The sequence below is a fragment of the Pseudomonas sp. SDO524_S393 genome (assembly GCF_054071875.1).
In genome coordinates this window covers 55,824-97,272 of record NZ_JBSVVZ010000014.1, presented here as the reverse complement: position 1 = coordinate 97,272, position 41,449 = coordinate 55,824, and the positions used below count along the sequence as shown (strand labels likewise).

Here is a 41,449-nt window from a genome sequence, read left to right as displayed (position 1 = left end):
GGGGGGTTGGTGAGGAAAGGGGGAGGGGGGGGGAAAAGTTTGGGGCGGAAATTCGGGGTGGGAGAACAACCCCGCTCCCACACAAGCCTGGTCCCACAGTGGATTGCAAGTGGCCAGTATCAGCCCTCTTCGAGCCACAAACGAATCGGCTTGCCTTGTGCCGGCCAGAAGCGCGTCTGTTCGATAGGCGAAATATCCCAGCGTTCGACGCCTTGCAGGGCCTGGAAGAAGCGGTGTTCCTGTTCCATCAAGGCTTCGGCGCAGAGTTTGCGGGTGCTGCCGAGCTTGCCGAAAGTGAGTTTGTCGCCGTTCACGCTGTAGGGGGCAAACCAGTGGTTGCAACCGCCGTTGCCATAGGCACGGCCATCCGCGCCGAGTGTCACGGTCAGGTGCGCGTAATCCATCAGTGGCCGCTCACCAATCCATTCCACCACGTAGCTGTGATCCTGCTTGAGCTTGACCGCATCACCGGCGCAGCCGGTCAAGGCCAGCCCGGCGGCGAGCAGAAGCAGGCCTTTCATTGCGCGGCCTGCTGGCATTTCGGGCAGCGGTGCTTGTCGCCTTCGCTGGCCCAGCCCAGCTCTTTGATGCGGGCATTGGCGGCCGGTTGCAACGGTTCTTTGGTCAGCTTGGTTTCCACCGCGAACTCAAACTCCAGCACGTTTTCGCAGCTGTCGCAGTTGACCTTCCAGGTGTGAATCTCCAGTTCACCGAACTGCGGCCCCCGGGCCATGGCAACCCATTGACCGGCAGGGCGGATGGAGTAGCGTGCGTCACCTTCGACGGTGAGGCGCATCGACAGGGTTTTACTGCCGCGCAGGGTGACGATCAACACGTCGCCGTGCTTGATCGATCCACCGCTGCCGGTGACCTGGTAACGGCCCGGCACCAGGGCGCGGCATTCGATCAGAGTATGTTGCGGGCTCAGCAAGCTGAAGCGGAAATCGTGTTCGGCCATGGGTCCTCCAAATAGGCGCGGCATCCTATCACGGGTGCCTGCTCATCATGAGCGTGGTATGTGACCGCTGATCACCCGTCGACAAGGTTCTGTGCCCGACCCTCAGCCCAGGCAAGGATGTTGGCCAAGGTCGTGCCGGCAATCGCCGCCAGGGCCTCACGGGTGAGGAACGCCTGGTGCGCGGTGATGATCACGTTGGGAAAGGTCAGCAGGCGCGCGAGCACGTCGTCCTGCAAGGGCAGGTCGGAGCGGTCTTCGAAAAACAGCTGGGCTTCTTCCTCGTAGACATCCAGCCCCAGGTAGCCGAGCTGGCCGTCCTTGAGGGCGTCGATCAGTGCCGGCGTATCCACCAGACCACCGCGCCCGGTGTTGATCAGCATGGCACCGGGCTGCATGTGCGCCAGGGAGTGGGCGTTGATCAGGTGTTTGCTGTCGGTGGTCAGCGGGCAATGCAGGCTGATGATCTGCGCCTGGGCCAGCAGCTCGGGCAAGCTCACGTAGCGGGCACCAAGCGCCTGGACCTGAGGGTTGGGGAAGGGGTCATGGGCGAGCAACTGGCAGCCGAAACCGGACATGATTGTGGCGAAGGTGGCACCGATCTGCCCGGTGCCGACCACGCCGACGGTCTTGCCCACCAGGTCGAAGCCGGTGAGGCCGTGCAGCGTGAAGTCGCCGTCACGGGTACGGTTATAGGCACGGTGCAGGCGGCGGTTGAGGGCCAGGATCAATGCCACGGCGTGTTCGGCGACCGCGTGAGGCGAATAGGCCGGCACCCGCACGACGCTCAGGCCCAGGCGACTGGCGGCGGGCAGGTCGACATGGTTGTAGCCGGCAGAGCGCAGGGCAATCAAGCGCGTGCCGCCCTTGGCCAACTGTTCCAGCACCGGTGCGCTGAGGTCGTCATTGATAAAGGCGCAGACCGCCTCGTGGCCGTTGGCCAGCGCGACGGTGTCGAGGTTGAGCCGGGCAGGCTGGAAATGCAGTTCCAGACCTGACGCCAGTGGTTCGCCGAGAAAACTCTCGCGGTCGTAGGCCTGGCTGCTGAAAAGAATGACACGCATCAAAGGCTCCCTGCACTCATAAAATAACCCCATGACCCTGTGGGAGCGGGCTTGCCCGCGAAAGTGGCGGGTCAGTCACCTCATCAATGACTGAAAGACCGCAATCGCGAGCAAGCTCGCTCCCACAGTTTCTCCTGCATGCCATAAAACTGTATCAAGCGCTGACCCGCGCCTCGCTGGCCAACCGGGCGATGGCCATGTCCAACTCGTCCAGCGCAGCCAGGGCCTTGGCGTCGTCCTGCTTGAGCAGGGTTTCGGCGCGCTGGCAGGCCGCGCGCAGTTGCGGCACGCCGCAATAGCGAGTGGCGCCGTGCAGGCGGTGGACCCGTTCGATCAGGGCCGTGTTGTCATTGGCATCACGGGCGACGCGGATCGCAATACGATCGGCTTCCAGGGAAGCCAGCAGCATGGCGAGCATGTCCGCCGCCAGGTCGGTCTTGCCGGCTGCCAGGCGCAGGCCCTCCTCGTGGTCCAGCACTGGCAGTTGCAGGCCTGGGCCCAGGTTGTCGGCTGAACGTTCCGGCCCCTGGTTGCGCAGGGCCAGGCCGGTCCACTTGAGCACCACCTGGGCCAGTTGGCGTTCGCTGATGGGCTTGGTCAGGTAGTCGTCCATGCCGCTTTGCAGCAGGGCGCGCTTTTCGTTGGCCATGGCGTGGGCGGTGAGCGCCACCACCGGCAGCGGCGTGCCATGGCGCTCGCTTTCCCACTGGCGAATCGCCTCGGTGCTCTGGCGACCGTCCATGCCGGGCATCTGTACGTCCATCAGCACCAGGTCGAAGGTTTCCTGTTTGACTGCGTCGATAGCCGCATAGCCGCTTTCCACGGCCTGTACCTTGGCGCCCATGTCTTCCAGCAGGGTTTGCACCAGCAGCAGGTTGGCCGGGTTGTCGTCGACGCAGAGTATCCGCGGCGCGCGGCTGGCCAGCGGCTCGCCGGGCTCGTTGCGCGATGGGCGCGGGCTGATCAGGTCGGCCAGGGAGCGACGCAATTTGCGCGTACAGGCCGGTTTGGCCTGGAGCTGGCTGTTGGGGTTGGGCACCGACTGGTTGAACAGCATCTGTTCGGTGGTAGGGCACAGCACCAGCACCTTGCAACCCAGGTGTTCGAGGTCCCACAGGTGCTGGTTGAGGCGTTCGGGAGGAATGTCATTGGCGGTGACGCCCAGCACGGCGAGGTCGATGGCCTGCTCGGTCTGATGGGCGCTGGTGATGCCATTGGTCAGGTTTTCCAGGCTGTTGAACGGCGTCACCTGCAGGCCGCAATCTTCCAGTTGATGTTGCAGCGCCTGGCGCGCCAGTTCGTGGTTTTCCAGCACGGCCACGCGACGGCCCAGCAGTGGCGCGGCGGGCAGGTCTTCGACGTCGTCGCGGGTTTTGGGCAGGCTCAGGCTGATCCAGAATTCCGAGCCTTCGCCCGGCGTGCTGTCCACGCCGATTTCGCCACCCATCTGTTCGATCAGGCGTTTGGAAATCACCAGTCCCAGGCCAGTGCCGCCCGGTTGGCGCGACAGCGAATTGTCGGCCTGGCTGAAGGCCTGGAACAGGGCGCGCACGTCCTGGCTGGACAGGCCGATACCGGTGTCCTGCACGCTGATGCGCAACTGCACGCTGTCTTCCTGCTCGTCCTCGATCATGGCGCGGGCCACGATGGTGCCTTCACGGGTGAACTTGATCGCGTTGCTGATCAGGTTGGTGAGGATCTGCTTGAGCCGCAGCGGGTCGCCCACCAGCGCCAGCGGCGTGTCGCGGTACACCAGGCTCACCAGTTCGAGCTGTTTGGCGTGGGCAGCGGGGGCCAGGATGGTCAGGGTGTCTTGCAGCAGGTCCCGCAGGTTGAACGGCACGCTGTCCAGCACCAGCTTGCCGGCTTCGATCTTCGAGAAGTCGAGGATTTCATTGATGATGCCCAGCAGGTTGTCGGCGGATTTCTCGATGGTGCCCAGGTAATCCAGCTGGCGCGGCGACAACTCGCTTTTTTGCAGCAGGTGCGTGAAACCGAGGATGCCGTTGAGCGGAGTACGGATCTCATGGCTCATGTTGGCCAGGAATTCCGACTTGATGCGGCTGGCTTCCAGAGCCTCTTTGCGCGCCAGGTCGAGCTCGATGTTCTGGATTTCAATGGTTTCCAGGTTCTGGCGCACGTCTTCGGTGGCCTGGTCGATGCTGTGTTGCAATTCTTCCTGGGCGTTTTGCAGGGTTTCGGCCATGCGATTGATGCCCGAGGCCAACTGGTCCAGCTCCTGGCTGCCCAAGGGCGGCAAGCGCGTTTCCAGGTTGCCGTCCTTGAGTTGGGCAACGGCCTGTTTGATCTGCCCGATGGGCGCGTTGATGGTGCGGCTGATGCGCAGCGCCAGGGCGGCGGTGCAGGTCAGGCCGATGGCGATCAACAGCAGGCTGGCGAACAGGCTGCGATAGCCACGCAGCAGCATGCCGTTGTGGGACAACTCCACCTCGACCCAGCCCAGCAGGCGGTCGGCCTCATCGGGAATCACCTCGCCGGCGAGGTTGCGATGGCGGCCAAACACCGGCAGCAGATAGCGCGTAGCGTCATTGCCGGTGCGCTGCAGCAGGTGAGAGCTGTTGCCGACCGGAGGCTGGTTGAGCATGGTCGGGCCTGCGTGGGCCAGGGGCGCACGGTCCGGGGCCAGAAAGGACACGGTGCGTACGTCCGGCTGCTCCAGGGACTGGGTGGCGATGCGCTCGAGCAAATCGGCATTTCTGCTGCTCAGGGCCGGCGCCACCAACGGTGCCAGCTGTTCGGCGATCATTTCGCCACGTTGCAGCAACTGGGTTTGCAGTTCCGAGAGCTGCATCCAGGTGAAATAACCGCCCAACAACAAGGCCATGAGGCTGGTCGGTAATAAGGTCAGCAACAGTACGCGGCCTTTTATCCCCATTCTTCTATGCACGCCACTCTCCTGCTACCACACTGTTATCAATATCCCGCGCAGGCATCCGGCCCGCGCCACCTGCGCAGTGTAGCCATTTGCGCGGTTCGGAATCTTGCAAATTGATGACAGACGGCAATCCTGGGGTGATGAGAGGCTTGGGCCGGCCTGCGCTTGAAGAGGCGGCGGCGTTCAGTGGCGACGCTGTTTGCGCTTCTTCCACTGGTGGGCGACCCACCAGCGCCAGTAACCCATGGTCAGGCAATAGGCCAGCAGGCCCAGCACCAGTCCCAGCACCACCGACCCCAGCAGGAAGGGTTGCCACAGCGTGCTCAACTGACCGCTGATCCATTCCCAGGTGAGATCATCGGGAAGGCTGCGCGGCGGCACATTCATCAACCACGCGCCGGTCATGTAGGTGCACAGGAACACCACCGGCATGGTGAGCGGGTTGGTCAGCCACACCAGGCTGACGGCGATCGGCATATTGCCGCGCACGACGATGGCCAGCACGGCTGCCAATAACATCTGTAACGGAATCGGGATGAAGGCTGCGAACAGGCCCACGGCCATGGCCCGTGCCACCGAGTGCCGATTCAGGTGCCAGAGGTTGGGGTCGTGCAGCAGAGTGCCGAGAAATTGTAATGACTTATGTTCCCTGATACTGCTGGGATCGGGCATGTACCGTTTGAATAAGCGCCGGGGCATAAGGGGTCCAGGTCAGTTCGAGGGGCAAGTATGCCCGCATTCTATAAACAGAAAATTCAGACTTTGTGACAAAACGTCATAGGGCACACGGCAAACCCGACCAAGACTGGGTGGATCACTTGGAAGGGATGATTCATGAAAGCAGGGATGTTTGCGTGTGCGTTGGGGCTGTTGTCCCTGCGTTTTTTGCCGGCATTGCCCCATGGGGGCTGGCTGCTGGCCATGGCGATAGTGGCATTGATGGCCTTGCCGTTTAGGACCTATCCGCTGGCGTTTTTCCTGCTGGGCTTGAGTTGGGCCTGTTTCAGCGCGCAATCAGCGCTGGATGACCGTCTGAGCCCGGCGCTGGACGGGCAGACTCGTTGGGTGGAGGGGCGGGTTATCGGCTTGCCGCAGCAAACCGGCAGCGGGGTGCGTTTCGAACTGGCCGACGGCCGGTCGCGCAATGCCCGCCTGCCCAAGCGTATTCGGGTGTCCTGGCACGGTGGGCCGGTGGTGCGCAGCGGCGAACGCTGGCGTTTGGCCCTGAAGCTTCGACGGCCTGCGGGCCTGTTGAATTTCCACGGTTTCGATCGTGAAGTCTGGTTGCTCGCCCAGAGAATCGGTGCCACCGCTTCGGTGAAGGACGGCGAGCGCCTGGGCCCGGCGCGCAACGCCTGGCGTGACACGTTGCGGCAACGGCTGATGACGGTCGATGCCCAGGGGCGCGAGGCTGGTCTGACGGCCTTGGTGCTGGGCGATGGTTCCGGTTTGGCAGCCGAGGATTGGCGGGTGTTGCAGGACACCGGCACCGTGCACTTGCTAGTGATTTCCGGGCAGCACATCGGTTTGCTGGCCGGTCTCATCTACGGGCTGGTGGCCGGCCTGGCGCGTTTGGGGTGGTGGCCTCCCGGCTGGCCATGGTTGCCCTGGGCCTGCGCGCTGGCCTTTGCCGCCGCGCTGGGCTACGGCTTGCTGGCCGGGTTCGGAGTGCCGGTGCAGCGCGCGTGTGTGATGGTCGGGCTGGTGTTGTTGTGGCGTCTGCGATTTCGGCATCTGGGGAGCTGGTGGCCGTTATTGCTGGCGTTCAACGGTGTGTTGATCCTCGAACCGTTGGCCAGCCTGCAGCCGGGGTTCTGGTTGTCGTTCGCCGCCGTGGCGGTGTTGATCTTGACGTTCAGCGGGCGCCTGGGGCCGTGGAGCGTCTGGCAGGCCTGGACCCGACCCCAGTGGTTGATCGCGATTGGCCTGTTTCCGCTGTTACTGGTGCTGGGGTTGCCCATCAGCCTCAGTGCGCCGCTGGCCAATCTCTTAGCCGTGCCGTGGATCAGCCTGGTGGTATTGCCGCTGGCCCTGTCGGGCACGCTGCTGTTGCCGGTGCCCCTGCTGGGGGAGAGCCTGTTGTGGCTGGCCGGCGGGGCGCTGGATATCGGTTTCAAGGCGCTGGCGCTATTGGCCATGAAGGCGCCCGCGTGGTTGCCCGCCGAGGTGCCGGTGGGTTATTGGTGGGTCAGCCTGGCGGGGACGGTCATGTTGCTGCTGCCAAAGGGCGTGCCGTTCCGGTTGCTCGGTTGGCCGATGCTGATGCTGGCGGTGTTTCCTCCGCGCGAATCGGTGCCCCATGGGCAAGTGGACGTGCTGCAACTGGACGTCGGGCAGGGCTTGGCATTGATCCTGCGTACGCGGCACCACACCTTGCTCTACGACGCCGGACCGCGAGCTGGCGAAATGGACCTTGGGGCCCGTGTGGTACTGCCGACCTTGAAAAAGCTGGGAGTAGGGCGACTGGACATGATGTTGCTCAGTCACGCCGATGCCGATCACGCAGGCGGAGCGGCGACGGTGGCCCGGGGGCTGCCGATCACGCGGGTGGTCGGCGGGGAAACGGAAGGACTGCCGGCGTTCCTGAGGACTCAGTCCTGTGTCAGTGGCGAGTCGTGGAGCTGGGATGGCGTGGTATTCGAGCTGTGGCAGTGGCCGCAAGCGACTGACGGCAATGCCAAATCCTGTGTGCTGCGAATCCAGGCCAAAGGTGAAAGCCTGCTGTTGACGGGCGATATCGATCGTGCCGCCGAACAGGCCTTGCTCGCCTCACCGCTCGCGGGGCCCAGCGACTGGCTGCAAGCGCCGCATCATGGCAGTCGCAGCTCTTCTTCAGGGACGTTTCTGCAACGCGTTGCGCCCACGTCGGTGCTGATTTCCCGCGGACGCGGCAATGCGTTCGGCCATCCGCATGCGGAGGTTCTGGCGCGGTATCGGGCGTTGGGTACCCGGGTCTACGACAGTGCCGAACAAGGGGCTATCCGCTTGCAACTGGGGGCGTTTGCAGCGCCGGTGGTTGCCCGGGATCAACGTCGCTTCTGGCGTGAACCGCCACCCTGATCCCAGCGGTCGTCCGCGACAGGCGGCACGATGGTCGACGAACCCCGTCACGGAACCTATATGGTAAAGTGGCGCACTTTTTCGAGGGGACATTCACTGTGTGGGAATTGGTCAAATCCGGCGGCTGGATGATGTTGCCGATCATCTTGAGTTCCATCGCCGCTCTCGGCATCGTCGCCGAACGCCTGTGGACCCTGCGTGCCAGCCGCGTCACCCCTGAACATTTGCTGGGGCAGGTCTGGGGCTGGATCAAGAACAAACAGCTGGATAAAGACAAGCTCAAGGAACTGCGCGCCAACTCGCCCCTGGGTGAGATCCTCGCGGCGGGCCTGGCCAACTCTAAACATGGTCGCGAGATCATGAAAGAGTGCATCGAGGAGGCTGCCGCCCGGGTCATCCATGAACTGGAGCGTTACATCAACGCCCTCGGCACTATCGCTGCGATGGCGCCATTGCTTGGCTTGCTCGGCACGGTGTTGGGCATGATCGATATTTTCAGCTCGTTCATGGGCTCGGGCATGACCACCAACGCCGCCGTACTGGCCGGCGGTATTTCCAAGGCACTGATCACCACGGCGGCGGGCCTGATGGTGGGTATTCCGTCGGTGTTCTTTCACCGTTTCCTGCAACGACGCATCGATGAGCTGGTGGTCGGCATGGAGCAGGAAGCCATCAAGCTGGTGGAAGTGGTGCAGGGCGACCGTGACGTGGACCTGGTTGGGGGCAAAGCGTGAGATTTCGCCGCAAGCAACGGGAAAATGTCGATATCAACCTCGCGTCGCTGATCGACGTGGTGTTTATCCTGCTGCTGTTTTTTGTCGTGACCACCACCTTCACCCGCCAGACCCAACTGCGCGTCGACCTGCCGGAAGCGGTGAGCGGTTCGCCCGCCGAGGATCAGGAAGTCAAGACGCTGGACATCGCCATCAGCGCCGACGGGGTGTTTTCGGTGAACAACCAGGTGTTGGAGAAAAATGACCTTGCCAGCCTGATGGAAGCGCTGCAGAAGGAGTCAGGCGGTGATACCAAAATGCCGCTTTCCATCAGCGCCGATGGCAAGACCCAGCACCAGGCCGTGGTCACTGCGATGGATGCTGCCGGCAAGCTTGGTTTCAGTCATCTGCGCATGAGCACCGTCGAGGCGGCGAGCCAACCCTGATGACTATGTCCGATCGTCTGCTAAAAGCCTGGTACGAAGGTCATCCTGCCCTGGCGCTGTTGCGGCCACTGGAATCGTTATATCGCCGGGTCGTGCAGCGCAAACGCGCGCGCTTCGTGGCGGGCGAAGGCGAGATTTATCAATCGCCGGTGCCGGTGGTGGTGGTCGGCAATATCACCGTGGGCGGCACCGGCAAGACCCCGCTGATCCTGTGGCTGATCGAGCACTGCCAGCGCAGCGGCTTGCGCGTGGGTGTGGTCAGCCGAGGCTACGGTGCCAAGCCGCCGCAACTGCCCTGGCGGGTCGAGGCCAGTCACAGCGCCGATGTCGCGGGGGATGAGCCCTTGTTGATCGTGCAGCGCAGCGGCGTGCCGCTGATGATCGATCCCGACCGCAGTCGGGCGGTCAAGGCGCTGCTGGCCAGCGAACCCCTCGACCTGATCCTCTCCGACGACGGTTTGCAGCACTACCGCCTGGCGCGCGATCTTGAATTGGTGCTGATCGATGCGGCCCGCGGTCTGGGCAACCGCCGCTGCCTGCCTGCCGGGCCGTTGCGCGAACCGGTGGAGCGACTGCAGAGTGTCGATGCGCTGTTGTACAACGGGGCCTCCAGTGATCGGGAGGACGGTTTTGCCTTTCGCTTGCAACCCACGGCCTTGGTCAATCTACAGACCGGCGAGCGTCGGTCGGTGGATCACTTCCCCAATGGTCAGCCCGTGCATGCGGTGGCCGGCATCGGTAATCCGCAACGTTTCTTCAATACCCTTGAAACGCTACACTGGCGGCCGATACCCCATGCATTTGCCGACCACGCGCCCTACAGCGCCGAGGTCTTGAATTTTACGCCGTCATTGCCGCTGGTCATGACCGAGAAAGACGCGGTGAAGTGCCGCACTTTTGCCCGGCCAGACTGGTGGTACCTTGCGGTGGATGCGGTGCCGTCGCCGGCGTTCGTCGCCTGGTTCGACACGCAGTTGATGCGCCTGTTGCCCGCTCGCCTCTTGCCTTGAAACGCTTTTATCCAGGAAACACCCATGGACACCAAACTGCTCGACATCCTCGCTTGCCCTATCTGCAAAGGCCCGCTCAAGCTGAGCGCCGATAAAACCGAGCTGATCAGCAAGGGCGCCGGTCTGGCGTACCCGATCCGTGATGGCATTCCAGTGATGCTGGAAACCGAAGCTCGCACCCTGACCACTGACGAGCGTCTGGATAAATGACCACTGCCTTTACCGTTGTCATTCCCTCCCGCTATGCCTCTACACGCCTGCCGGGCAAGCCGCTGCAACTGATCGGCAACAAGCCGATGATCCAGTTGGTGTGGGAGCAGGCCAGCAAAAGCAGCGCCGAGCGCGTGGTCGTTGCCACCGATGATCCGCGCATCATCGAGGCCTGCAAGGGGTTCGGCGCCGAAGCGGTGCTGACCCGCGAAGACCACAACTCCGGCACCGACCGCCTGGCCGAAGTGGCCACGCAGCTGGGTTTGGCACCCGATGCCATTGTGGTCAACGTGCAGGGCGACGAACCCTTGATCCCGCCCAGCGTGATTGACCAAGTGGCGGCCAACCTGGCGGCCCACGGCGAAGCGCGCATGGCCACCCTGGCTGAGCCCATCGAGGACATCGACACCCTGTTCAACCCGAACGTGGTGAAAGTGGTCAGCGACATCAATGGCCTGGCGCTGACCTTCAGCCGGTCGACGCTGCCGTGGGCGCGCGATGCTTTCGCCAAGAGCCGTGATGTTTTGCCACACGGTGTGCCGTACCGCCGCCATATCGGTATTTATGCCTACCGTGCCGGTTTCCTGCATGACTTTGTCAGCTGGGGCCCTTGCTGGCTGGAGAACACCGAGTCCCTGGAGCAATTGCGTGCCTTGTGGCACGGCGTGCGTATCCATGTCGGCGATGCCCTGGAAGCGCCGCCCGCGGGTGTCGACACTCCGGAAGACCTCGAGCGCGTCCGCCGCCTGCTGGGGGCCTGATGGAGGTTCTGTTCGTGTGCCTGGGTAACATCTGCCGCTCGCCTACCGCAGAAGGTGTACTGCGCCAGAAATTGCGCGATGCCGGGTTGGCGGGGCAGGTAGAGGTCGCTTCCGCAGGCACCGGTGAATGGCATATCGGGAATCCGCCCGACCAGCGCAGCCAGCGTGCCGCGCGGGCGCGGGGTTACGATCTGTCTGCGCAGCGCGCGCAGCAGGTCTCCCGGGCCGATTTTTCGCGATACGACCTGATCCTGGCCATGGACAACAGCAACCTGCGCAACCTCAAGGCCATGCAGCCTGGGCAGGGCAAGGCCGAGCTGGATTTGTTCCTGCGCCGCTATGACGCCGAAGTGGATGAAGTCCCCGACCCTTACTACGAAGGCGAGCAGGGTTTCGAGCGGGTGCTGGACCTTATCGAGCAGGCGTGTGACTCATTGGTAATCGAACTGAAGGGGCGGTTATGACCTTGCAGGTGCGGGCGCAGGTATCGCTCAAGCCGTTCAACAGCTTCGGTATCGACGTGCGTGCCCGGTTGTTTGCCGAGGCGCGCAGTGATGCCGATGTTCGCGAAGCCCTGCTGCGTGCGGCGGCACACGACTTGCCGTTGCTGGTGATCGGCGGCGGCAGCAACTTGCTGCTGACCCAGGACATTGATGCGCTGGTGCTGCGCATGGCCACCCAGGGCATTCGCGTGCTGCACGACGACGGTGTGCACGTGGTGGTTGAAGCCGAGGCGGGCGAGCCTTGGCATCCCTTTGTGTTGTGGACCCTGGAGCAGGGGTTCTGCGGCCTGGAAAACCTCAGCCTGATCCCGGGCACGGTGGGCGCAGCGCCCATGCAGAACATCGGCGCCTACGGGGTTGAGATCAAGGATGTGTTCGCCGGCCTGACCACACTGGATCGCCATACTGGCGAGTTGCGCGATTTCAGCCTGGATGAGTGCAACTTTGCCTACCGTGACAGCCTGTTCAAGCATGAGACCGGTCGCTGGTTGATTCTGCGCGTGCGTTTTGCCTTGAGCCGTGCGGGCCAGTTGAAGCTCGATTACGGCCCGGTGCGGCAACGCCTGGCCGCGCAGGGCATCGTTGAAGCAACACCCAGTGATGTCAGCCAAGCGATCTGCAGCATCCGCCGGGAAAAACTGCCGGATCCGGCAGAACTGGGCAACGCCGGGAGCTTCTTCAAGAACCCGTTGGTCTCTCAGGCGCTGGCGACCGAGTTGCAGGCGAGCTATCCGGACCTGGTGGCCTACCCCCAAGCGGATGGGCAGATGAAACTGGCCGCGGGTTGGTTGATCGACAAGGCGGGCTGGAAGGGCTTTCGTGAAGGCGATGCCGGCGTGCATAAATTGCAGGCGCTCGTGCTGGTCAACTATGGCGGCGCCACGGGGCAGGAGATTGCAGAACTGGCCCGGCGTATCCAGCAGGACATTGCCGAGCGTTTCAAGGTCGAACTGGAAATGGAACCCAACCGGTACTGATCCTGTTCACGTGGCGCGGCAACAAAAATGCCCCGTATCTTTCGATACGGGGCATTTTTTATTGCGGGTATGGATCAGTCATCGCGACCCATGATGCCGAAGATCTGCAACAGGCTGACGAACAGGTTGTAGATCGATACATACAGGCTGATGGTCGCCATGATGTAGTTGCGCTCACCACCGTGGATGATGGCACTGGTCTGGAACAGGATGCACACGGAGGAGAACAGCACGAAGCCCGCGCTGATCGCCAGTTGCAGGCCGCTGATCTGGAAGAACATGCTGGCGACCACGGCAGCCAGCAACACGAAGAAGCCTGCAGTGATGAAACCACCGAGGAAGCTCATGTCCTTGCGGGTCACCAGTACGTAGGCCGACAGGCCGCCGAATACCACGGCGGTCATGGCGAAGGCCGAGCTGACTACTTCCGCGCCGCCGGCCATGCCGAGGTAACGGTTGAGGATCGGACCGAGAATAAAACCCATGAAGCCGGTCAAGGCAAATGCCGACACCAGGCCCCAGGCCGAGTCGCGCAGCTTGTTGGTCAGGAAGAACAGGCCATAGAAGCCGATCAGCACGACAAAGATATTCGGGTAGCCGACGCGCATCTGCTGCGCCACGAACGCCATTACACCGCTGAAGGCGAGGGTAAGGGCGAGCAGGCCATAGGTGTTGCGCAAAACGCGGCTGACTTCAAGCTGCTCAGCCTGCGCGTGACCATTCACTGCGTAATTCTGTTCGCGCATGGCGACACTCCTTCGGTTTTGAAACGTTCAGTCGCAAAGATCATAACAGACGCTCTGTAACAAGCTATGGCGAGAGTTTGACAGTGTGTTTCATTCGGGTATTATGGCGCCCGCTGAGACAGGATGGGCTACTATAATCCTGTTATGCGCAAGGGAAATTGGCAGAGTGGTTGAATGCACCGGTCTTGAAAACCGGCGAACGTTAATAGCGTTCCCAGGGTTCGAATCCCTGGTTTCCCGCCAAGATTCATACGAAAGCCCCGCACTCGCGGGGCTTTTGTGTTTCTGGGGTTCAGGTAGCGAAAGACGGTTTTTCACCGGCGTTCCGAAAGCAGTTCGGTCCACCGTAATTGTCCTACCCGGCTTGTGACTTTTCTGATGAGCTTTTACTCGTCATCTCTTTGTTTTTTTACTATTATCGGGTATCTGTGCGCTCAAGGAAGAGAGGCTGAGCGCCTTGAGGCTGGTAGAAAACTCACACTCGACCATTGAGTGAATCACTGCTTTTACCCAGAACCTAACGACTCAGCCAACCGTAATTACTTTTTGGTGGAACCGATGGATAAAATGTGTGGCATCGTTGTAGCGGTAGGACTTGCCCTCGCGGGATGCGCTACTAAAACTCCAGAAAAGCCTGTAGTGACCCCACCTCCTGCCGTTGTCCAGGAAGCACCTGCTGAAGCCACACCTGCGACACCACCCAATTGGACCGTGCGCTATGAGTCTGAACCGGCACACGCGAACGCCAATGCTGCTCCCCCAAGCGCTGCCTCTTCCCAAGCCGCTGAGTCGGAATCGGAAACGAACTTGAACCAAAGTCGTGCCGAGCAATGCCGTAAAGAGCTGGATGTTTTAAAGCTTTACAGCAAAGCGTCTTACGATAAGTACGAGACGGAATACCGCGTCATCGCCGCCAAAACAGCTAAATACATGGAGATCAAAGACTCCATCGGCGCTGACTTGAACTATATGGTCATGCCTGCTTATCAATTTCAAATTCGTGAGTTCTGCTTCCGGGTCAAGACTCGCCTGTCAGAGCTGGTACTTCGCCAAGCCAAATGATGATTCCACGGCAGGGTGCGTTTTTTACCAGTTAAGCAAACACTGGTCAGAGACTTGCCTCGCACGAATCGAACGGTTAAGTGCCGAGAATGCCCCGACTTTTCGGGGCATTTGCTTTTAAGCGGCGTGTGCTGCGTTCGCATGCAATCATTCATCTACCGCCCACGCGCAAATGCGGCACTCCGTCCATTTTCTGCGCAATAAAATCGACCAATACCTTGATGGCCCCGGTCATGCGACGACTGCCCGACGCAATCGCGTGGATAGGCACGAGGTCAGCTCGATAGTCCTCAAGCACCGCGACCAACGTTCCTTGCTCCAGGTCTTGCGCAAACATCCACCTGGGGCCTTGGGCCAACCCCAGCCCGGCGCGGGCGATGGCGTGAACGCTTTCGGCGTCGTTGGTGCGCAAGCGCGAGCTGGGGGAAATGTTGATGTTTCCTTGCGGGCCGCGAAATTTCCAGGTTTTGGAGCCGCCTTGAAACAGGAACGGAAGGCACACGTGGGTTTCAAGGTCCGTCGGTGATCGAGGCACGCCCCGGGCCGCCAGGTAGCTCGGCGCGCCGACGACGACGGGCTCAAGGCTGCCGATGCGCCGGGCGATCAGGCTTGAGTCTTCCAGGACGCCAATGCGGACCGCCACATCGATGCCATCCTCCACCAGGCTCACGTAGCGCTCGGACACTTCCATATCGATCGACAGCTCGGGATGTTTCAGCAACAGCTCAGGAAGGTGAGGGGCGATGAATCGGCTGGATAACACGGCGGGCGCCGCCACCCGGATTCGTCCTCTTGGCGCAGTGTCACCGGTGCGTATCCACGTTTCGGCTGCGTCCAGATCCGCCAGCATGCCCAGCGCGAAATCATAAAAGTACCGACCCTGTTCCGTGACGCTCAGCCCCCGGGCGCTGCGACGAATCAATTGGGCACCCAGGCGCTTTTCGAGCGCCGATATCTCCTTGCTGACGGTGGATTGGGCAACGCCTTCGGCTTTGCCCGCGCTGGAAAAGCTGCCGGTTTCTACCACGCGGGCAAACAGCTGCATTCGGTTGATGTGGTCCATCGGGGATGTCCTGCGTTCAGTACCGGTGAATTCCAGAATGGAATAAAAGCTATCACAGGTTTCCGTATTGGAAACCAGCCAGTCCGCCTGAATAATCAGAAAACACATCCATTTCAGGGCGCAGAGGTAAGTTGAATGTCGAAGCTTAAAGGCAAGGTAACCGTGATCATCGGCGGTACGACGGGCATGGCCCTCGCAACGGCGAAGCGCTTTGCAGCGGAAGGTGCGCAAGTGGTCATCACCGGGCGACGCCAGCCGATGCTCGATGAGGCGTTGAAGGACATTGGCGGTGACGTGATCGGTGTTCAGGGCGACATTGCTCGCAATGAGGACCTGGACCGGTTGTATGACGTGGTGCGCGCCGAGCGCGGGCGCATCGACGTGCTGTTTGTCAGCGCAGGTGCCCCGGCGAGTGCCACCGAGCATGTCACGACCGCTACCCTGGATGACTTTCACACCACCTTCAGTACCAACGTGCGAGGGGTTTTGTTCGCGGTGCAAAAAGCGCTTCCCCTTATGAGCGATGGCGGCTCGATCATCCTGAATGGCTCGATCGCGGGTACCAAAGGGATGGCGGGCGCCGGTCTATATTGCGCGAGCAAGGCGGCGGTTCGCTCATTTGCCCGCACCTGGACCATGGAGCTCAAGGACCGCGGCATTCGCGTCAATGTGATCAGCCCCGGCCCCATCGATACGCCGTTCACCCGGCCCGCCTCTCAGGAATGGAAGGATTTCATGCAGGCCGGGGTTCCTCTCGGCCGTTTCGGGCGTCCCGAGGAGATTGCCGGCGCCGCCTTGTTTCTAGCGTCAGAAGACTCGAGTTTTGTGACGGGCGTGGATCTGTGTGTCGATGGCGGGTTTACCCAAGTCTAGGGTGAACACTCTTTGCCGCGCCATGGAATTTATCCCTCCGGTCAGCTGTTACAGAAAGGCGATGTCATCCATTCGAACCAGAAGGAAACGCCATGTCTGTCAACAACCCGAACGACCCCGTGCATGTTTCGCTTTTCCGTGATGCCCAGCACATCGAGGAATCAGCCTGGTGGGATATCTACAATGCGGCACCGGAGGATTACGCGCACCGGCATCAGTTGCGCGCAGAGCGTTTGTCCGGAGGGACGTGTTTTGCGCATAAACATTTTCCCTCGTGGTTGTTTAATCGGGTGCTGAAGTTTGGCACCTCGACACCTGCAACCCAGGCTCAGTTGGATGACATCCAGAGCTGGATAAGCCGCTACGCGAATCCATCGCACACCATTGGCATCGACCCCAATGCAGAGCCGGTACAGGTCAAGGATTGGCTTTCTGCCGCTGGTTTGGGCGTTGCGGGGGGCGGGCTCGCGCGGTTTTTGCACACGGGTGCCGTTTTGCCGGACCCCGTCGACAGTGAGTTGAGCGTGCGTGAGGTGGGCGCGAGCGAGCGCAAGGCCGTGGGTGGTCTGGTACGCGCCGCCTTTGGTTTTCCCGAAGGCTGTGACGATTGGTTCGGGCAGTTGGCGGGCCGTCCGGGATGGCGTGTGTATTTCGCCTGCGATGGCGAAACGCCGGTGGGTGTGGGTGCGTTATATGTAAACGATGGGCTGGCCTGGCTGGGTGTGGGCGCCACGCTCAAGGAGCATCGCGGGCGAGGGGCGCAGAGCCTGTTGATCGATCGTCGCGTCAGGGATGCCCTGGCGATGGGTGTAACCGGCGTGCATGTAGAGACCGGGCATCCGCTGCCGGGCGACGCTATCGGCCCGTCTTACCGAAACATTCTGCGCGCCGGTTTCGAAGTGTTGTTCGTGCGTGAGCACTACATGCCAAAGTCCGCACAATAAGGGTACGCCCGCCATTCTCGTAGAGCCTCGCCGTCGCGACGTTTACGATTTAGCGGGCCAATAACTCCCTACGCTGCGCGGGCAGCGGTGGGTGGAGCAGGCATCGCGCGCTCAGCAGAACAACTGCGCGACCGATAACAGGCAGATCACCTGGACAACCAGTTGAGCCCGGATTGGATGAATCATCGTCGCCACCTTCATAGGTTCAGCCTGCACGGCCACGGGTGGTGTTGCCCGCACCCCATGCACCTGTACGTTTCAGTATAGAGTCAGAAATCAAATCTTCACGTTTGCGCGGAATCTACGGGGCGCCCAGGCGGTATGTGCGTTGGCCAGCGTCATTATCTGCGGGCTGCCACTGCACTTTTTCCGATTTGCCCGATCTATCGTTGTCCCAGCCACGCGACCCCCGCGTGGAGACGAGAACCAGACCGGGTGCCGATGGATCGCACAACCAAACTGTTTAATCATCGATGGCCGCGCTGGTGCTGGCTGCTGGCCGTCATGCTGTTGCTCGGCACCACCGGTTGCAGCCAGCAACAGGGACGAGACATCGCCAAGCAGTTCAGCAAGGGCAAGCCGGATGAGTTCTTCCAGACCAGCGTGGATCGCATGGCCACCCTGGGCATGCGCGACAACCTGCAAAGCCTGTATTTGCTGATGAGCAAGCTTTACCTGCGCAACCCCAATCAGTGGCGTCAGTCGGGGTACCCGGATGCAGTGAGTGCCGCGCGCGAAATCCGCCAGGCCATCGAGCAGCGTCGTCCACTGCCGGCCTTGGGTGATCGTCGTGACCTGGCGGCACTGAGTTATTCCCTGAGCCCGGAGTTCAAGGGCGATCGGGTCGGGGCGTTTATCTATGCGATCGGCAGCATGCTCGTCACCGCCCATGGCGGGCGTACCGAGTTTTACATGACCGACTCGATCAACCCGCAGTTCGTCAGCAACGCCGCGCGCAATATCGAGAAAGCGACCTGGCTGCTCGGCAAGCGCCAGGATGCGAATGGCGCGTTGTTGCTGTTCTCCAACGAAATCTCGGAGGAGGGCAGCAACCTCAGTTTTGCCGTGGAGTTCGGCAAGATCGTCGCGCGTCTCGACCTGCTGACCCAGATGCTCGATGAGCGCTATCGCCGCATCGGCCTCAACTATGCGCAAAGTTTGTTGTTGATGAATTTCCTGCCGGTGCAGTGAACGCTGGTAGCATCCCCCTTCATTGTTTTTTGTGTGCAAGAGGTCAGGATGCAAATCAGCAGCGAACGGGCTGCCACCGCATGCGGGTTGGTGGCGATTCTCCTGTGGAGCACGGCTGCCGGGTTGATCCGCAGCGTCAGTGAGTTCTTCGGTCCGCTGGGCGGTGCAGCGTTGATCTATACCCTGGGCGCGGTATTGCTGGTGCTTCTGCTGGGACGGCCACGGGTGCGCGCCACGTCCTGGTTGTACCTGATCCTGGGCAGTGCGTTGTTTGTCGCCTATGAAGTGTGCCTGTCGCTGGCATTGGGGTACGCCAGTAACCGCAACCAGGCCATTGAACTGGGGGTGGTGAATTACTTGTGGCCATGCCTCACGGTGTTGCTTGCCATGGTCATGAATGGTCAGAGAGCCCGCTGGATGATAGTGCCGGGCACGGTGCTGGCGTTGTTTGGCATCCTGTGGGTCGTGAGCGGTGACGGCCTGTCCGTGGCGACCATCCTCGCCAACGTCAACTCCAACCCGTTGAGCTACAGCCTGGCGTTGGGTTGTGCGATCACCTTTGCGCTGTATTGCAACGTCACGCGCCGCTACGCCGGCGGGCAAAACCTGGTGATGCTGTTTTTCACCCTTACTGCCTGCGTGCTGTGGCTGAAGTATGCCGCGAGCAACGAAGTGCTGCCTGCATTCACTTTGAGCAGCAGCCTTCAACTGCTGGCGGCAGGGGTGGCGATGGCGGGCGGGTACGCGTTGTGGAACCTGGGCATCCTGCGCGGCAACCTGACCTTGCTGGCCACGGCATCCTATTCCGCGCCGGTGCTGTCCTCGGCGTTCGCGGCGTTGTGGTTGGGTGCACATTTGACGGCGCAGTTCTGGCAAGGCGCGGTGTTGGTGACCTTCGGTTCGCTGATTTGCTGGCAAGCGACACGCTCATCCGCTGAATAACGAAGTTTCCGTGGGGTGTTTCTTTTTGCTGTGTAGGAAGCGGCCTATCTTGCGGCCCGCAGCTTGAAACACGCCACCGTGAGCAATAGCCTCGGACTTTTCCGAAAAGATGAGGCCCTGCCTTGGGTAAGCAAAAAACGGTTTGGCCCACTGACCGCGAGATCCGCCTGCGCTTTATCCTTTTTGCGGTGATCGACGCGGCCAGCGTTCAGGGCGTAGCCGCTGATCTGTTATTGCCGGCGCATAAGCTGCTGCGTGAGTCACCCACCGAGGCACAACTGCTCCAGACCCTCGGCGCGATCCTGGCGGCTGATGAAATGTACGGTTTCAGGTTGGCCCCGGGGTCTGAGGCGGATGAATTGATGCTCAATCTGGAAATACCCACTCCCTGAATTCTCTCCAGGTATTCATATCTCCGGTTTCGGATTGATAGCGCTGTTGGTGCGGGGCATGGACCGCAACCTGCCACCGGCTGACATGCAGTTTTCATGGCCTGGTTAGATCGATTATTTCCTTCTGATTGGTCGGCATAGCTGTTTCGAATATCCATAACGCCGCTATTTATCTTTAAGCGGAAGTGATCGGCGTTATGGTGACGAAATACATGCAATCACAGCCTGCCTGGCTGTTTTCATCGACCAAGCTCCTTCCGGAACGCCCATTTCCGCTGCTCTGTCGCCGTCTTGCACGGTTGCCCGGCTTCTCTAGAATCGGCCGCAGTGCTTAGCCATTTCCTGTCGATTACGGAGTTTCGAACATGATGAACGCAATGCAAATGCCCATGAACACCAACATGCCGATGATGCCCATGATGGGCATGCCGATGATGATGGCCACCATGAAGTGCGAAATGGCCGCTGACGCCATGATGTGCACGATGAAACCCGCCGCCGGCATGGACATGGCTCAATTCAAGACCAGCGCCGAAATGATGGCGATGATGATGAACTGCGGCATGCCGATGATGATGCAGTGCGCCAACATGTCGATGATGGGGATGTCGGCCGAGGCCATGGCCATGATGACCGGCATGAACCTGATGCCGATGATGGGCATGCAGATGCCGATGATGAAGTGCGTGATGGAATGCACCCTGATGGGCGACAGCATGGTGTGCAAAATGATGCCGATGCCTGGCATGAGCATGGCCATGATGGAAAACTGCTGCATGCTCATGAACAAAATGATGAACGACTGCGCCATGCCCATGATGATGAGCTGCAACGGCATGCCGATGATGTGCTGCACCTGCTGATGCGTGCTGTGCAATGAACAACGCCCCGACTTGTCGGGGCGTTTTGCATTTCAGTCCAGGCGTTCGGGATAGGTGATCACCAGGAACGCCACGGCCTCGCTGTCCGCCGGGTTGCGGTAGCGGTGGGGCTGGTCGGCGTAGAACAGAATCGAATCGCCGGTGGACAGCAGGTAGCGCTCCTCGTTGACACTGACTTCCATCACGCCCTGGGCCACCACGAGGTTTTCCTGAATCCCGGGGCCGTGGCCTTCGGAGATTTCTTCTCCAAGGTCACGCAGGCGGATCTCGTAGAACTCCGACTGGCGCGTCGTATCGTAGGGGAACAACGCACGGCTGATGAAGGCCCCGTCGGCACTCACCAGGCGTTTGCTCTGTTGCGCCGGCAGCACCTCCACGCCTTCGAAGGCGCGGTCCTCCAGGAACGCCGCCACCGACACTTTCAAACCTTTGGCGATCTTGCACAGCACCTTGATCGACGGCACGCTACGCCCCGATTCGATCTGCGCCAGCATTGCCCGGCTCACGCCGCAGGCGCGCGCCAGGCCATCCAGCGACAAGTGACGCTTGCTGCGCAGGCGTTGCAGGTTGTTCGCCACGCACAGGCTGATCACATCGTCGTCGGTAGTGGGTTTGGGCAGGGGGGCGGGTGGGTCGGCGAGCACGTGCAGGAAATTCATCGGCCTTACGCCCGGCGCGTATCGCCGGACGGTGCCACCTGTGCAGTAAACACCGCCAGCCCGGCCCGCGCTGCATACATCGCCCACATCAGCTCGCCCGCAGCCCGTGCCTGGCGGCGTTTGCGGTGGAGGGTGAAATCGATGACGGCGGCAGATGTTTGCATGGGCGAGATCTCGTAAGGCTCGGTTGACTCAATGGCTCAACAGTACTGCCTGGTGGTTATTTCCTTAAATACTGAGTTCACATGTATTAATGCGTTTTTGGACTTAGAAAATAAACTGCGTCCGATCCTGTTGTGGGAACGCTCTGGTCCGTTAATTAGGCGTGACCTGACGGGCGTCATGATCATCCCATCCCGTGCCCCCCGAACCCCCAAGGATCTGACTGATGTTGTTGCGCCAACCTCCACTGTTGTTTGCTGCCCTGACGTTGAGTTCACTGGTACAGGCCGAAGACCTGCAACTGGCCCCGGTCGAAGTCACCAGTAGCGAAGCCAGCGCCGGCGAAGTGGCCCAGGCCCAGCTCAAAAGCGTGCCCGGCGGCACCAACTACATCGATATGAACAGCGTGCAGCAGGGGCGGGTGAGCACCAACGAGGACGTGTTCAAGTACCAGGCCGGCGTGTACGCCAAGGCAGCGAACAACGAAGGGGTGAAGCTCTCGATTCGTGGCTCGGGTTTGAACCGCAGCCCCGGCGCCCATGGCTCCGGTTTGTATGAAATGTTCGACGGCCTGCCGCTGACCGGTCCCGGCGGCACCCCCTATGAACTCAAAGTGCCATTGTGGCAAAGCCGCGTCGAAGTGCTGCGCGGTGCCAACGGGTTCGATCAGGGCGCGCTGGCCCTGGGTGGTGCGGTCAATTACGTGACCCGAACCGGTTATGACGCGCCCAAGCTGCAATTGCGTTATGAAGTGGGCAGCAGGGGTTACGCCCAGCGTGAAATCAGCTCGGGCCAAGTGCTGGGCGATGCCGATTACTACATCAGCCTCACCGACTCGGAATCCGATGGCTATCAGCACCAGAGCGCCGCCACCGGCAAGGGTTTCGCGGCCAACTTCGGCTATCGCTTCAGCCCGACGCTGGAAACCCGTTTTTACATTCGCTACCGTGAAACCACCAACGACACCCCCGGCAAGCTCACCCGCGACCAGATCAACCACGACCCGCGCGCCGCCGCCAGCCTCAACGTGACCCGTGACTCCAAGCGCCTGGAACCGGGTTCGACCTGGATCGCCAACAAGACTACCTTGCTGCTGGATGACAATGCCCGCCTGGAACTCGGCCTGGCCTACCACGACTACCCCATGGACCTGCGTGAAGGCACCAACCGCCTGAAAGTTGCCTACACCGATCTCAGCAGCACCCTGAACTACATCCGCCAGGACACGCTGTTCGGCCACGACAGTAAAACCACTGTCGGCCTGCGCACCACCCAGGCGATGCCGAACAACGGCGCGTCGGAATATGTACGCATACCCGCCGGCAACACCGCCACCTATGCGCCCGGTACCAAGACCCGTGACTACAGCTATCTGGGCTCCGACACGGTTTGCATATTGGCAACGACCTGGAGCTGCTGCCCGACCTGTGGCTGACCACCGGCCTGGCTGCGATCTACACCCGCCGCGAAACCCGGGTCACCTATCCTGATGGGCAGGCGCCGCTCAGCCAGCACGACTGGGACTACGCCTCGCGCCTCGGCCTGCGTTACGACTTCACCCCGCAATTGCAGGTGTACGGCAACCTGAGCCGTTCGGTCGAGCCGCCGCACGCATGGTCGATGATCTGGGGCTCCAACAAGTACTTTGCGAGCGGCCCCGCCAAAGGCCTGGCACGTGAAGGGGTGAGCCTGAAAAACCAGACCGCGACTACCCTGGAAATCGGCGGACGTGGCGAAGCGTGGCTCGGGCAGTGGGACCTGGCGCTGTACCGTTCCGAAGTGCGGCACGAACTGCTGACGGTGGAAACCCAGGCTCAGACACCGACGAGCAATGCGGTCGTCGCCGAATCCAACGCCAGCCCCACGGTGCACCAGGGCGTGGAAGTGAGCGTGCTCAGCCCTTTGTGGGACGGTGGTCGCAGCGGCAAACTCGACCTGCGCCAGGCCTACACCTTCAGCGACTTCCACTACCGTGACGACGATCGCTTCGGCGATAACACTTTGCCGGGCATTCCCAAACACTATTACCAGGCACAACTGCGCTACAGCCACCCGTCCGGTTTCTACACCAGCCTCAACACCGAGCATTCATCGCGGGTAGCGGTGGACTACGCCAACTCCTACTACGCGGCGGCATACACCACCCTCGGCGCTACCTTCGGCTACGACGCGCCCAGACAGGACTGGCAAGCCTGGGTCGATCTGCGCAACCTCACCAACCGGCGCTACGCCAATACCGTCACACCGGGTTACGACGACAAGGGCCTGGACGTTGCGCGCTCTACGCCGGCAGACGGTCGAGGCGTTTACACCGGCGTGTCCTGGAGCTGGCGCTGAATGCCCCTGTGAGCCCTCTTTTGTAGTGAGCGGGCTTGACGAATCGTCGCACCGCCCGCGCTGGGTGGCGCAGCCGCCCCAACAAGCCCACCGCGTTTTTCCTGATACACATGCGGCGACTGGTTTTGGGGCCGCTGCGCGCCCCAGCGCAGGACAAGCCTGCTCACCACAACAAGCCGGCTCACTACAATGAATCCTGTTCACCCCGGTAGACCTTGCCCCGATGCGGTTTTACTGGCATTGTTCGCGCAATTGGTAACATTTCCCATTTGAGAAGTTATTGCGCATGCATGACATTCCGGCCGCGCTGGGCGATTCATCGCGTCAGCAGACCCTCACGGCGATGTACAGCGAGCACCACGGTTGGCTGCACGGCTGGCTGCGCAAGAAACTCGGCTGTTCCCAGCATGCGGCCGACCTGGCCCATGACGCCTTCATTCGCGTACTGATGCTGGCCGAGCCGCACCACATCAAGGAGCCTCGCGCGTTTCTGGCAACCACTGCCGGGCGGCTGCTGATCGATGGCGCCCGTCGACGCCGTATCGAAAAAGCCTATATGGAAGCCTTGATGATTCAGTGCGAAGACGCCGGCATGCCCGACCCGGCGGCGATCCATGTGGCATTGCAGGCCCTGGAGCGCATCGCCGAACTGCTGGCCGGCCTGCCGGCCAAGGCGCGCGAGGCGTTTCTGCTGAGTCGCCTCGACGGCCTGACCTACAGCGAGATCGCCACGCGTCTGGACGTGTCCTCCAGCACCGTCAAAAACTACATCTCCAGTGCCCTGGTGCACTGCTACCACAGCCTGCACGGGGCTGACCCGCTGGCATGAATTCCGAACAGATCATCCAGCAGGCCGCGCAGTGGCTCACTCGCCTGCACGACGAAGACGTCACCGACGCCGATCGCCACGCTTTCTATCAATGGTGCGATGCCGATCCGCGTCACGGGGTGGCCATCGAGCGCATGCGCGGCCTGTGGGGCAGTCTCGATACGTTGCCCGCCAGGCCCGCGCGCCTGGCCCTGAACCGTGCATTCGCCCCCCGGCGATCCCGTGGCGCGCAGGTGTTCGGCGTGCTCGGCGTTGTCCTGTGCGGCTGGCTGGGCGTGCAGCACGTGCCGGTGTGGATGGCCGATCAGCGTACCGGCGTGGGTGAACGACGCCAGATCGCCCTTGAGGATGGCAGCCGATTGCAGCTCAACAGCAACTCGGCGGTGGACGTCAAATTCGACGGTCGGCAAAGGGTGATCGAACTGCTGCAGGGCGAACTCTGGGTGGAGGTGGCCAAGGACGCGCAACGGCCATTCGTGGTCCGTACGGACCAGGGCAGCGCCACCGCCCTGGGCACGCGATACCTGGTCAAGCGTGCCGCCGACGGCACCACGGTGGTGACGGTGATAGAGTCCAGCGTGGCGGTCAAAGGTAAGGCCAGTGACGGGGTCAAGGTCATGGCTGGCCAGCGGTCCACCCTCGATCATGGTCGCGCCCAGGCCCCGCAGGCCATCGGCAGTGCCGACCCGGATGCCTGGACCCGTGGCCTGCTCAAGGTCAACGACCAACCCTTGAGCGATGTGTTGCAAACCCTGGCCAGTTACCGCCCAGGGCTGGTGCGCTTCGACGCACCGGCCTTGCAGAACCTGCGCGTGTCCGGCGTGTTCAAGCTGGACGACACGGCAGCGGCGCTCTCGGCCCTGGCGGATAACCTGCCGATCCAGGTGGAGTACTTCACCGACTGGCTGGTGGTGGTCAAGCCGCGCTGAGTCAGCCGTCGTTCTGGCGCAGGCGTTTGTACAGGGTATTGCGGCTGACCCCCAGTTCCCGCGCCAGGTGGGAAATGTTCCCGCCCGCCGCCTTCAAGCGCTGGTTGAGGTCGGCGCTGTCCTCCATGACGCGGTCCCCCGCATCTTCAATGGCAGGCAGCGGTGCCGCCAGTTTCAGATCTACAAAAAAGTCATCCGGCAAATGCTCCGGGCGGATCGGCTGTTCTTCGGCCATCGCCAACGCTACCTGCAACACACTGCTCACCTGGCGCAAATTGCCCGGCCACGGGTGCCTGTCGAACAGCGCCAACACCTCGTTGCTCAGCCCGGCCCATTGCGTGGGGTCGCGGTGCTGCTGCCACAGTTGCTGGAACAGCGCCTGCTTGTCCGTGCGTTCGCGCAGGGGCGGAAGTTCCAGGGTCAGGCCGCCGATGCGGTAATACAGATCCTCGCGGAACCGCCCGGCTTGCACCTGCTCACGCAACACCAGGTTGGTGGCGGAGATGATGCGCAAATCCACCGGGAACAGTTCGCTACTGCCTACCGGTTGTACACAGCGCTCCTGCAATACCCGCAACAGGCGGGCCTGGGTCGGCAGCGGCATGTCGCCGATTTCATCGAGAAACAACGTGCCTTTGTCGGCCTTGCGGATCAGGCCGATGCTGCCTTTCTGATTGGCGCCGGTGAACGCGCCTTTTTCGTAGCCGAACAATTCCGACTCCACCAACTCAGCAGGAATTGCCGCGCAGTTCACCGCGATAAAGGCCTGCTGGCTGCGTGAACTGGCCTGGTGCAAGGCCTTGACGAACACCTCTTTGCCCACCCCGGTTTCACCGTGGATCAGCAGTGGAATGTCTTTCTCCAACAAGCGTTCCGCCTGGCGCACGGCCTTTTCCACGCGCACATCGCCGAAATGCAGGGTGTTGAGGCTGATGCCCGTCGATTTGGGCACCACGGGCGCCGCCGGCTTGGCCTCAGCGAATACCCGGGCCTGCACCGGCATCTGCCGGGGGCGCTTGAGCAAGCACTGGAAGCGGTTGCGGCCGGCCGCTTGCAGCGAGAACGGCAAACCCTCCGGTTGGTTCAACAACTCCAGCAGCGACACCTTGAACAGACTGTCGATCATCACCCGCGACAAACTGATGCCCAACAGATTGTCGGCCCGCCGGTTAGCCGAGAGCACCTGGCCGCTTTCATCGAAAATCAGCAGGCCGGCCCACTGGCTGTCGAGGTTGTTCAGGCCGGTGTTGAAGGTCAGCTGAAAGTGTTCACCGCGAAACAGGTTGAGGATCAGCCGGTTTTCCACGGTCTGGCTCATCATCTTGACCATGCCCAGGGTGTGGGAGGGCGGCAGGTAGCTGTCGCTGGACACATCCAGCACCGCAATGATTTCCCGTTGCGCATCGAAGATCGGTGCGGCCGAGCCCGTCATGAAGCGGTTGGCCTTGAGGAAATGTTCATCGTGCTCGATATGCACCGCCTGGGCACAGGCCAGCGCGGTGCCGATGGCGTTGGTGCCGCTGGAGCGCTCCCTCCAGCTGGCGCCCGGGTTGAAGCCCCGTGCCAGCTTGGGTTCGATAAACCGCTGGGTGCCCCACGAGGTCAGCACCTGGCCCTGGTTGTCGGCCAGCATGATCAGGCAGTTGGAATTGCTGAGGATGTTTTCGTAGTAGGGCAGCACTTCCTGATGAGTGGTCTGCACCAGCGAGTGCTGGCTCTCCAGCAATTGGCTGATGCCCTCCGCAGGCAGTTGGTCGAAGCTGGGCGTGCTCTGGTGGTCCAGGCCGAAGGCGCGGCAACGGCGCCAGGATTCCTGGATAAGGGTGTCGTGAGCCAAGGATTCGACCATGGTGACCTTCTTTTTATTGTTATTTTTATGGAGCCTTGCGCGATCAAACTGTGGGAGCTGGCTTGCCTGCGATGAGGTTGTGTCAGCTTGCATCTCTGTGGCTGATGCACCGCTATCGCAGGCAAGCCAGCTCCCACATTCAGCCTGCATTGGGCATGAGAGTGTTGTTCAGAACTGTTCATTGTCAACCCCCGACCTGTTCAGTTGTTCAGTCAGATTGTTCACTCCCGAACATCGCCTTTACCCCATTTCCTTGCGCATCAAGCACTTGCCGTTTTGGCACGAAACTCGCTTTGCTGCATGGCCAGTTTCATTCCAATAATAAAAAGGTCGTGTCATGTCATTGACCCTGGAACATGTCTCCCGCGTTGTCGAAGGCCAGACCTGGATCGACGACGCCAACCTGCGTTTCGAAGCCGGTTCCTTCAACGTTCTGCTCGGTCGCACCCTTTCCGGCAAAACCAGCCTGATGCGCCTGATGGCCGGCCTGGACAAGCCCGACAGTGGCCGCATCCTGATGAATGGCGTGGATGTCACGCAAAAGCCGGTGCGCCTGCGCAACGTGTCGATGGTGTATCAGCAGTTCATCAACTACCCCACCATGACCGTGTTCGAGAACATCGCCTCGCCGTTGCGCCAGGCCGGTGTGTCCGACGAACTGATCCAGAGCAAGGTGCTGGAAACCGCGAAGATGCTGCGCATCGAGAAGTTTCTCAAGCGCCACCCCCTGGAACTGTCAGGCGGCCAGCAGCAGCGTACGGCCATGGCCCGGGCGTTGGTAAAAGATGCCGAACTGATCCTGTTCGACGAGCCGCTGGTGAACCTGGACTACAAACTGCGCGAAGAGCTGCGTCAGGAAATGCGCGAGCTGTTCGAGGCCCGTCACACCATCGCAATCTACGCCACCACTGAACCGAACGAGGCGCTGGCGCTCGGCGGCACCACCACCATCCTGCACGAAGGCCGGGTGATCCAGAGCGGCAAGGCCGCCGAGGTCTATCACCAGCCGCAGACCGTGCTGGCCGCCGAGCTGTTTTCCGAACCGCCGATCAACCTGATGCCGGGGCGTATCAGCGGCAACGAAGTGAGCTTCGCCAATTTTGTGCACTTCCCGTTGAACGTCGACCTGCGCCCCATCGGCGAAGGCGAGTTCCGCTTTGGCGTGCGCCCCAGCCATATCAGCCTGGTGCCCAGCAACGATGACGACCTGGAGCTGGCCGTCACGGTGGAGGTCGCCGAGATCAGTGGCTCGGAAACCTTCCTGCACGTGCGCAGCGAACACTTTCTGCTGGTGCTGCACCTGCCCGGCGTGCATGAGTACGACGTCGACGCGCCGATTCGCGTGTATATCCCCACCCATAAACTGTTTGTGTTCGATGGCCAGGGCCGTTTGGTCCAGGCCCCCGGGCGCCGTGTCGCGAGGGTTGCCTGATGGCCGAGATCCATTTGCAGAACCTGGCGCACAGCTACAGCGCTGCACCCAGTGGCCCCGAGGACTACGCCATTCGGGAAATGAACCACGTGTGGGAGCAGGGCGGTGCCTACGCCTTGCTCGGACCGTCGGGCTGCGGCAAGTCGACTTTGCTCAATATCATCTCCGGCCTGCTCAGCCCGTCCGAAGGCCAGGTGCTGTTTGATACCCGAGTGGTCAACGACCTCACGCCGGAAAAACGCAACATCGCCCAGGTATTCCAGTTCCCGGTGGTCTACGACACCATGACCGTGTTCGACAACCTGGCGTTCCCGCTGCGCAACCAAGGCATGGCCGAGGCGAAAATTCATAGCAAGGTGCAGGAAATCGCCGAAGTCCTTGACCTGCAAAACCTGCTGACCAAGAAAGCCCGCAACCTCACCGCCGACGAAAAACAGAAAGTCTCCATGGGCCGTGGCCTGGTGCGTGACGATGTGTCGGCGATCCTGTTCGACGAGCCGCTGACGGTGATCGACCCGCACCTGAAGTGGAAGCTGCGGCGCAAGCTCAAGCAGATCCACGAGCAATTCAACATCACCATGGTCTACGTCACCCATGACCAACTGGAGGCATCGACGTTCGCCGACAAGATCGCGGTGATGTACGGCGGGCAGATCGTGCAGTTCGGCACGCCTCGCGAACTGTTCGAGCGACCTAGCCATACCTTTGTCGGCTATTTCATCGGCAGCCCGGGAATGAATCTGATCGAGGTGCAGGCCGAGGCGGGCGGGGTGCGGTTTGCCGGCACTCATCTGCCATTGCCGGATGCCTTGCAGCAACGCATCAGCACCATGGACTACCGGAAATTGCAGGTGGGTATCCGCCCGGAATTCATCCATGTGTGGGACGAGTACAACGCCGACGCTTTGCAGGCCGATGTCCTGCATGTCGAAGACCTTGGTACCTACAAGATCATGACCCTCGAACTCGACGGCGTGCCGTTGAAAGTGCGCTTGGCCGAGGACAAGCCGGTGCCCGAAGGCAAAGCCTCCATCAGCTTTCCCGCGCAATGGCTGATGGTCTATGCCGATGACTACCTGCTGGAGGTGCAGCCATGAACAAGGTGCAGAACAACAAGGCCTGGTGGCTGGTGTTGCCGGTGTTCCTGCTGGTGGCGTTCAGTGCGGTCATCCCGATGATGACCGTGGTCAACTATTCGGTGCAGGACATCTTCGACCAGTCCAGCCGCTACTTCGTCGGTGCCGATTGGTACAAGCAGGTACTGCTCGACCCACGCCTGCACGACTCGCTGCTGCGCCAGTTCATCTATTCGGCCTGCGTGCTGCTGATCGAAATCCCGCTGGGCATCGCCATCGCCCTGACCATGCCCACCAAAGGCCGCTGGTCGTCACTGGTACTGATCGTCCTGGCCATTCCGTTGCTGATCCCGTGGAACGTGGTGGGCACCATCTGGCAAATCTTCGGCCGCGCCGACATCGGCCTGCTGGGTTCCAGCCTCAATGCCCTGGGCATCAACTACAACTACGCGGCCAACACCATGGACGCCTGGGTCACCGTGCTGGTGATGGACGTGTGGCACTGGACCTCACTGGTGGCGCTGCTGTGCTATTCCGGGCTGCGGGCGATTCCGGATGTGTACTACCAGGCGGCGCGCATCGACCGTGCCTCGGCATGGGCGGTGTTCCGCTATATCCAGTTACCCAAGATGAAAAGCGTGCTGCTGATCGCAGTGATGCTGCGCTTCATGGACAGCTTCATGATTTACACCGAGCCCTTCGTGCTGACGGGCGGCGGGCCGGGTAACGCCACCACGTTCCTCAGTCAGACACTGACCCAGATGGCCGTAGGTCAATTCGACCTGGGCCCGGCGGCGGCGTTTTCCCTGGTGTATTTCCTGATCATCCTGTTGGTGTCCTGGCTGTTCTACACCGCCATGACCCATTCCGACGCCAATCGCTGAGGCCGCCAACATGAGCAAGCGCAAGCTTATCCCGCTGCTGATCTACATCCTGTTCCTGCTGGTGCCGATCTACTGGCTGCTGAACATGTCCTTCAAGAGCAACACCGAAATCCTCGGCGGCCTGACGCTGTTTCCGCAGGATTTCACCCTGGCCAACTACAAGGTGATCTTCACTGACCCGAGCTGGTACACCGGTTACCTCAACTCGCTGTACTACGTGAGCCTGAACACGGTGATCTCCCTGAGCGTGGCGCTGCCGGCGGCCTATGCGTTTTCGCGCTACCGTTTTCTGGGCGACAAGCACCTGTTCTTCTGGCTGTTGACCAACCGCATGGCGCCACCGGCGGTGTTTTTGCTGCCGTTCTTCCAGCTGTATTCGTCCATCGGCCTGTTCGATACGCACATCGCCGTGGCCTTGGCCCACTGTCTGTTCAACGTGCCGCTGGCGGTCTGGATCCTGGAAGGTTTCATGTCCGGGGTGCCCAAAGAAATCGACGAAACCGCCTACATCGACGGTTACTCGTTTCCCAAGTTCTTCGTGAAGATCTTTATTCCGCTGATCGGCTCCGGCATCGGTGTGACGGCGTTTTTCTGCTTCATGTTTTCCTGGGTCGAGCTGTTGCTGGCGCGCACCCTGACTTCGGTCAACGCCAAGCCGATCGCGGCGGTGATGACGCGTACGGTGTCGGCTTCGGGTATCGATTGGGGCGTACTGGCAGCGGCGGGGGTGTTGACTATCCTGCCAGGCATGCTGGTGATCTGGTTTGTTCGCAACCATGTGGCCAAGGGCTTTGCCCTGGGCCGGGTCTAGAGGATTCGATGATGGAATGGATGGCCTGGACCACCCCCACCGCGCTGTTCTTTGGTGCCATAGCCCTGATTCTCGTGGGCATGACCACCTGGGAAATGCGCTCGCCGAGCATCCCTCGGCGCGGTTTTCTGCCGATCAGCACTACCCGTGGTGATCGCTTGTTTATCGGTCTTCTCGGCAGCGCCTACCTGCATTTGCTGGTAATCGGCGTCACCGGCTGGAGCATCTGGGCGGCGTCCGCGTTGTCCCTGGTGTGGCTGTTGTGTGTGATGCGTTGGGGCTAGTGCTCCGATTGAATAAACAACCAGGAGGTCTCTATGTTCGATAAAAACAATAAGCTGCGACATAGCATTTCATTGGCCGCCGTACTGGCCCTCAGCGGTTTGAGCGCAGCGGCCTGGGCCGATGCGTATGAAGATGCCGCAAAAAAATGGATTGGCAGCGAGTTCAAGCCGTCCACCCTCACGGCCGAGCAGCAGCTCGCGGAGCTCAAGTGGTTCATCAAGGCCGCCGAGCCGTTTCGTGGGATGAAGATCAATGTGGTGTCGGAAACCCTCACCACCCACGAATACGAGTCCAAGGTGCTGGCCAAGGCCTTCAGCGAAATCACCGGCATCACCCTGACCCACGACCTGCTGCAGGAAGGCGACGTGGTGGAGAAACTGCAGACCCAGATGCAGTCCGACAAGAATATCTATGACGGCTGGGTCAACGACTCGGACCTGATCGGTACGCACTTTCGCTATGGCAAGACCGAATCCATCACCGACCTGATGGCCAACGAAGGCAAGGACTTCACCTCGCCGACCCTGGACATCAAGGACTTTATCGGCATCTCGTTCACCACCGCGCCGGACGGCAAAATCTACCAACTGCCCGACCAGCAGTTCGCCAACCTCTATTGGTTCCGCGCGGATTGGTTCGAGCGTGCGGATCTGAAAGCCAAGTTCAAGGAAAAATACGGCTACGAGCTGGGCGTGCCGGTGAACTGGTCTGCCTACGAAGATATCGCCAAATTCTTCAGCGAAGACGTCAAGGAAATCGACGGCAAGCGCGTGTACGGGCACATGGACTACGGCAAGAAAGACCCATCCCTGGGCTGGCGCTTCACCGATGCCTGGTTCTCCATGGCCGGCGGCGGCGACAAAGGGCTGCCCAACGGCCTGCCGGTGGACGAGTGGGGCATTCGCGTTGAGGACTGTCACCCGGTGGGCTCCAGCGTCACCCGTGGCGGCGACACCAACGGCCCGGCTGCGGTATTCGCCACCCAGAAATACGTGGACTGGATGAAAGCCTATGCGCCACCGGAAGCGGCGGGCATGACCTTCTCCGAATCCGGCCCGGTGCCGTCCCAGGGCAACATCGCCCAGCAGATCTTCTGGTACACCGCGTTCACCGCCGACATGACCAAGCCGGGCCTGCCGGTGGTGAATGCCGACGGCACGCCGAAGTGGCGCATGGCGCCATCGCCGGTCGGACCGTACTGGGAAAAGGGTATGAAGAAGGGCTACCAGGACGTAGGTTCCTGGACTTTCCTCAAGTCGACGCCTGAGAAACAGAAGCTCGCGGCCTGGCTCTACGCGCAGTTCGTCACCTCGAAAACCGTCTCGTTGAAGAAAACCATCGTCGGCCTGACGCCGATTCGCGAGTCGGACATCAACTCCCAAGCGATGACGGACATGGCGCCGAAACTCGGTGGCCTGGTGGAGTTCTACCGCAGCCCGGCCCGGGTGGAGTGGACCCCGACCGGTACCAACGTGCCGGACTACCCACGCCTGGCACAACTGTGGTGGAGCAATATCGCGGCGGCGGCCAGCGGCGAGAAAACCCCGCAACAGGCGCTGGACAACCTGGCCAAGGAGCAGGACGCGATCATGACGCGCCTGGAACGCTCCAAGGTGCAGCCGGTGTGCGGCCCGAAAATGAACCCCGAGCGTGACGCGCAATACTGGTTCGACCAGCCTGGCGCGCCGAAGCCGAAACTGGCCAACGAGAAGCCGAAAGGCGAGACCGTGGCGTACGGCGACCTGCTCAAGCAGTGGGAGGCGGCGCGTAAGTAACCCTGTAAACCCACCGGGGCCTGTGATGAACGGGCCCTTGTGAATCAACCCCTTTGATGAATGGAGTTAATTGTGGTGAGCGGGCTTGTCCCGCGCCGGGCTGCGCAGCGGCCCCACCAAGGTCACCGCGTTTTTTCAGATAAAACTCAGTGGCAGGTTTCAGGGCCGCTACGCGCCCCAGCGCAGGACAAGCCTGCTCACCACAGTAAATCTTGCTCACCTCAGCAGATCCAGCTCAACCCATTAGGCCTATTCCAGGATGTGGCCTTTGGTCGCTGCCAAAATCCGCGCCGTATCCCGCGCCGGCGGCAATCCGAATACCCGCGCATAGTCCCGACTGAACTGGGTCGGGCTTTCATACCCCACCTCGAACGCCGCGCGGGTCACACTGCTTGCGCTGGCCACCATCAAGGTGCGCGCCTGCAACAGCCGCACGCGTTTCTGGTACTGCAACGGGCTCAAATTGGTGACCGCCTTGAAGTGCCGATGAAATGCCGAAACACTCATCGCCGCCGCCTGGGCCAGCGCTTCCACGCGGATCGGTTCGGCAAAGTCGCGACGAATCCACTGAATTGCCCGGCTGACCCGCGCCATGGCGGTGTCCGGCGCAGCAATTTCGCGCAGCATCCAGCCGTGGGGGCCTTGCAATACGTGGTAGAGAATTTCCCGCTCATAGACCGGCGCCAACGCGGCAATCGCGACCGGGTCACCCATCAGGCGCAACATGCGCACCCAGGCATCCATCAAGGCCGGCGTGACGGCGGCCACTGAAAAACCGGCGTCCTGTTCGCAACGCCCGCCGGGGGGCGGCAGGTCATTGAGCAGGGTGGTCAGCACGGCGGGGTCCAGGGTCAGACTCACCGCCAGGTACGGCTCACCGGTACTGGCCGGGTTCACCACGCCAACGGCTGGCAACTCGATGGACATCACAAAGTACGTCGCCGGATCGTAATGCAGGGTGCGGTCGCCCACGGTCATGCACTTACTGCCTTGCAGGATCAGGTTGATCATCGGCTCATACACCGCTGCAAGCAGATGCTCCGGAACCGCGCCCTGGACCATCGCCACGCGGGGGATGCCGGTCTCGGTGCGGCGGTTTTCGGCGCTGGCGGCCAGGGTACGCAATTCGATCAGCTGAGTATTCATGGGGGCCATGCTGTTCCTTCCGACGGCCCATACGCAAGCAAAAAGCAGAAACAGGCAGGATTGGAGTAGGAACGGCTGCGTTCGAGAGTCAGACGATGGCTACTGTGGGCACTCAACTTTTCAGCAGCGGAGCAAGCCATGGGCGTTATCGTAATCACCGGAGGCAGCCGCGGCATCGGTGCCAGTACCGCCGAGCTGTGCGCTCGTCAGGGGCATGGCGTGATTCTCACCTACAACCGCAATCCGCAGGCGGCGCAGGCGGTGGTCCAGCGCATAGAAACGGGCGGCGGGAAAGCGGTGGCGTTGAAATTGGACGTTGGCGCGGTCAGCACCTTCGCGGCCTTTCGTGATGCCGTGGCGCATGCCCTGCACAGCACCTGGGGCGTGAGCAGCCTGAGCGGCCTGGTGAACAACGCCGGTCATGGTCTGTTCAACCCCCTTGAGTCGGTGACCGAGGCGCAGTTCGACGGCCTGTTCAACGTGCATCTCAAAGGCCCGTTCTTCCTCACTCAAACCCTGCTGCCGCTGCTGGAAGCACACGCCGGCATCGTCAACCTCACCAGCGCCACCACTCGCGTTGCCACGGCGGGTGTCGCGCCGTACGCCGCGTTCAAAGGCGGCCTGGATGTGCTGACTCGCTACATGGCCAAGGAGTTCGGTGAGCGACGCATCCGCGCCAATGCGGTGTCCCCCGGCGCAATCCGCACCGAATTGGGTGGCGGCTTGAACGATGAATTCGAAGCGCTGCTGGCCGGGCAAACCGCCCTCGGCCGTGTAGGCGAACCGGAAGACGTGGCGCGGGTCATCGCTATGCTGCTGTCGGAAGAAGGCCGCTGGATCAATGCCCAGACCCTCGAAGTCGCCGGCGGCTACATCATCTGAATCAGGAGGCCATAGCATGCTGGATCATCTGTTTATCTCGGTGAGTGATATCCAACGTTCGATTCGTTTCTACGAGGCTGTCCTGAAACCCCTGGGCATCACCGCACGGCTCGACTATGCCGGCAAGGACGGTCCGCCTGGGCATCCGGATCTGAAAGGTTTTGGCGCCAACGGTCGGATGTTCTTCTGGCTGCGCGAAGGCGTGGTGGAAGGGCGCGCAGTGCATGTGGGCTTTGTCGCCAACAATCACGCCGAAGTGGAAAACGCCTACGCCGCTGCCCTGGAAAACGGTGCTACCGACAACGGCGCGCCGGGCGCACGCCTGCACTACCACCCCGACTACTACGCTGCCAATGTCCTTGACCCGGACGGCTACAGCCTCGAATTCGTCTACAAGCACTGGCAGCACACCGCATGAAAACCCTGATGATCTACGGCGCCACCGGCTACACCGGACGCATGGCGGCGCAACACGCGAAACACCTTGGGCTGAACCTGGTGCTGGCCGGCCGCAACGCCGAACGCCTGGCGTCCCTGGCCGTTGAACTGGACGCGCCTTGCCGCGTCTTCACGACGGATGCTGCTCAGTTGGAAGGAATCGACGTCCTGCTCAATTTCGCCGGCCCTTTCGCCCAGACTGCCGGAGCCCTGATGCGTGCCTGCATTGCCAATGGCACCGATTACCTGGACATCACCGCCGAAATCAATGTGTACCGCCTTGCCGAACAACTCGGCGCCGAAGCGGATGTGATGTTACTGCCCGGAGTGGGCTGGGACGTGGTGCCCACCGACTGTCTGGCCATGCACGTTGCCAGTCGTGTGCAGACGCCGCAGTCGATAAAAATCGCCCTGCAGGTGCCTGGCGCTATGTCCCGCGGGTCGGCCATGAGCGTTGGCGAGATCATCGGCGCCGGCGTCATGGCGCGAATCGAGGGTGAACTGGTGGCCACACCGGATGCCCAGTCTCAGCACCTGGACTTTGGTGACGGACTCGCACTGTGTGCGCCGCTGTCGTTCGGTGACCTGGTGACGGCCTGGCACTCCAGCGCCATCCCAACTATTTCCATGTTCGTGCACATCAGCGGCGAAGCCTTCCCGGAAGGCGACCTGTCGCTGCTGCCCGACGGCCCCACCCAGGCCCAGCGCGACGCCCATCGCGCACGCGCCGTGGCCGAAGTCACCGGCATCGATGGTTCGGTGGCGCGCTCGGTCATCGAGACCGTCAACGGCTACAGCTTCACTCCCTTGGCTGCCGTGGAAGCGGCGCGCCGGGTGCTCGACGGCGAACGCCGTTCCGGCTTCGAAACCCCGGCCAAGCTGTTCGGCGTGGGTTTTGCCCAGACGATTGTCGGTACGCAGATCATCGATTACTAACGCCACAGGAATTGCACCCATGACGTCTACTGAGTTTCAAACCACCGCCGACACGTTCGCGGTGATCGACACGCTGCATCGCTTCGCTGCAGGCATCGACCAGAACGATTCGGCCTTGCTCGCCTCGGTATTCACCGACACTGCCGTGTCGGATTTCCGCCCGGCTGCCGCCAAGGCTGGCTTTGAATACCCTGTGCTGGAAGGCCGTGACACCATCGTCGCCGCGCTGTCGGGGGCACTCAGCCAGCTCGATACCACGCACTCGGTGAGCAACGCACGGGTGACGCTGGAAGGCGACAGCGCTCGCCTGGATGCGTTGGTGGAGGCGCAGCATGTGCCGCAAAGCGATCCGACGCGGCACTATCTGATGAAAAACCGTTATGACGTTGAGTTGGTCAGGGAGGCAAACGTCTGGCTGATCCGGCGGGTGACGGTGGATAACGTCTGGCGTTCCGGTGATCCGACGGTACTGGCTGGGGTTTAGCGTACCGAGCAGCTTTGCTTCCTGTGGTGAGCGAGCAAGCTCGTTCACCACAACAGCGTCAGGCCGGGCTTTTGAACCGGGCCGCGTCCTTCACCGGTGGCAAACCAAACAGCCGCGCATATTCGCGACTGAATTGCGAGGCGCTTTCATAACCCACAGTGAAGGCGATGGTCGCCGCATCCAGGGTATCGAACAGCAGCAACCAACGTGCCCGCAACAGGCGCAGGCGTTTCTGGTACTGAATCGGCGTCATCGCGGTGATGGCTTTGAAGTGCCGGTAGAACGCTGCCACGCTCATGTCTGTCATGGCCGCCAGCGGCTCTACGCGAAAAGGTTCGGTGTAGTGCTCGCGGATCCACTGCGTGGCGCGGCGGATCTGCGCCAGGCGACCATCAGGGCGCGCCATGTCCACCAGGGTTTCGCGCAGTGGACCTTGCAGGACCCGAAACAGGATTTCCCGCTCGATCATCGGCGCCAATACGGCGGCCTCGTTCGGCCTATCCATCAACCGCAGCATGCGCAGCCACGCATCCAGCATTTCCTCCGACGCCAGCACCGGCGCAAACCGTTGAGTGCGCGCGCGCTCGGCCGGCTGGCGTTCGTCCGCCAGCACGGCAGCGATCACGGCGGGTTCCAGAGTCAGGCTGAGTGCCAGGTAGGGCAGCGTGGGGGCCGAAGGGTGGACCTGGCCGGTAGCTGGCACCTCCACCGGCACCACGAAATAACTGGTCGGCCCGTAGGTTGCGACCTGATCGCCGATCGAGAGGGTCTTCGAACCTTGCAGCACCAGGTGCAGCATCGGCTGATAGACCTGATCCGCGCAGGCTTCGGCGCGCACCATCGCCACACGCGGCAGGCCGGTGTCGGTCCACTTGTTCTCGGCGCGCATCACAATGTGGCGCAGTTCATCCAGGTCGTCGTTCATGCCGCGACCTTGAGGCAGGTCGACGGGCAAAGCAAGCCGGATGAGAAGAATAGGCAAGCATGGGAGAAGAACCGGCAACCGGCATTCCTGTGGCGCGCCGAATACTGGTGGCAGGCGACATCACTCAACCTTGGGAAGACTGGAATCATGAAGCTTGACGGAAAAATTGCAGTGGTCACCGGTGCCTCGAAAGGCATCGGTGCAGGGATCGCGAAAGGCCTGGCGGCAGCCGGCGCGACGGTGGTGGTCAATTACGCCACCAGTAAAACCGACGCCGACGCAGTGGTTGCGCATATCCAGCAGCACGGGGGCAAAGCGAGCAGTGTGCAGGCGGACATGAGTGTGGGCGGCGACGTTACGCGGCTGTTCGCAGCGGTCGGTGAGCAATTCGGCACGTTGGATATCCTGGTCAACAACGCCGGCGTCGCGGTGTTCCAGATGATTGAAGAGTTGACCGAAGACGCCTTCCACCAGCAGTTCAATCTCAACGTGCTGGGCTATCTGCTGGCGGCCCGGGAAGCCGTGAAGTTGCTGGGGCAGGGCGGCAGCATCATCAATATCAGCTCCATCCTCAGCACCGACCCGTACCTGGCTTCCAGCGTGTATTCGGCCACCAAGGGCGCGGTGGACACGCTGACCTTCGCCCTGGCGCGGGAGCTGGGGCCAAAGGGGATTCGGGTCAACTCGATCCTGCCGGGCCACACCAACACACCCGCCACCGACGGCAATTTTGCCGGCGGGTTTGGCGAGTCGCTGATCGCTGGTACGCCGCTTGGGCGCTTCGGTGAGCCGGAAGATATCGCCCCGCTCGCCGTGTTCCTCGCTTCCGAAGAGGCGCATTGGGTGACCGGCGAATCTATCCGCGCTTCCGGTGGTGTGCGGGGTGTGGGTTACTGATCACGCCGCCTGCGGCTGAACCTGCAACACACCCTCTACGTCCTTGACCAACCCACTGGCCAGGAACAGCGGCACCAGGCGTTTATGCAGTTGCGGCTCGACGAACTCCTTCACCGTTTCCAGCGCCAGCGCGCCGCTCACCGGCAGCTCGGCCTTGGTGTACGACAACCATGCTTTCTTCAGTGCCTGCAACACGTCGCTGCCCGCCGTGGAGGCGAAGCGGCGGTGGGTGGGTTTGCCGTCGAAGGTGAAGGTGTGCTGGAACGCGTAGCCGGTTTCATCGCCCTGGCTGTCACTGCAACGGATGCAGGTGCACGAACCGTCGCCGAAGGCGCTGCGCAGGTAGCTGTTGAAGTCCACCACGGGTTTGAGTGACAGGCGCTTATCGACTTCGAACAGGTCTCCGGTCATTTTTTCGTCAGTGTTCAACGTCCATTTCCTCGCTGGCAGGCAGTGTATCAAAGCGCGGCACAATACCAGCCAGGCGCCGTTTTGTGGGCGATTTGCATAACAATAGATCCCGATATTCTTTTCCCGTCTTAAAAATCGTGGCTACCCTCGCTCACCTTCTCAAACGTGCGGCAGACCTCCCATGACTTTCAAGCGCTCCTCCCTGTCTCTCCTGGCGGCCTCGCTGGCCGCCGCCAGTGCCTTGCTGAGCCCCGGTGCCCAGGCTGAAGGCAAGATCAGCATCGCCCAGCAATTCGGCATCGGCTACCTGATCCTCGATGTGGTGCGCGACCAGCACCTGATCGAGAAACACGGCAAGGAGCAAGGGCTGGACATCAAGGTCGAGTGGAACAGCATTTCCGGCGCCACCGCGATGAACGAGTCGTTGCTGGCCGGCGCGCTGGATGTGGTTTCGGCGGGTGTGCCTCCGATGCTCACCCTGTGGGACCGCACCAAGGGCAAGCAGAACGTCAAGGCCATCGCGTCCCTGGGTTCGATGCCCAACTACCTGCTGACCAACAACCCCAACGTCAAGACCCTCAAGGACTTCAGCGAGAAGGACCGTATTGCCGTGCCGGCGGCGGGCGTGGGTTTCCAGTCGCGTACCTTGCAGATCGAAACCGCCAAGCAGTTCGGCAACGACCAATACAAGAAATTCGACGATATCTCCATCAGCCTCGCTCACCCGGATGCCACGGCGGCGCTGATCGCCGGTGGCTCGGAGATCAATGCGCACTTTTCCAGCCCGCCGTTCCAGTACCAGGAACTGCTCAACCCCAACGTGCACAAGGTGCTCAGTTCCTACGACATCCTCGGCGGGCAGGCGACGTTCAACGTGCTCTACACCACGCAGAAATTCCACGACGAAAACCCCAAGACGTACAAGGCGTTCTATGACGCCCTGGCCGAAGCCGAGAAGATCATCAAGGCGGACAAACCTGCGGCGGCCAAGGCGTATATCCGTGTAGAAGACTCCAAGCTGCCGCTGGACCTGGTGGAAAAAATCGTCCAGGACCCGGAAATCGACTTCACCGTGGTGCCGCAGCGCACCTACATCTATGCCGAGAAACTGCAGGAATTGGGTGTGTTGAAAAACAAGGCGGCCAGCTGGAAGGACTACTTCTTCGAAGAGGCCCATGGCGGGAATGGCAGCTAAGCCTTCCCAGGCGTTTGGAATGCAGTCAGAAATGTGGGGCAGGCAAGCCCCACATTGAGTCTCTGGCGCTGGCAAGAAAGTGCCCGGCACGATGAATCAGCGGAAAAACTCACCCGGGGTGGCGTCGAATTGCTGGCGAAACGCATTGATAAACGCCGAGGTCGATTCATATCCGCAGCCCAGCGCCACATCCGTGACCCGTTCGCCTTGCTCAAGGGCGGGCAGGGCGGTCAGCAGGCGCAGGCGCTGGCGCCAGGCGCGAAACGTCAAGCCGGTGTCGCTCAGGAACAACCGGCTCAGGGTTTTCTCGCTGACGCCCAGTTTATGGCTCCACTGGCCCAGCGTGGTCTGTTGCTCGGGGTGTGAATTCAGGCTGCGATAGATCTGCCGCAGACGTGGATCCAGCGGCAAGGGCAGC

At 61.4% G+C, this 41,449-nt stretch carries 43 protein-coding genes, 1 tRNA gene and 1 pseudogene (1 of these 45 running past the window's edge); 31 read left to right on the top strand and 14 right to left on the bottom strand.

The window, feature by feature from the left end; translation table 11 throughout:
- Positions 1-119: 119 nt before the first annotated feature.
- From ACW9IB_RS08985 to ACW9IB_RS08965, 5 genes are all read right to left on the bottom strand, one after another.
- Positions 120-521, bottom strand: a complete 402-nt coding sequence (locus ACW9IB_RS08985; RefSeq protein ID WP_457364103.1) for an META domain-containing protein — start codon at positions 519-521, stop codon at positions 120-122.
- Positions 518-958, bottom strand: a complete 441-nt coding sequence (locus tag ACW9IB_RS08980; RefSeq protein WP_457364102.1) for a hypothetical protein — start codon at positions 956-958, stop codon at positions 518-520. Before ACW9IB_RS08980 ends, ACW9IB_RS08985 begins: the two co-directional genes overlap by 4 nt.
- A 71-nt stretch (positions 959-1,029) precedes the next feature.
- Complete coding sequence (locus tag ACW9IB_RS08975; protein ID WP_457413295.1) at positions 1,030-2,019, bottom strand: 2-hydroxyacid dehydrogenase; 990 nt, start codon at positions 2,017-2,019, stop codon at positions 1,030-1,032.
- 154 nt (positions 2,020-2,173) lie between these two features.
- The gene (locus ACW9IB_RS08970; protein WP_457413296.1) at positions 2,174-4,915 is read right to left on the bottom strand and encodes a response regulator; all 2,742 of its coding nucleotides are present in this window, start codon (positions 4,913-4,915) and stop codon (positions 2,174-2,176) included.
- Positions 4,916-5,098: 183 nt separating this feature from the next.
- Entirely contained in the window at positions 5,099-5,614 is a 516-nt protein-coding gene (locus tag ACW9IB_RS08965; protein ID WP_457413293.1) for a DUF2062 domain-containing protein, read from the bottom strand.
- Positions 5,615-5,749: 135 nt separating this feature from the next.
- On the opposite strand from ACW9IB_RS08965, the gene ACW9IB_RS08960 reads away from it, so the two are divergent.
- From ACW9IB_RS08960 to murB, 8 genes are all read left to right on the top strand, one after another.
- Complete coding sequence (locus ACW9IB_RS08960) at positions 5,750-7,975, top strand: DNA internalization-related competence protein ComEC/Rec2 (protein ID WP_457413291.1); 2,226 nt, start codon at positions 5,750-5,752, stop codon at positions 7,973-7,975.
- A 98-nt stretch (positions 7,976-8,073) separates the two neighbouring features.
- Positions 8,074-8,709 carry a MotA/TolQ/ExbB proton channel family protein gene (locus ACW9IB_RS08955; RefSeq protein ID WP_065940046.1) on the top strand — a complete coding sequence of 212 codons (636 nt, stop codon included), beginning with the start codon at positions 8,074-8,076 and terminating at the stop codon, positions 8,707-8,709.
- Positions 8,706-9,134 (top strand): ExbD/TolR family protein, encoded by a 429-nt coding sequence (locus ACW9IB_RS08950; RefSeq protein ID WP_457364097.1) that lies wholly within the window; start codon positions 8,706-8,708, stop codon positions 9,132-9,134. The genes ACW9IB_RS08955 and ACW9IB_RS08950 overlap by 4 nt, the downstream gene beginning before the upstream one ends.
- The gene (gene lpxK, locus ACW9IB_RS08945) at positions 9,134-10,144 is read left to right on the top strand and encodes a tetraacyldisaccharide 4'-kinase (protein WP_457413290.1); all 1,011 of its coding nucleotides are present in this window, start codon (positions 9,134-9,136) and stop codon (positions 10,142-10,144) included. The genes ACW9IB_RS08950 and lpxK overlap by 1 nt, the downstream gene beginning before the upstream one ends.
- Before the next feature lie 24 nt (positions 10,145-10,168).
- On the top strand, positions 10,169-10,354 hold the full coding sequence (locus ACW9IB_RS08940) for a Trm112 family protein (protein ID WP_187677807.1): 186 nt from the start codon (positions 10,169-10,171) through the stop codon (positions 10,352-10,354).
- On the top strand, positions 10,351-11,115 hold the full coding sequence (gene kdsB, locus ACW9IB_RS08935) for a 3-deoxy-manno-octulosonate cytidylyltransferase (RefSeq protein WP_457413289.1): 765 nt from the start codon (positions 10,351-10,353) through the stop codon (positions 11,113-11,115). Before ACW9IB_RS08940 ends, kdsB begins: the two co-directional genes overlap by 4 nt.
- Positions 11,115-11,579 (top strand): low molecular weight protein-tyrosine-phosphatase, encoded by a 465-nt coding sequence (locus ACW9IB_RS08930; RefSeq protein ID WP_457364094.1) that lies wholly within the window; start codon positions 11,115-11,117, stop codon positions 11,577-11,579. The genes kdsB and ACW9IB_RS08930 overlap by 1 nt, the downstream gene beginning before the upstream one ends.
- Positions 11,576-12,595, top strand: a complete 1,020-nt coding sequence (murB, locus tag ACW9IB_RS08925; RefSeq protein ID WP_457413288.1) for a UDP-N-acetylmuramate dehydrogenase — start codon at positions 11,576-11,578, stop codon at positions 12,593-12,595. Before ACW9IB_RS08930 ends, murB begins: the two co-directional genes overlap by 4 nt.
- A 74-nt stretch (positions 12,596-12,669) precedes the next feature.
- Here the strand turns inward: murB and ACW9IB_RS08920 are convergent, their stop codons facing one another.
- A complete protein-coding gene (locus tag ACW9IB_RS08920) occupies positions 12,670-13,341 on the bottom strand; it encodes a Bax inhibitor-1/YccA family protein (protein ID WP_457364092.1) in 672 nt (223 codons plus the stop codon).
- Between the two features lie 152 nt (positions 13,342-13,493).
- On the opposite strand from ACW9IB_RS08920, the gene ACW9IB_RS08915 reads away from it, so the two are divergent.
- A tRNA-Ser gene (locus ACW9IB_RS08915) sits at positions 13,494-13,584 on the top strand.
- 315 nt (positions 13,585-13,899) lie between these two features.
- Positions 13,900-14,403 carry a hypothetical protein gene (locus ACW9IB_RS08910; protein WP_457364091.1) on the top strand — a complete coding sequence of 168 codons (504 nt, stop codon included), beginning with the start codon at positions 13,900-13,902 and terminating at the stop codon, positions 14,401-14,403.
- 151 nt (positions 14,404-14,554) lie between these two features.
- Here the strand turns inward: ACW9IB_RS08910 and ACW9IB_RS08905 are convergent, their stop codons facing one another.
- Positions 14,555-15,574 (bottom strand): LysR family transcriptional regulator, encoded by a 1,020-nt coding sequence (locus ACW9IB_RS08905; protein ID WP_457413286.1) that lies wholly within the window; start codon positions 15,572-15,574, stop codon positions 14,555-14,557.
- Between the two features lie 27 nt (positions 15,575-15,601).
- On the opposite strand from ACW9IB_RS08905, the gene ACW9IB_RS08900 reads away from it, so the two are divergent.
- The 6 genes from ACW9IB_RS08900 to ACW9IB_RS08875 all read left to right on the top strand — a co-directional run bounded on the left by ACW9IB_RS08900 (position 15,602) and on the right by ACW9IB_RS08875 (position 20,671).
- The gene (locus ACW9IB_RS08900) at positions 15,602-16,339 is read left to right on the top strand and encodes an SDR family NAD(P)-dependent oxidoreductase (protein ID WP_457364089.1); all 738 of its coding nucleotides are present in this window, start codon (positions 15,602-15,604) and stop codon (positions 16,337-16,339) included.
- A gap of 92 nt (positions 16,340-16,431) precedes the next feature.
- Entirely contained in the window at positions 16,432-17,283 is an 852-nt protein-coding gene (locus tag ACW9IB_RS08895) for a hypothetical protein (protein ID WP_457413284.1), read from the top strand.
- Between the two features lie 441 nt (positions 17,284-17,724).
- The gene (locus ACW9IB_RS08890) at positions 17,725-18,474 is read left to right on the top strand and encodes a hypothetical protein (RefSeq protein WP_457364087.1); all 750 of its coding nucleotides are present in this window, start codon (positions 17,725-17,727) and stop codon (positions 18,472-18,474) included.
- 48 nt (positions 18,475-18,522) lie between these two features.
- Complete coding sequence (gene yddG / locus ACW9IB_RS08885; RefSeq protein ID WP_457413283.1) at positions 18,523-19,416, top strand: aromatic amino acid DMT transporter YddG; 894 nt, start codon at positions 18,523-18,525, stop codon at positions 19,414-19,416.
- A gap of 122 nt (positions 19,417-19,538) precedes the next feature.
- Positions 19,539-19,808, top strand: coding sequence for a hypothetical protein (locus ACW9IB_RS08880; RefSeq protein ID WP_457413282.1), 270 nt, complete (start codon positions 19,539-19,541; stop codon positions 19,806-19,808).
- 365 nt (positions 19,809-20,173) lie between these two features.
- Positions 20,174-20,671, top strand: coding sequence for a hypothetical protein (locus ACW9IB_RS08875; protein WP_457364084.1), 498 nt, complete (start codon positions 20,174-20,176; stop codon positions 20,669-20,671).
- Positions 20,672-20,721: 50 nt separating this feature from the next.
- Here the strand turns inward: ACW9IB_RS08875 and ACW9IB_RS08870 are convergent, their stop codons facing one another.
- The gene (locus tag ACW9IB_RS08870) at positions 20,722-21,348 is read right to left on the bottom strand and encodes a helix-turn-helix domain-containing protein (protein WP_457413280.1); all 627 of its coding nucleotides are present in this window, start codon (positions 21,346-21,348) and stop codon (positions 20,722-20,724) included.
- Positions 21,349-21,353: 5 nt separating this feature from the next.
- Positions 21,354-21,512 carry a hypothetical protein gene (locus tag ACW9IB_RS08865; protein ID WP_457413278.1) on the bottom strand — a complete coding sequence of 53 codons (159 nt, stop codon included), beginning with the start codon at positions 21,510-21,512 and terminating at the stop codon, positions 21,354-21,356.
- A gap of 224 nt (positions 21,513-21,736) precedes the next feature.
- Between ACW9IB_RS08865 and ACW9IB_RS08860 the strand changes: the two are divergent.
- The 3 genes and pseudogenes from ACW9IB_RS08860 (at position 21,737) to ACW9IB_RS08850 (ending at position 25,605) form a co-directional block, all read left to right on the top strand.
- A pseudogene (locus ACW9IB_RS08860) lies at positions 21,737-23,847 on the top strand (TonB-dependent receptor family protein).
- Between the two features lie 286 nt (positions 23,848-24,133).
- Positions 24,134-24,676 carry a sigma-70 family RNA polymerase sigma factor gene (locus ACW9IB_RS08855; RefSeq protein WP_457364080.1) on the top strand — a complete coding sequence of 181 codons (543 nt, stop codon included), beginning with the start codon at positions 24,134-24,136 and terminating at the stop codon, positions 24,674-24,676.
- Positions 24,673-25,605: a FecR family protein gene (locus tag ACW9IB_RS08850; protein WP_457413277.1), complete on the top strand. Its 933-nt coding sequence runs from the start codon at positions 24,673-24,675 to the stop codon at positions 25,603-25,605. Before ACW9IB_RS08855 ends, ACW9IB_RS08850 begins: the two co-directional genes overlap by 4 nt.
- 1 nt (position 25,606) lies before the next feature.
- On the opposite strand, the gene ACW9IB_RS08845 is transcribed toward ACW9IB_RS08850, so the two are convergent.
- Complete coding sequence (locus ACW9IB_RS08845) at positions 25,607-27,454, bottom strand: sigma-54-dependent Fis family transcriptional regulator (protein WP_457364078.1); 1,848 nt, start codon at positions 27,452-27,454, stop codon at positions 25,607-25,609.
- A 337-nt stretch (positions 27,455-27,791) separates the two neighbouring features.
- On the opposite strand from ACW9IB_RS08845, the gene ACW9IB_RS08840 reads away from it, so the two are divergent.
- Genes ACW9IB_RS08840 through ACW9IB_RS08815 form a run of 6 tightly spaced genes read left to right on the top strand, consistent with a single transcriptional unit; the run spans position 27,792 to position 33,717 of the window.
- Entirely contained in the window at positions 27,792-28,886 is a 1,095-nt protein-coding gene (locus tag ACW9IB_RS08840; protein ID WP_457413275.1) for an ABC transporter ATP-binding protein, read from the top strand.
- Entirely contained in the window at positions 28,886-29,983 is a 1,098-nt protein-coding gene (locus tag ACW9IB_RS08835) for an ABC transporter ATP-binding protein (RefSeq protein WP_457364076.1), read from the top strand. Before ACW9IB_RS08840 ends, ACW9IB_RS08835 begins: the two co-directional genes overlap by 1 nt.
- A complete protein-coding gene (locus ACW9IB_RS08830) occupies positions 29,980-30,846 on the top strand; it encodes a carbohydrate ABC transporter permease (protein WP_457364075.1) in 867 nt (288 codons plus the stop codon). The genes ACW9IB_RS08835 and ACW9IB_RS08830 overlap by 4 nt, the downstream gene beginning before the upstream one ends.
- A gap of 10 nt (positions 30,847-30,856) precedes the next feature.
- Entirely contained in the window at positions 30,857-31,657 is an 801-nt protein-coding gene (locus tag ACW9IB_RS08825) for a carbohydrate ABC transporter permease (RefSeq protein WP_003232361.1), read from the top strand.
- An 11-nt stretch (positions 31,658-31,668) separates the two neighbouring features.
- Positions 31,669-31,941: a DUF2160 domain-containing protein gene (locus tag ACW9IB_RS08820; protein WP_457364241.1), complete on the top strand. Its 273-nt coding sequence runs from the start codon at positions 31,669-31,671 to the stop codon at positions 31,939-31,941.
- 33 nt (positions 31,942-31,974) lie between these two features.
- Positions 31,975-33,717: an ABC transporter substrate-binding protein gene (locus ACW9IB_RS08815; RefSeq protein ID WP_457364074.1), complete on the top strand. Its 1,743-nt coding sequence runs from the start codon at positions 31,975-31,977 to the stop codon at positions 33,715-33,717.
- Positions 33,718-33,966: 249 nt separating this feature from the next.
- On the opposite strand, the gene ACW9IB_RS08810 is transcribed toward ACW9IB_RS08815, so the two are convergent.
- Positions 33,967-34,863, bottom strand: a complete 897-nt coding sequence (locus ACW9IB_RS08810) for an AraC family transcriptional regulator N-terminal domain-containing protein (RefSeq protein WP_457413273.1) — start codon at positions 34,861-34,863, stop codon at positions 33,967-33,969.
- 138 nt (positions 34,864-35,001) lie between these two features.
- On the opposite strand from ACW9IB_RS08810, the gene ACW9IB_RS08805 reads away from it, so the two are divergent.
- Genes ACW9IB_RS08805 through ACW9IB_RS08790 form a run of 4 tightly spaced genes read left to right on the top strand, consistent with a single transcriptional unit; the run spans position 35,002 to position 37,603 of the window.
- Positions 35,002-35,745 carry an SDR family NAD(P)-dependent oxidoreductase gene (locus ACW9IB_RS08805; protein ID WP_457413272.1) on the top strand — a complete coding sequence of 248 codons (744 nt, stop codon included), beginning with the start codon at positions 35,002-35,004 and terminating at the stop codon, positions 35,743-35,745.
- A 16-nt stretch (positions 35,746-35,761) separates the two neighbouring features.
- Positions 35,762-36,163, top strand: coding sequence for a VOC family protein (locus ACW9IB_RS08800; protein WP_457413271.1), 402 nt, complete (start codon positions 35,762-35,764; stop codon positions 36,161-36,163).
- Positions 36,160-37,119 (top strand): saccharopine dehydrogenase family protein, encoded by a 960-nt coding sequence (locus tag ACW9IB_RS08795; RefSeq protein WP_457413269.1) that lies wholly within the window; start codon positions 36,160-36,162, stop codon positions 37,117-37,119. The genes ACW9IB_RS08800 and ACW9IB_RS08795 overlap by 4 nt, the downstream gene beginning before the upstream one ends.
- 19 nt (positions 37,120-37,138) lie before the next feature.
- The gene (locus ACW9IB_RS08790; RefSeq protein ID WP_457364069.1) at positions 37,139-37,603 is read left to right on the top strand and encodes a nuclear transport factor 2 family protein; all 465 of its coding nucleotides are present in this window, start codon (positions 37,139-37,141) and stop codon (positions 37,601-37,603) included.
- Between the two features lie 58 nt (positions 37,604-37,661).
- Here ACW9IB_RS08790 and ACW9IB_RS08785 read toward each other — a convergent pair whose 3' ends face one another.
- Complete coding sequence (locus ACW9IB_RS08785) at positions 37,662-38,528, bottom strand: AraC family transcriptional regulator N-terminal domain-containing protein (protein WP_457413267.1); 867 nt, start codon at positions 38,526-38,528, stop codon at positions 37,662-37,664.
- Positions 38,529-38,675: 147 nt separating this feature from the next.
- Between ACW9IB_RS08785 and ACW9IB_RS08780 the strand changes: the two genes are divergently transcribed.
- Positions 38,676-39,425, top strand: a complete 750-nt coding sequence (locus ACW9IB_RS08780) for a glucose 1-dehydrogenase (RefSeq protein WP_457413265.1) — start codon at positions 38,676-38,678, stop codon at positions 39,423-39,425.
- Here ACW9IB_RS08780 and ACW9IB_RS08775 read toward each other — a convergent pair whose 3' ends face one another.
- Positions 39,426-39,854 (bottom strand): hypothetical protein, encoded by a 429-nt coding sequence (locus tag ACW9IB_RS08775; protein WP_457413264.1) that lies wholly within the window; start codon positions 39,852-39,854, stop codon positions 39,426-39,428.
- 163 nt (positions 39,855-40,017) lie between these two features.
- Here ACW9IB_RS08775 and ACW9IB_RS08770 point away from each other — a divergent pair, with 163 nt between their 5' ends.
- On the top strand, positions 40,018-41,031 hold the full coding sequence (locus tag ACW9IB_RS08770; RefSeq protein WP_457364065.1) for an ABC transporter substrate-binding protein: 1,014 nt from the start codon (positions 40,018-40,020) through the stop codon (positions 41,029-41,031).
- Positions 41,032-41,127: 96 nt separating this feature from the next.
- On the opposite strand, the gene ACW9IB_RS08765 is transcribed toward ACW9IB_RS08770, so the two are convergent.
- A protein-coding gene (locus ACW9IB_RS08765; protein WP_457364064.1) for an AraC family transcriptional regulator crosses the window boundary here: on the bottom strand, positions 41,128-41,449 show its end. Its footprint extends 467 nt past the window's final position; the window shows 322 of its 789 coding nt (coding positions 468-789); its start codon lies off the right edge, out of view; it ends in the stop codon at positions 41,128-41,130.

Coding starts and splice junctions, on each gene's coding strand:
- ACW9IB_RS08985 (WP_457364103.1), bottom strand. CDS start 521: ATGAAAGGCCTGCTTCTGCTCGCCGCCGGGCTGGCCTTGACCGGCTGC.
- ACW9IB_RS08980 (WP_457364102.1), bottom strand. CDS start 958: ATGGCCGAACACGATTTCCGCTTCAGCTTGCTGAGCCCGCAACATACT.
- ACW9IB_RS08975 (WP_457413295.1), bottom strand. CDS start 2,019: ATGCGTGTCATTCTTTTCAGCAGCCAGGCCTACGACCGCGAGAGTTTT.
- ACW9IB_RS08970 (WP_457413296.1), bottom strand. CDS start 4,915: ATGGGGATAAAAGGCCGCGTACTGTTGCTGACCTTATTACCGACCAGC.
- ACW9IB_RS08965 (WP_457413293.1), bottom strand. CDS start 5,614: ATGCCCCGGCGCTTATTCAAACGGTACATGCCCGATCCCAGCAGTATC.
- ACW9IB_RS08960 (WP_457413291.1), top strand. CDS start 5,750: ATGAAAGCAGGGATGTTTGCGTGTGCGTTGGGGCTGTTGTCCCTGCGT.
- lpxK (WP_457413290.1), top strand. CDS start 9,134: ATGACTATGTCCGATCGTCTGCTAAAAGCCTGGTACGAAGGTCATCCT.
- ACW9IB_RS08940 (WP_187677807.1), top strand. CDS start 10,169: ATGGACACCAAACTGCTCGACATCCTCGCTTGCCCTATCTGCAAAGGC.
- kdsB (WP_457413289.1), top strand. CDS start 10,351: ATGACCACTGCCTTTACCGTTGTCATTCCCTCCCGCTATGCCTCTACA.
- ACW9IB_RS08930 (WP_457364094.1), top strand. CDS start 11,115: ATGGAGGTTCTGTTCGTGTGCCTGGGTAACATCTGCCGCTCGCCTACC.
- murB (WP_457413288.1), top strand. CDS start 11,576: ATGACCTTGCAGGTGCGGGCGCAGGTATCGCTCAAGCCGTTCAACAGC.
- ACW9IB_RS08920 (WP_457364092.1), bottom strand. CDS start 13,341: ATGCGCGAACAGAATTACGCAGTGAATGGTCACGCGCAGGCTGAGCAG.
- ACW9IB_RS08910 (WP_457364091.1), top strand. CDS start 13,900: ATGGATAAAATGTGTGGCATCGTTGTAGCGGTAGGACTTGCCCTCGCG.
- ACW9IB_RS08905 (WP_457413286.1), bottom strand. CDS start 15,574: ATGTGTTTTCTGATTATTCAGGCGGACTGGCTGGTTTCCAATACGGAA.
- ACW9IB_RS08900 (WP_457364089.1), top strand. CDS start 15,602: ATGTCGAAGCTTAAAGGCAAGGTAACCGTGATCATCGGCGGTACGACG.
- ACW9IB_RS08895 (WP_457413284.1), top strand. CDS start 16,432: ATGTCTGTCAACAACCCGAACGACCCCGTGCATGTTTCGCTTTTCCGT.
- ACW9IB_RS08890 (WP_457364087.1), top strand. CDS start 17,725: ATGGATCGCACAACCAAACTGTTTAATCATCGATGGCCGCGCTGGTGC.
- yddG (WP_457413283.1), top strand. CDS start 18,523: ATGCAAATCAGCAGCGAACGGGCTGCCACCGCATGCGGGTTGGTGGCG.
- ACW9IB_RS08875 (WP_457364084.1), top strand. CDS start 20,174: ATGATGAACGCAATGCAAATGCCCATGAACACCAACATGCCGATGATG.
- ACW9IB_RS08870 (WP_457413280.1), bottom strand. CDS start 21,348: ATGAATTTCCTGCACGTGCTCGCCGACCCACCCGCCCCCCTGCCCAAA.
- ACW9IB_RS08865 (WP_457413278.1), bottom strand. CDS start 21,512: ATGCAAACATCTGCCGCCGTCATCGATTTCACCCTCCACCGCAAACGC.
- ACW9IB_RS08855 (WP_457364080.1), top strand. CDS start 24,134: ATGCATGACATTCCGGCCGCGCTGGGCGATTCATCGCGTCAGCAGACC.
- ACW9IB_RS08850 (WP_457413277.1), top strand. CDS start 24,673: ATGAATTCCGAACAGATCATCCAGCAGGCCGCGCAGTGGCTCACTCGC.
- ACW9IB_RS08845 (WP_457364078.1), bottom strand. CDS start 27,454: ATGGTCGAATCCTTGGCTCACGACACCCTTATCCAGGAATCCTGGCGC.
- ACW9IB_RS08840 (WP_457413275.1), top strand. CDS start 27,792: ATGTCATTGACCCTGGAACATGTCTCCCGCGTTGTCGAAGGCCAGACC.
- ACW9IB_RS08835 (WP_457364076.1), top strand. CDS start 28,886: ATGGCCGAGATCCATTTGCAGAACCTGGCGCACAGCTACAGCGCTGCA.
- ACW9IB_RS08830 (WP_457364075.1), top strand. CDS start 29,980: ATGAACAAGGTGCAGAACAACAAGGCCTGGTGGCTGGTGTTGCCGGTG.
- ACW9IB_RS08825 (WP_003232361.1), top strand. CDS start 30,857: ATGAGCAAGCGCAAGCTTATCCCGCTGCTGATCTACATCCTGTTCCTG.
- ACW9IB_RS08820 (WP_457364241.1), top strand. CDS start 31,669: ATGGAATGGATGGCCTGGACCACCCCCACCGCGCTGTTCTTTGGTGCC.
- ACW9IB_RS08815 (WP_457364074.1), top strand. CDS start 31,975: ATGTTCGATAAAAACAATAAGCTGCGACATAGCATTTCATTGGCCGCC.
- ACW9IB_RS08810 (WP_457413273.1), bottom strand. CDS start 34,863: ATGAATACTCAGCTGATCGAATTGCGTACCCTGGCCGCCAGCGCCGAA.
- ACW9IB_RS08805 (WP_457413272.1), top strand. CDS start 35,002: ATGGGCGTTATCGTAATCACCGGAGGCAGCCGCGGCATCGGTGCCAGT.
- ACW9IB_RS08800 (WP_457413271.1), top strand. CDS start 35,762: ATGCTGGATCATCTGTTTATCTCGGTGAGTGATATCCAACGTTCGATT.
- ACW9IB_RS08795 (WP_457413269.1), top strand. CDS start 36,160: ATGAAAACCCTGATGATCTACGGCGCCACCGGCTACACCGGACGCATG.
- ACW9IB_RS08790 (WP_457364069.1), top strand. CDS start 37,139: ATGACGTCTACTGAGTTTCAAACCACCGCCGACACGTTCGCGGTGATC.
- ACW9IB_RS08785 (WP_457413267.1), bottom strand. CDS start 38,528: ATGAACGACGACCTGGATGAACTGCGCCACATTGTGATGCGCGCCGAG.
- ACW9IB_RS08780 (WP_457413265.1), top strand. CDS start 38,676: ATGAAGCTTGACGGAAAAATTGCAGTGGTCACCGGTGCCTCGAAAGGC.
- ACW9IB_RS08770 (WP_457364065.1), top strand. CDS start 40,018: ATGACTTTCAAGCGCTCCTCCCTGTCTCTCCTGGCGGCCTCGCTGGCC.